The following is a 57,671-nucleotide window of genomic DNA, read 5'->3' on the forward strand; positions in this document are numbered from 1 at the left end:
GCCCCAGCCGCCGCTACCGCCCCCACGAACACCGCCCCCGCCAACGTCGCCTACTTCGCGGGCGGCTGCTTCTGGGGTCTGGAACGCTACTTCCAGAACGTCGACGGCGTGGCCGACACGACGGTCGGCTACGCGCAGTCCAAGGTCGAGAACCCGACCTACGAACAGGTCTGCTCCGGCGCGACCGACGCCGCCGAAACCGTGAAGGTGACGTTCGACCCGCAGCGCGTCACCCTGCGTACGCTGTCGCTGCTGTTCCTCGAGGTGATTGACCCGTTCTCCGTGGACCGTCAGGGCGAGGACACGGGCCGACAGTACCGCACCGGCATGTTCTTCACGTCCGAAGCGCAGAAGTCGACCTACATCGCCGCGATCGAACAGCTCATCGACCGCATCCCGCAGCGTCCGGCCGTGCTCATCGAAGAGCTGCGCAACTTCTACCCGGCCGAGGCGCACCATCAGGACTATCTCGTCAACAATCCCGGCGGCTACTGCCATATCCCGCTGGCGGCGATCGCGAACGTGAAGCGTCGCCAGAAGTACGTGGACAAGATCTGGGACCTCACGCTCGAACAGTTCGCGGTCACGCAGAACGCCGCCACCGAGCGCCCGTTCGTCAACGAGTACGACCACACGTTCGAACCGGGCATCTACGTGGACGTGGTGAGCGGCGAGCCGTTGTTCTCCTCGCGCGACAAGTTCGATTCCGGCTGCGGCTGGCCCGCGTTCTCGAAGCCGCTCGTCGCGTCTTCGCTCACCGAGCATGAGGACGACCGTGTGCCCGGCCGCCCGCGCATCGAGATCCGTACCGCGGACACGCAGATCCATCTGGGTCACGTGTTCACCGACGGCCCGAAGGACCGCGGCGGCCTGCGGTACTGCATGAACAGCGCGTCGCTGCGGTTCGTGCCGCGCTCGCGGATGGAGGCGGAGGGGTACGCCGCGTGGATTCCCGCCGTCGACGGCACTGAAGGCGACGGCGGCACTGACGCCGCCGACGGCGAGTGACGGTCCGACGTGACGTGCGGCGTCCGTCGCACGCCGTCGCACGCCACATCGGAATTGCGTCGGATCAGGACAGTGCGGCGACGGCGTCGTACGCGACGGCGACGACGGACGAGTCCGGCATGAGCATCGTGAGGAAGCGCGTGTACGCGCCGGGTACGCCGCCGGTACCGGTGGCGTACGCTCCCGTCGGGGTGCCGTACGTGCCGCCGGTGGGAGCTGCGGGCGCGGAGGACACGACGTCGGTGACGGGCGCGAAGGCCGGCGCGCCGGAAGCCGGCGCGCCGTAGAACGCGTGGAGCACGCCGCTGCCGGTGTCGGCGATGACGCGCGTCAGCGTCGACTCGACGGTGCCGGGCAGTCCGCCGTCGAGGGCGATGACGAGCGCGGTGCGGTCCTGATGCATCAGGGAGTCGTGTCGCGTGACGCCTTCGTAGGATTCCGAATAGGTGAGCAGGTAGATGCGTACGTGCTGGCCGTGGAGCGGGCGGTCCATGAGCATGCCGATGGAGCGGTCGTAGGCGCGGTCGAACGGCGGGATTTCGCGCGGGACGGGGACGCCGGCGCGTGCGGCCACGTCGTCCAGTCCGTCCGGTCCGCCGATGACGGTGGTGCGGCCGCCGAAGCCGTGGATGGTGGTGTGCATGCCGGTCGTGCCGCGCAGCAGTCCGATGTAGGTGGCGCCGCAGCGTTCCGCGACGGCTTTCGCCTTCGCGTTGGTCCAGACGACCGCGGGTCCGCCGCCGATGGTTCCGGCGACGTAGGCGGATGCGACGGGCGCGGATGCGACGGGTGCGGATGCGACGGGTGCAGTGCCCGTGGGGTCGCCGTCCTTCGGCTTGCGGACCGCGACGACGACGCCCGCGATCGCCGCGACGACCGCGAGCAGCAGTCCTCCTATGGTGACGGTCCAGATGATGATGTCCACCGCGCTCATTGCGGCTCCTTCCGTTGGGGATGTGCCGGCTGTTCGGATTCGTCTTGTCTGTTCGAATCCGTTCTGCACGGTCGCGTCCGTTTACTTCGATGGTAAACGCATCGGGGGTGCGATGGTGGGTGATGGTGCGCACGTCGGGCGATGGTGCGCGGCGCCGCGGCATGGTCAATCCCGCTTCACCACGTAACGGGTGCTGCGACCTGCGCCGATTTTCCGTATGCGGCCGGCGTCAAGCAGCGATTTCAATGCGCGTTCCACGGTGGTTGTGCTGATGTCCGGTAGTTGTTGCAGGATATCCGCCTTCGACATTGGGGTCAGCGTATGCGTGAACAGGTCGGCGATGCGCTGTTCCTTGGTCATCCTGCCGGAGTCGGCGTTCCTGGTCAAGACGTCCATGCGTTCGTCGAATGATCTGTACGCGGCGAGGGTGATGCCGAGCAGATAATTCACGAATGGCGCATAATCGTTGCGGTCGTCGTTCCAGCCTTGCGTGCTTGCAGCCAGCGCCTCGTAGTAGCTTTCCTTGCTGCGCTCGATGAGATGTTCGATGCTGATGTATTTGCCGACCTGGTAGCCGCTGCGGTAGAGCAGCAGAAGCGTCAGCAGTCGGCTCATGCGCCCGTTGCCGTCGTTGAACGGGTGGATGCAGGTGAAATCGAAGATGAACATGGCGATGACGAGTAGCGGGTCGATGTGCGGTTCGTGCATCGCATTCGCGTAGGCGGCACATGCGCGTTCGATGAATTCGGGTGTGACGAGTGCGCTGGGAGGTTCGAATCGTATCGTCTGGTTGCCTTCGTCGTCTCGTTCCACGATGATGTTGTCGCTGTCCTTGAAATGCCCGCCGAAAGTCAGTCCGGTGTATCGGAACAGGTCGCGATGCAGTTGAAGAATGACGTTCGGTGTGAGCGGGATGTAGTCGTGGCTTTCGTGGATGGTGGCGAGTACATCGCGATAGCCGGTAATCTCCTCTTCGGCACGGTTCCGCGGTGTGGTCTTTTCCATGACGATTGCGTTGAGGCGTGCATCGCTGGTGGAGATTCCTTCGATGCGGTTCGAGGCGTTGGTGCTTTGGATGCGTGCGGCCCTGACCATGGTGTCGAGGACGTCCGGGTGGACTGCCGTCTGTATGCTTTGTCTGCCTTTGGCCTCGTGGATGGCGGTCAGCAACGAGGTGGTGCGAGGGGTGAGCAGTTGTTCGGCACGGTGTATGTAATCAAAGTTCTTCATGCTGACTTTCCGCTGGTTCCCGGCATTGGTTTTTCTGCCTCATGCGCGATTCTTCTGCATCATATTACCTATAAATGAGGCAGAAAAGAGGGGAGGTGGCGTCGAATAGGCGCATGTTATGTGGACTTTGGCGGTGAGGGGCAGATATAGTGCGGACGACGGGTCGCCCGCTCCGTTTTTCTGCCGGTATGCGGCGCGTCGGTTCAGCGGGTCAGGTGGCGGTAGATTTCGGACGCCCACGCGGTGAACGGGTCGGTGCCGGGGGCTCCGTTCGTGCCGTCGAACGGCTGGTAGCCGACGTCCGTGTGGATCTCGTGGGTATTGGCGTCCGCGGTGATGCGCAGTTCGGTCGGCTCGTCCACGTGGTAGGCGGCGCATGCGGCGCGGTAGTCGTCCATGAGTTCGCGTCCGTGTGCGAAGAACGCGCGACGGTCCTCGTCCGGTTGGTTCTTCAGCAGGTCTCCGGCACCGACGAGTCCGTTGCCGGCGTGGAAGAAGCAGTCCCAGTGCGATTGGCCGTCTTGGACGAACGCGTGCACGTAGGCGGTGGTGACGCGTCCGCTGGCGATGGCGTCGGCGCTGATGAGACTGAGGGCGTGCATCGCCATGTTCCTCTGGAGGACTCCGGTCTGCACCGCGAATCGAGCGTTGATGGATCGTTGCGGGGGAGCGGCCGGTGTGGTGTCGCCGGGTTGCGTTGCGTCGGTGCGCATGGTCCGGACGGTGATGTGTACGTCCTGCGGTGCAGCGGGTTGCGTGTGGGCCTGCGGTGCGACGGGTTGCGTGGCCGGCTGCGCGACGGCGGGTTGCGCCGACGGCCGCGGCGCGTCCGTCGCGCGGGCGCGACGTGCCTGCCGTGCCGCCCGTTCCAGCGCGTCGCGCTGCTCCCGTGCGTACTTGCGTACGGTGAGGAAGAAGACGAGCCAGGCGAACAGCATCGCAAGGTCGATGGTGACGGCGAAGGTGAGTCCTTTGGCGCCACCGTAGGCGAGTACGCACACGATGGTCGCGATCACGCCGATGACGATGACCACCGGCAGTGCGATGAGGGTGTGGTGCAGTCGCTTTGCGTAGTCCGGCTGCTGTGGGTCGTGTTGGTTGTTGCCGTTGACCACGATGTCTTCTCCGTTTCCGCCGGCAGGCATGTCTTGCGTTGGCGCGTAGTGGTTTCATGCTATCGCCGGACGAAGGGCGCTCCCGGTGCGTCGGACCTGAATTCATGCGATGTTCATGTCGCCGCCCGTGTGGGTTGCCCGGGTGGGTCGCCCGGACGGTGACATGGTCCGTTCAGCTGGTCAGGTGGCGGTAGAGTTCCGGGTCGAGCGGGTGGGCCAACCGCAGCGTGGAGAGCATCACGTTCACCGTGCCGCTGCCGTCCGCCTTCGGTCATGATCTTGCCGATGCGTCTTATATGATGCCGGCCATGTACAGCGGCATGTCCTTGATGGCGCCGCCGTTGTGGTGCTTGCGGGTGGAGAACCGATAAGCTGTGGGGAAATCGTATTTGCGGACGGCGGCTATGAGTGATTTCGCCTGTGTGTGATCGCCGGCTTTGACCTCCACGGGAATCACCTCGCCGGATGTCTCATAAAGGAAATCGAGTTCTCCGCTGGAGTTCGATGCCGACCAGTAGTAGGGGATGGTGCCGAGTTTCGCCGTCAGGTGCTGACAGACGAATTGTTCGATGAGCGCCCCTTTGAATTCACGGAACAGTTGGTCTCCCTCGATAAGGGTCCTCACGTCAAGTCCGCTCATGGCGCCGAGCAGGCCGACGTCGAGACTGTAGAGCTTGAACGCCGCTTCATCCTTATAGGCCGATAGCGGGTGCAGCGGGGCGCTGACACGCGGTACCCGCAGTACCAGTGAAGAGTCCCTAAGCCATTGGATTGACAGTTCGAAGTCCTTGCCGCGTCCTCCGGAGCGGACCGCTCCGTAGATGAACTTCTTGTTTTCCTTCGCGAGCTGTGCCGGCAGCGAATCCCAAACCTGATTCAACCGAAGGGTGAAGGAGGCTCCGCGCTCGCCGGCGCCGGTATGCTTGGAGAAGTCGTCCCGATAGTCGTCCAGCAGTGTGCGTTGGATGGTGCGGATGCCGGCGAAGTCCACATTGGGGAATGTTCCGGCGAATCGGAGCACCGCGTCGGGCATGCCTCCGACGTACAGGTAATAGCGGAACCATGTCATGATCTTGTCGTGCATGACGTTGATGAGGTCGAAGTCCTGCGACACGAGCAGGTTGGTGATGGAATCCTGGCCAGCCGCTTCGAGGAATTCCATGAACATCATCGGATAGAGCTTCAGACGTCGTACCTTGCCTACGGGGAATGATGTTCCGGGGTGCATGGCGATGCCGAGGCTTGAGCCCGTGGCAAGCACGTGGTATTGCGGCGCTGTTTCGGCGAAGGTTTTCATCGAGAGGAGCGCGCGCGGAACCTCCTGCACCTCGTCGAAGATGATCAGTGTGTCTTCGGGTGTGATTCTGGTTCCCGATTCGATGGACAGCGCCGGAATCAGCCGTTCGAAGGTGAGATCCGATTCGAAGAGCGCGCGCATGGTGGCGTTGTCATAGAAGGAGACGTAGGCGACTTTGTCGTAATGCGCGCGACCGAATGCGTTGGCCAGCCATGTTTTACCCACCTGCCGTGCCCCTTCGAGCAGCAGTGGCTTGCGGTTGGGGGATTCCTTCCACGCTTGCAGTTTCGTGCATCAGCAACCGCTTCATAACGCCATTCCTCACATTTTCATGCGGACTTTCTGCTTATGGAGTTACATTTTCAGGCGGACTTTTAGGATGGAACGGCACATTTTCATGCGCACGTGGAAGGTGTGGGCGTGCTCATGCGTGTTCTTCCGCCCCATCGTTTCCGGATGGGGGCGGAAAAACGCGGTCCGGTGATGTCGCCGCCGTTCATTCAGCTGGTCAGGTGGCGGTAGAGTTCCGGATCGAGCGGGCGGGTCAACCGCAGCGTGGAGAGCGTCACGTTCACCGTGCCGCTGCCGTCCGCCTTCGGTTTGGTCGTCAACGTCGGATGCTCGAACGCCGCCACATGGCCGACGTAGTAGTACTTGCCGTCGTTCTCCTCCGCTTTGCGCATGACGAACAGCGGAATGAAGTGCGTACGGTCCCAATCGGGGCTGTCCTGCCCTTCCTGGACCCATCGGAACTCCGGCGACTGCGGTGTGCGCCCGTTCTTGCTGTAGTAGCGCATCTCCTGCGTGTTGAGGAATTCATCCTCGTATTGGCTGGCCGCATACTTCACGAAGATCGGCATCGTGTCGGTGTCCTTGTCGAGCAGGTACCCACCCACGTTCTGCGGGGTATTCTCCTTCGACCAGCCGCACAGGCGCATGACGTCCGCCATCGAATACTTGTGCTCGTACAGGAACGCATGATCGAACGTGCGTTGGTTCGCTCGGGCTTCCTGGAACAGGTCACGGCAGTTGACGAGCCCCGTACGCAGCGTATCTGCGAAGAAGATGCGGAATGTGCGGTTCGATGCCAGCATGGAGGCGAACGCTTCACTGAGACGGTATGCGGGATTGTTTCCCGCCGCATCGGAGCCGATCGTCTCGATCAGCGGTTGTTCTCCGAAGCGCTTGCAGTTCGGGCCGGTGAAGTACGAGTAGTCGAGCACGCTGACGGCGGAGTCGAATTGCGCGTCGGACAGGTCGGCTTGTGGGAAGTCGCTGCGGATCGCGTCGATAAGCATGTTGCGGGTCAACGGTTCGGACGGCGTCCAAGCGTCACGGGATTCGGGATCGTCTCCCGGGCGTTCGTCGGCGAACCGGCACAGCCGGTCGAGGATGACCAGCTCGTGCGGGCGGATGCCCGGCAACAGCAGTTCCGTCGCCATTTTGAGGATGGAGTCCTCGACTTCGCTGACCGGTCCCAGCTGGTCCTCGAAGGACTGTTCCTTGCGTTTGCCGCCGCCGAGGCTCTTCTCGCGCGAGCGCACGAAATCGAGGTAGTTGCTGCGCTTCGACGCCAACGTGTACGGCAGCGAAGAATCGTAGGCGTAGATGTCCATGAGCATCGGGATTCGTCCCAGCTCGTAGCGCACCTGACGGTACTGTTCCGAAAGCCGTTTCATCTCGGACCAGTCGGCGGTATCCAACGACTTCAGTACGCGTTCCTTGGCGATCGGATCGAAGCTGATGGACGACAGTCCGATGGACTTGCGCTGCAGGTTCTTGCGTGCCTTGTCGCGGTCGCCGGTGTTGCCGTACAAGGCCACCGGAATCAGGTAGTTGTTGTTGTAGTTGCCGATGAAGTCGATGACGACGACGCTGTCCTTGTGCGGGAACTTGCGCAGGCCACGGCCCAGCTGCTGGGTGAAGATGATGCTCGATTCGGTGCTGCGCAGCATCACGATCTGGTTGACCGCGGGAATATCGATGCCCTCGTTGAACATGTCGACCGTGAACAGGTAATCCAACTTGCCTTCGGTGAGTTGTCGCACGTATTTGTCGCGCTGTTCCTGGGAGAGCGGCTTGCCGTCCTCGTCTTTGCTGGTCACGGCAGCGGTGCGGTAGAGGCGTTCCGCCTGTTGGTTCCACTGCTGGTTGAACAGTCGGGACAGCTCGTGCGCCTCCTCCTGACGGCTGCAGAATACCAGTCCGGTGACGGGCAGGTTGAACTGGCCATATTCCTGCAGCTTGTCGATGATGTAGCGCACGCGCTGCTCGCTGGCCAGCTGCTTGATCTCGTATTTGATCTGCTGGGATTCCTTGCCGCTAAGCCCTTGGGAGACGTCGAGCCGGTGGCCCACCGTGTGCGTGTGCCCCTGGTTGTCCTGATACGTGGCGTCCTGCGTACCGAGATATTCGGCGACGCCGTAGTAGTGGAACGGGCAGAGCATGTTCTCGTCCAACGCCTTCTGCAGGCGGATCTCGTAGGCGATGTTGTGTCCGAACAATTCGAAGATGTTGATGCCGTCGGTGCGTTCCGGGGTGGCCGTCATGCCGAGCATGAAGTCGGCGTCCCTGAAATGGTCGATGACGCGCTGGTAGCCATCGGCGCCGGCGTGATGCACCTCATCGACCAGCACGTAGTCGAACTCGTCGGAGGCGAACTGGACCAGTACCTCCGGCTGACGCATGGTCTGCACGGTGGCGAACACGTACTTGCGGTCCTGCTGCTTGCTGGTGCCCGAGTAGAGTCCCAGTTCGGATTCGTCGCAGCCGAGCACCTTCTGGTAGGACTTCATCGCCGCTTTGAGAATCATCTGCTGTTGCGCGATGTACAGCATGCGCTTCGGCTTGTAGGTACGTACGTCGAATGCGGACAGATAGGTTTTGCCGGTGCCGGTGGCGGATACGATGATGGCGCGGTGCTCGCCTTGTTCGCGTAGTATCTCAAGGTTCGCCAGCGCCTCGCGCTGCATGGCGTTCGGCTGGATGTCCTGGCCTTCGAGGGATTTGAGGATATCGTGGCGCGGCGGCGCGTACTTCTTGAAATCCTCCTCGTACTGCTGGATCCATTCCTCGGTGAGCGGTACGGAATCGGCGACCTGCGAGTCGATCTCTTCGCGCACTTGCTCGACGAGCTCGCCGTCCGCCAGCGAGGAGACTTTCAGATTCCATTCGCGCTGGGTGCTCAATGCGGCGCCGGTGAGGTTCGAGCTGCCGACGAACAGTTCGTAGTAGGGGGTGCCGTTGCGCATGCGACGTGCGAAGACATAGCCTTTCGGATGGAATGGTTGTCCCTGCGCGCGTGAGGTGTCGTCGTTGGTGCCCTCCCAGACTCGTACGTCGACGCCGGTCGTGTCCTGCAGGTGCAGCAGCTCCCAGAAGGCCTGCGGATCGTTGAAATGGTTCTTGGTGGAGGTGATCAATCGGCTGGGCCGGCGTTCGGCGCCGTCGGCCGTGGCACTGGCTGCGGCATTGGCATGATGGCTGCGGAAATCCTCGAACAGGCTCAGCAACGCATTGGTCTTAACGAATGCGACTGAGATGTCGAAGGCGTCGCTGTTCGTGATGGCGTCGCTGATCTGGTCGTGCATGGTGAGACCGCCGGGGCGATTGGAGATCAGCGTTGGTTTGTAGTCGCCGGAGGCGTCCGGTCTGGGCGTGATGAGACCCGAGATGGCGCCTTCTATTACGGAGTGCATCGCATCGTCATCGGTCTCCTGCGAGGTCGGAAGGTTGAGCTGCAGGTTGATGGTCGAGTCTGTGTTGGCCATGTGTCGTCTCCTGGCTATGGGGTTTGCCGAACGTCTTTTGTCCGTGGGTGTGAATGATGCGCGAGCGGTGCGTGGGGCGGGGTTATCTCGTCAGCGTCTGTTTGCTGGCGATGATGCCGACCGCTTCCCGGTCGACCGGCGCCCAGTCAAGCTGCGGCATTTCGGCCGGTTGCAGCCAGCGGATGTTCGTATGTTCGGTCAGTCGCGGCGTGCCCGCGGTCAGATGGCAGATGAATGTGGTGAGACGTACGGTGCCGAAGTCGTAGGCGTACTCGCTGGTGCACACCTCGTCGGCGACGTCGACCTCGCACAGCAGTTCCTCTTCGATTTCGCGATGCAGCGCCTGCCGTGCGGTCTCATGCGGTTCGATCTTGCCACCGGGGAATTCCCAATATCCGGCGAGCGATTTGCCCGGTCCGCGCTGCGCGCACAGCACCGCACCATCGCGGACGATCGCCGCGCCAACGACATTGATGATCTTGGTCGTGGAGTTACCTGCTGCCATGCGGCCAGGATACAACGGCTATGCCGGAAACACGGTGATTAAACGGTGGCCGTAGATTGCGGCCCGGTTGAACCTCAGCTATCGCATGTATGACGAACCGCGTGAACGTGTTGCTTTGCTTGATCTGGCCGGGAAGGAGTGGGATCATAAGTCGTACAACGTTAAGGAGCGTTCGCGATGTCTGAATATCGTATTGATGAGCTATCTGTCGGCCAGCTGAAAAGGATTAAGATTCCGCCTTTTCAGAGAGGTTTTGTCTGGACAAGGAAGAAGCAGGAGGATTTTGTCCAGACATTGCATGATGGGTATCCCTTCGGTACCCTGTTGGTATATCCAGAAAATGATAATGACAAGGATTCGCTTTTGTTGCTGTTGGATGGGCAACAGCGCTTGTCTACGATTCGTAAGTACCAGGATAATCCGCTGAGTTTTTGGAAGCCTCTTAATCGCGAAAAATACTCTGAGGCATATGGCAAGGTTAATGAAGCCTTGTCGGAGTCGGCCCAGTTGACGGAGGCGGAGTTCGACAGTATCGTAAGCGACCCGGGATGGACGAGGTGGCTTCTGACTGCCGATATGGTGGATAAGGCTTCCGGGAGCCTTCAGATATATGATCTGATTAGTAACCTGAATGCAAGTATTAAAGAATATGTTGATCTAGAGCAGCTGAAGATTCCGATGATTGTTTATCTCGGTAGCGAAGATCATATTGCTGATGTGTTTGCTAATCTCAATAAGGGTGGTGTTCCACTTAGCAAATATGAGGTTTTCAGCGCGGCTTGGGTGGGTGCAACTATTCAATTGGAACCTGCTGAGGAGTCCGTGTTGCAGGACCGGATCCTACAAAATGTCAAGAACTATTATCTTGATAAGAAAAAGGAAGCAGAGTTTGACTTGGCGTCTTTCTCTGAAGATGATCTAACCCAAAGCCGAGTGGTTTCGCTGCCTGAATTTGGGACGGCTTTGGGTCAGTTTATTGTCGATAATCTTCCCGCTCTTGTGCCCAATACGAGCAGCGCTGCTCAAGAGTTGGGTTTTGGGTTGCTTGGTGTTGCCGAGGGGCTTGATAATCGCAAGCTAAATACGCTTAACACATATAGGGACGATATTCAGAATTCTTTGGAAGATATTCTGCAAAAGACGGAGCGCATATGCAACAATCTTCAGAGCATGTTTGATGCATTGTTGCGTAGGTTTAAGGCAACCGGCAATGATTATGAGAATGGTCTTTCTGCGACTTTTAAGACACTGTCCTATTTTGCTGCTTTGTGGGATTTTGATCCTTCCTCTGAGGAGTACAGGAAGGCATTGAGCAATATCAAAGCATATTATGTCTATGATGCTATTACGTCCGCCTGGTCGTCTCATGGTGATCAGCGATTGCTGGAATTCTGCAATGGGAAGCGTGATTACAATTCAAAAATCGAGGTGGAGAATTTCAGGCGTGCGTTTGATCATTGGATTGGTGACCAGACTCCGGGAATCAATTTCAGCAAGGAGATCAAGTGCCTTGTCACTATTCATGCTAATCTCAGTTATCTGTCGGCGTCGGTGCCTAATGGTGAATCGTTTGAACTTGAGCATATCATTGCAAGAAAGCGTATTGATTCGGTAGATAATCCGAAATCGCGTCGTATCCTCGGGGGGTCTTTGGGGAATTGCATGTATTTGCCGAAAACCGACAATAATGCGAAAAAGACGAAGACTCTATATGATGTGAACGGCCACGGTCAGTATTCGCAGTTGATTGTAGATTCGCAGTATTTCACAGAGGAGGATATGGCTGCTGCTGGACGCATGCTGGAGTCTCATGATTTCGAGGGCATTAACGGTCTACTGAAGGACCGTTCGCGGCGAGTTGCATATACGCTAGTCGACTCGTTGCTTGCCGGAGTTATCAAGAGTTGAGCGAACAGCAAGAAGCTGCTGACGGCGTAATGTCGAGGTTGCGCAAGTAAGGATAGTTGCGCCAGCAATTGGATTGTCGGACGGGCTAATTGCTGGCGCACCTGGCGCTGATAATTGTGCGAATAGTTCGCGGAATTCCCCTCTGCTCAGGCGTGGATGTCGAGCTGTGCCCCATCATGTCGCAGCATCGGCGGTCGTCAGTGAAACCGTAAGGTGGATGACGGCGCGATCGTGGATCGGTCGTGGATCTCCTCCCCATGCGGATATCGGCATGTGCGCTCGTCGATCACGATGGTCGTAACGCCATGATCATCGAGATGGAAGCGAGACATGAATGCCGCATCTTCGTTATCCGCAACCGGACGGGCCCGTCGTCCCCACGCTCCGCAACATCGAACGGCGAATGGCGCAACTGGACTCGAAGCTCTACAACAAGGCGCTGGAACAGTATCGGAACCGTGAGATTCACCCGGAGTGGGAATGCTACCAATTGGACGGAAGCACGTTTATCACTCAGGAGGCATTCGAAGCGATCGTCGGTGATGAACGTGAGCGCTACATGGCCTGGAAGAACGGGTGCATCGATGAATGCTCCGCCCAATACTGGAACGAGCCGGCGGTCATGTCGTATCTCGTCGATCGCAGCATCGAGGAAGGCGACGGCGGTGAATGCTGCTGGATCGATGCCCAGCCGATCGACTATGCGCGGTCATGCACGTTCGCGCCAAGCGACCTGCTGCAACGTCGGAATTGTGATTGGCAGACGGTGGCAGCGGCGGACAACGGACTCACGTACGCGCTCTACCGCCATCCGCACGTTGATGTCGTCGAACGCGACGGCAAACCGACGTTCATCTCCGACCGCAATCCCGAACGCTCCGCTACCGCCGACTATCGCGAGGATGTATGGCGCATGCAGGCGTTCCTGCGCGACAAGCCATGCGCCGCTCCCGTCGCCTTCGACTGGCGTGGTGTGCCCTGCCTCGGCGAATATGACGAATCCCGTCGTCGTTTCCAATCGGCGAAAACGGCCTTTGACTATGCGGTCGAATGGGTGGATGACGAGACCTGGTGACCATCAGAGAGAGGTGCCGTCGCCTCTACCGCCCCACCACCACGTCGCGATCGCGGTTGATGAAGGTGATGCCGGCGTCGGCGTCGTATTCGTGACCAGGAGCGGCGAGAACGTCGCCGTCGTAACGCAACCGGCCCGCGGCGATCGTGAACCGGGCGCGAGTGACGGCCGCCACGCCATCGCGTTCACCGCAATACCGAGGCAGCGTGAACGAACGCGACGCATCCGCCGGAAACAGAATCGTGTGCGCCGGATGCGACTCCAACGCATGGTCGTATCCCATCGAATCGGCCGTCGTGCGCAGGCCGGTGCCGAACAGGCGCGGCCGCACCCTAACCGCCACCAAACCATCCGGACCAATCGAACCAATCGGACCAACTGAACCAGTCGAACCAGCCAGACCAACTGAACCATCCGACGCGGCGCGGGAACCTCGTCGCGCGGCCGCAACCGACGCAACCCACGGCGCGCCCACCAGCAGCGCCAACGCCAACGGCACATCCCAATTCACGCCGAACGGCTGATCGCCATGCGTCATCCAACCGATCAGCAGCCGCCCATCCGTCAGCGCCAACAGCGCGAACAGCACCACCCACGCAGCCGCCTCCGCAGCCCACGCCGCCGTGGACCGGCGGACCGGATCGCGCCACACGCTCCGCGCCAACCGCGCGCTGCCCGTCAACCAGACATCCGGCGTGCCCTCCACGCGTGTGGACGGTCGCGCAAAGGGCCGCGCATCCAGCGGAGCCTCCGGAGACGCCTCCGATTGCGGATCCGTCATATGCGAGACCGTCGCCTGCGCATCCCTTTGCGGGTGAACCCCCAACCGCGTCATACGAATTCCCATACCGCCATTATCGGTCTTCCCGCGATGCACCGGAAGTGAGAGCCGGAACAATCGGCAAGCAATGCGTCGCTTGCTCGCTTTTACCGGTCATACTAGTAAAAGTGGGGAAACCTAGTAAACTTTTACTATCATACTAGTAAAAGTCTGGAGTCGAATATGAATCAGCCGCCGCAAACGTCTCAAGAGCAGCCGCAACAGCGGCGGCTGAAGAACCGTCCCACGTATCTCGCCAAGTTGCTCATCGCCAAAGACAACGGCCTCATCAAAGTCATCACCGGCATGCGCCGATGCGGCAAATCGTCGCTTCTCGAGCTTCTTGCCCAACGCCTCGTAGACGATGGCGTCCCCAGTGACCATGTCATCTCCATCAACCTTGAATCCTTCCGATACCATGCCTTCGACGCCGAACGGCTGTACCGGCACATCGATGGACTCATGCAACGGTCCGGACGCCACTACCTTCTCCTTGACGAAGTGCAACTCGTCGACGGTTGGGAACGGGCCGTCAACGCGCTACGCGTCGATAAGGACGTCGACATCTACCTGACTGGCTCGAACGCGCACCTGCTTTCCAGCCAACTCGCCACATTGTTGTCCGGACGGCACGTCGAAATCCGCGTGTTCCCGCTGTCGTTCCGCGAATTCCTGAACTACGCGGGAATCGACGATTCCCCTGCGGGTCGTACGCTCGCCTTCGAGCGGTACACGCGCTATGGCGGACTGCCGCCCGTCGTCGACCAAGGCTTGAACCATTCGCTCGTGCACACCGTTCTGTCCGGAATCTACGACACCATCCTCGTGCGTGACATCGCCCAGTATCTTCAGATCCGCAATCCCATGGTGTTCAATGACGTGACGCGTTACCTCGCCGACACGGCGGGATCGCCCGTGTCCATCAGCAACATCGAGCATCGGCTCAAAAGCGCACACAGGCCCACCTCCAACGAGACCATCGAACGGTACATCTCCGGCCTGTTGGACGCATTCCTGTTCTGCCGCGCGCAACGTGTCAACGTGAAGGGCGGTGGTTACCTGCAAGGGCTGAGCAAATACTATCCCGCCGACCTCGGCATCCGGAACATGCTGCTCGGATACCCGGCCGGTGACTTCGGACTCCTGCTCGAGAACGTCGTGCACAACGAATTGATCTCCCGCGGATACGATGTGCAGGTCGGTAAGATGGACAACCTTGAAATCGACTTCGTCGCCACCCGCATACGTGACGACCTCACCCGGGAACGACTGTTCATCCAAGTGAGCGCCAGCATTCTGGACCCGCATACGCGGTCGCGAGAGCTCGAACCGCTCCAGCGGCTTCGTCGGCTGGGACTTGACGGTGACGGCAAACGCATCGTGCTCACATTGGACACACTGGGTTTGGGCGTGATGCCGGACGGCGTCGGCATCATCAACGCACTGGATTGGCTGCTTGACCAGCCGGCGGCGGAGTCGTGACACACGATGCCCCAGACTCCTCCGGAGGCGCATCCGTCACCTGCCGACGTCGTCCCCGAGAGGTCGCCTGCCGCTTGTCGCCGTCCGCCTTCCGCCGTCACCTACCGCCGACGATCTCCTCATACAGTCGTTCCAGCCGCGCCTCCCGCACGGCCTTCGTCAGCTCGCACTCCCACACCACGATGACGCGCCATCCGGCCGCCTCCAGCTCCGCATGCTGACGGCGGTCGCGTTCGCGGTTGCGCGCGAGCTTCGCCGTCCAGAACTCCACGTTCGACTTCGGCGTGGAATGCCGCGCACACCCCTCATGCGCATGCCAGAAACAGCCGTTCACGAACACAACCGTATGGTATTTCGGCAGCACCACGTCCGGATGCCCCGGGTAGCGTTTGTCGTTCTTGCGGAACCGCAGCCCACGCCGGAACAGGTAGCTGCGCACCAGCACCTCGATCGACGTGTCCTTGCCGCGGATATGCGACATCGTGTACGACCGCGTCCCGCGCGCGTACTTCTCCGTCTTTTCCGTCACCACGCGACCTGCGCCGCGCCGCCGGAGAACGGGGAGCCGTCCGCGCCGGACGGGGCGACGGCCTGTGAATCGGAGCTGGACGGGGCAGACGCGAACGGGCGGAAGGACGAGGACGACGTGCCGGACGGGGCGGCGGACGCATCGGCCGGCCTTTCCGACGCGTCCGCCGCCAACTCGGCCAGGAACTCGTCGACCTCACCCACGTCGTACCCCTGCTTGAGTCGCACGGTGCTGAACGTCTGCGAACTAAGCTCAGCGGCGGTCATCGGCCGACCGGCCTTCATCCGTTCCATGACGACGTCGAGGAAGTCGTCGACCTCGTCGACGTCGTACCCCTCCCTGAACCGCACGGTCGAGAAAATCTTGTTACGGACGGACTCCACGTCGATCATCGTCGTCCTCCTGTCTGCCGTCTGGGAGCACACGGCCCTTTGTCCGGTATGGTACGCGCAATTCGGGAGGATCATCGTGCAGACGGCCCCGGGCGAGACGCCGCCGCCGACCTGGCCGGCGTCATCGGCGGCCCCACAATTTGGCCTATAACCCGGCGACCATGCCGTCCGACAACGCAAAAGGGCTGGAACCAATCGGTTCCAGCCCTTTGTTGCTGGTGCGAGTGGAGGGAGTTGAACCCTCACGAGCATACACTCACTGCCACCTGAAGACAGCGCGTCTACCATTCCGCCACACTCGCAGACAAGAGGACAACTTAGCACTGCTTCGGTCGAAGAGGCAAATCGAGCGTGTCTTCGGCGTGTCGCGACGCGATGGGCCAGTGCGCCCGATGCATCCGGCCCATGCGCGCCAACGACGGGGGGCATGAGCCGGGCGTTCAGTTGGGAGTCTCCGGCACGACGCCGTCAGCGCCAGACCACCTCATGCGGCGCCGCGCCGACCTCGAAGTGATACTTCGCGCACCCCAGCCCCACGTGCGCGAACAGGCCATCCAGCGCCTCGGCCGTCACCGAACCGTCGTCGGCATGCAGTGTGAAACGGAACGGCTGCTGGCTGAGCGACGTGGGCGCAGCCATCGCCGCCTCCATGCCGCGCACGAACCAGTCGGGCCAATCCGCGGTATCCGCGGTCGCATCGCCATCGGACGCATCACGCGCGGCGGCATCGGACGCACCGCCCTCCACGCACGCCAACTCCGCCATCGGCTTCGAACGGCGACGGCCGCCCGGCCGCGCGCCGTGACCGAACGCAATCACCCACACGACGGACTCGCCGTCGTCCAACGACCACCACGCGTCGTCGGAGACGCCTTCCGCGCCATCCAACACCGCCCACGACGTATCCAACCCAAGCCGCACGGCGTGCAGCACAAGACGCTCGCCGTAATAACCCACGCGCTCCTGCAACGCGGCGGCCTCCGGCGAGACGGGCGAGCCGTCCGCATCCTTGAACGACTGCAACGTGGCGTCGGTCGTGTCGTCCGCGGGCGCGCGTCCGACGAGCGCGATCGCGTTGTGCACGCCCTTGAACCGGCCGTAATGCGTCTTCAGCCCGAGAAACGCGTCCTCCAGACCCGCGGCCATCTGGATGTGCAGGCCCGATTCGGCGTTGCACGCGTCGATTTCGGCCTGCAGCGCGGCGAGCGTATCTGGTGCGACCGGCTCGTCCGTGTACGCGCGGATGGCGTGACGCGCGTCGATCGCCTCGAGAAGACTCATCATGATATCTGCCGTCATGTCTGCCGTCCCTTTCACTTGCCGTCACCTGCCGTAGAAGTGCGCCAGCGACTCGTCACGGAATTCCTCGAAGTAGCCGCCGTCGATCGAGGCGCGGACGTCGTCGAGCAGCTTCACGAAGAACCGTTCGTTGTGGATCGTGGCCAGCGTGAAGCCGGTGAACTCGCGGGCGCGCAGCAGATGATCCACATAGGCGCGCGTGTAATGGCGACACGTGTAGCAGTCGCAGCCCTCCTCGAGCGGCGCGAAATCGAACTTGTGCTGCGCGCGCTTGATGTTGTAGCGACCGTGGCGCGTGTAGATGGCGCCGTTGCGGGCGCAGCGGGCGGGGGCGACGCAGTCGAACGTGTCGCCGCCGTTCTCCACGCACGCGAAGATGTCGTCCATCTCCGCGATGCCGAGCACGTGGCGCGGGCGCTCCTCCGGCATCGCGTCGCAGATCCACGCGCACGTGTCGCCGATGATGCGCTTCTCGATGGCGCCGCCGATGCCCACGCCGTCGAAGTCGAGCGAGGCGATCTGCTCGGCCGCATGCCGGCGCAGATCCTCGTAGTTCGCGCCCTGCACCACGCCGTACAACGCCTGATACGGCTTGCCGAGACGTGCCTCGGTGAGCCGCTCGTGCTCGGCCACACAGCGCTTCGCCCAGCGGAACGTGCGCTCCACCGAATCCTTCTGGTAGGAGCGCGTGTTCATCAGCGTGGTGAGCTCGTCGAACGCGAACATGATGTCCGCGCCGATCTTGTGCTGGATACCCATCGAGATCTCAGCGGAGAAACGGTGCTCATCGCCGTTGAGAGGCGATTTGAACGTCACGCCGTCCTCATCCACCCAAGCGAGCCGCTCCTTGCCGTCCGCGATGATGTCGTCCGACTTCATGCCGGTCACGTCCATCGCGAGCGTCTTCTTGAAGCCGACGCCCAGCGACATCACCTGGAAGCCGCCGGAATCGGTGAACGTGGGGCCATGCCAGTTCATGAAGCGGCCGAGACCGCCGACCTGGTCGAGCACGTCCTCGCCGGGGCGTTCGAACAGGTGGAACGCGTTCGCGAGCAGGCACTGCGCGCCGAGGTCCTTCATCGATTCGGGCAGCACCGCCTTCATGGCGGCCTGCGTGGCCACGGGCACGAACGCGGGTGTACGGATGTCGCCGTGCGGCGTGTGGATGATGCCGGTGCGGCCGTATCGGGCGCCGTTCCGGCCCTTGCCGTCCGCGGCGTCGGGCAGGCGGGTGATGGTCTCGAAACGGAACGCGGAACGGTCACCGGGTTTGCCCGGGGCGGCGCCGCGCGGGCTCAGGTTGAGATCGGGTTCGGGGCTGTTGGTCATACCGTTCACTTTAGGCGGACAAGGGGATTGCGGGGCAGATGGGGGCGCAGTTCAGGCGGGGTGCGGCTGGGGCGGCGGGTGCGGTTGGCGGTCCGCGCGCTGCGTGTGCGGGTGTCTCCCAGCACGATATCTGGCTGTCGTCTAAGTAACCCGCGCGCTGCGTGCGCGAGGGAGGGTTCTGCGTTGCGAGGGGTACATTCCGCTGGTTGCGGACATCTATCTGCGTTATGAGGGGTATCGGCCGAAGTAGACCTCGTTGGAAACGGCTTGATGACGGCAGCGGTTGGACGTGATACCCAAGGATGCCGTGGCCTAGGTACCCCTTGTAAGCGAGAAAGACATCTGCAGCAGCGTGAAAATACCCCTCATAACGCGGATATGAGGAAAATCGAGGAGAGTTCACCTATCACTTCCAACGAACATTCAGGAAACGTACAGACCTGCTGCCTTTACTCTTAGGTAGCAATACGAGCCGGCGGGATTGCTGCAGTGGAACCGCGAGACGCCGGCCATATGAAGGAGTGAACGAACATGGCTGATGAGCAGAACAGCTGGAACCCCCAGGAGGGCCAGAACGCGCAGCCGCAGGAAACCCAGCCGCAGAACGGCGCCGCGCAGAACGCGCAGAACGGTACCGCGCAGAACGCGCAGAACGCGCAGAACGGCAACACACAGGGCGCGTACCAGCAGCCGCAATACGGCTCCCAGTACGGCAACCCGTACGGCACCGGATACGGCGCCTCGGCCCCCGTGTCCCCGGCGGCCCCCGTCTCCCAGCCGCAGCAGCCGCAATACGGCGCACCGACGCAGCACATCGACCCCATCGTCGCTCCGGTGAACGGCGAACAGCCCACCGAAACCATCGACCCCTCCGCCATTCAGGGCGTGCAGCATGCGGCGGACGTCGCGGCCGCCCCCACCCAGACCTTCCCCACCGCGCAGGCCGGCAACACCGCGGCCGGCCCGGTGGCTTCCGAGCCCCCTGCCGCATCGTCTGCGAACAGCGGCGAGATCGCGCCCGACTACGCTTCCGCCAAGGGCGAGCAGACTGTCGTCTCCGCCGAGCCGAACGCCGCCGGCTCCCAGAGCGGTCAGAACGCCCAACCCGCCCAGCCTGCCTACGGCCAGTACAAGCCCGCGCCGGAATACGGCGCGTACGGCCCCGTGCCCACGCAGCCCGCAGCTGCCGGCCAAGAGTTCGGCCAGCAGCAGCCCGGTCAGGACCGCAACCCGTACACCACCGGCAACCCGTTCACCGCGGGAGCCCCGCAGACCCAGTCTCGGCCCCAGCCCGGTGAGGCCGGTGCTGCCGGCAACGGCCAGTTCCCGCCGTCCGGCCCGTCCAACCCGTTCTACGGCCAGCCGGGTCAGCCGGGCGCGTTCGACCCCAACGCACCCGTGGCCGCGAAGCAGTCCTCCAGCACCGTGCGCGGCGTGGTCATCGGCGTCGTGGCGGCGCTGGTGAGCGCCGTCCTGTGCCTCGGCGTCGGCTACGGCGCCATCACCAGCGGCCTGGTCAAGGTGCCCACCACCAGCTCCCTGTCCAGTGTGGACTCCAGCACGTCCGGCTCCGGCTCCGCCACCGCGAAGTCCGGCGACGCCCCGGATTGGCAGGCCGTCGCCAAGGAGGTCTCCGGCTCCGTGGTCTCCATCCAGACCCAGCTGTCCAACGGCAGCGCCCAGGGCTCCGGCGCCATCCTCGACACCGAAGGCCACATCGTGACCAACAACCACGTGATCTCCGGCGCCCAGCAGATCCAGGTGACGCTCTCCAACGGCCAGATGTACTCCGCGCAGGTCGTCGGCACCGACACCACCACCGATCTCGCGGTCATCAAGCTCGACAACCCGCCGAGCGACCTCAAAGCCGTCGAATTCGCCGATTCCGACAAGCTCGCCGTCGGTGAGAACATCATGGCCGTCGGCAACCCGCTCGGCTACGACGACACCGCCACCTCCGGCATCGTGTCCGCGCTGAACCGCCCGGTCACCGTGATGGACGACAACAACAACGACATCGTCACCAACGCCGTCCAGATCGACGCGGCCATCAACCCCGGCAACTCCGGCGGTCCGACCTTCAACGCGGCCGGCCAGGTCATCGGCATCAACTCCTCGATCGCCTCCACCTCCAGCTCCTCTTCGAACAGCACCGCAGGCTCCATCGGCATCGGCTTCGTCATCCCCTCGAACCTCGTCAAGCGCGTCGCCAACGAGATCATCAAGAACGGCTCCGTCAAGCACGTGGCACTCGGCATCACCATCACGTCCGACACGGTCACGGCCGACGGCGTGACCCGCGCCGGCGCGAAGATCACCAAGGGTTCCTCCGGTTCCGCCGTGGTCTCCGGCTCCCCGGCCGACAAGGCCGGTCTGAAGGAGGGTGACACCATCGTCGCGTTCAACGGCAACGCGGTGAGCAGCAATGCCTCGCTCCTCGGCTTCGTGCGCGCCGCCGCCCTCGGCGACAAGGCGACGCTCACCATCGTCCGCGACGGCAAGACCATGGACGTCGACGTCACGCTCGACCAGCAGGAGGACAAGGTCAACGGCTCCAACCGCTCCGAGTCCAGCAACGGTTCGGGCTCCGACGGCAGCGACGGTTCTGGCTCCGGTTCCGACGGCTCCGATGGTTCCGGTTCCGACGGCTCCGGCAACAACGGATTCCCGTTCAACATGTGGTGACCCGACGCGGTCGCTAGGGGCCGGCGGACATCCGTCGCGAGGGCGCTGCCCTGCGGCATCGGCCGCCGGCCCGTTTCAATCCGGGGCCTGGATCCGGCCCCGGGCCAACGTCATGAAGGCGGGCTTTCTCGGAATCGAGGAGGCCCGCCTTCAATTGGTTCCTGAGCGGTTCCATTGGTAACGTCGGGGAGAGCGGCGGCTTCATGCAATTTCGAACGATGCCGGAAAACCGCGGCATACCGCCATTTTCATATTGGCCGCTCGCCATGGTGGCGGGGTGCGTTACCAACGGAAGGCTTCAAGGGCCAACTGAATGAGCCGGAAACGCTGATGAGGCGGTTTCTGCCCGTTCAGCACCCTCACGGGCCGGCCGAGGCCGACGGCATCACGGGGTTTGCGATGTCTTCGCCTCGCTGATAGAGTGACAGCGCAATAACCGAATACCGATTCTTTACGCCGTGTATCGAGCGATGCATCACGCGGGGAATCGCAGGCTCCGAAAATCGGCCGTGGCCGATCGGCTCCCGGGCCGCCCATGGCGGTCCGCGCGCTTCGGAATCCGCAATCCTTCTCTCCGCATCCGATGCCGCCGATGGGTTAACAAGGCGTGACCGCACCTGCCGTGCGCCACGTTTTGCCACCCTTCGGAAGGCCGATGCCAGCCGGACGCAGCAAAGCGGCACGCCCGGCCCGTACCAGCGTAAGGAGCAGCGGATGAGCAGCCTCATCGCATCCCCCAACGGTTCCGGCACACGGCCGGTCCCCTCCGCCACGCCGCATGTCACCGCGGATTCCAACGTTTCCAAGACTCCGGACGCCCATGTCCCCGACGCCCCGCATCGCAGCATCCTCGCGGTCGTCCTCGACCTGTGCCGACGCGTGCCCATGCTGCCGGTCGTCATCCTCTCCGCGATTCCCGTCGCTCTGCTGTGGAATGTCCGCCCGTGGCCCACGGGCGGAGCGGCTGCGATGGCGGGCGCAATGGACGCCGTCGCACGTGTCGGCGCGCACGTCGCCACGGCGTTGGCGACGCCGTCGATTGGCCAATGGCTTGTCATCGCGCTCGTCGCGTACACCGTCGTCGGCACCGTCATCGGCATGATCGACGACATCCGTCACGGACAGGTCGGCATCGACCTGCTCGCCGTGCTCGCCATGCTGTCCACCATCGGCGTGGGCGAATACTGGGCGGGCTGGGCCGTCGTCCTCATGGTCACCTCCGGCGAAGCCATCGAGGAATACGCGCAATCGAAGGCGGAACACAGCCTCACCATGCTGCTCGACGCGGCGCCGCGCACCGCGCACGTCGCGAACCTGCCCGGCGTGGGCAGGGAATCGGGACGGGCGTCCCGCGGCGAATCGGCCGCCGTGCGTCCGGCCGCGGGCGTTTCCGGGGCCGACGGAGCCTCCGCCGCGGCCGCCGCCGCGGGCGCTGTCGCTGGCGATGGCGCACCTCGCGCCGCCCGCAACATCGCGCCGATCCGTAGCGACGACGGCTTCCGCCACGTCGCGGCGTCTCGCGTCGGCGACGCCGGACGCGCGGGCGAGGACGGGCGGAACGCGGACAAGCGGAACGTGGGCGGGTCGGGCGACGTGACGAGCGTCGGACGGAATGCGGATGGGCGGAACGACGTGTGCGTACTCACCGGACGCGACGCCGAAGCCTGCGACTCGGCCGTCGCCCGCGCCGACGCGCGCGTGCGCCCGAACGCGGACGCGCGGTTCGACACCGTGCCCGTCGACCAGGTGCGCGTCGGTGACGTCATCATCGTGCTGCCCGGCGAAACCGTGCCCGTCGACGGCGAACTGCTGTCCGGATCGGCCACGCTCGACCTGAGCGCCATCAACGGCGAACCCCTGCCGCGCGAAGTGTACGCGGGCGCGCGCGTCATGTCCGGCGCGGTCAACGGCTCCACCACGCTCGCCATGCGCGCCACCGAACTCGCCGCCGACTCGCAATACCAGCGCATCCTCACGATGGTGAACCAGGCGCAGGAATCGCGCCCGGCCGTGGTGCGCACCGCCGACAGGCTCGCCGTGCCGTTCACCGTGCTCGCGCTGCTCATCGCAGGCGTGGCATGGGCGGTCGCCGGCACGCCGCTGCGGTTCGCGCAGGTGCTTGTGCTCGCCACGCCCTGCCCGCTGCTCATCGCCGCGCCCGTCGCATACATCGCCGGCACGTCGCGTCTCGCCGCCGCCGGCGTGCTCATCAAGACGCAGGACGTCATCGAACAGCTGGGGCGCGTCACGCAGGTGTTCTTCGACAAGACCGGTACGTTGACCGTCAAGCAGCCGCAGGTCGTGCGCGTCGAGATGGTGGATATGCCGTTGGGTGGTGCCGGTGCGGTGGGTGCCGGTGTGTTTTCCGGGACATCCGTTTCTATAGGAACGGACGCGGGTGTGGCCGATAACGCTGCTGTTGCGTCCGATTCTGCGGATTCGGTCGATAATGCGTCCGTGAGGGGCGTCATGCCGTCCGTTTCTATAGGAACGGGCGTTAATGTGTCCGATGGAACCGTTGGACCGTCCGATTCTATAGGAACGGGCGTTGAGGTGCCCGGTAGGGCTGGTGGTACGTCCGTTTCTATAGGAACGAACGCAGGGGATGGCTGCATGCCCTTGGATGAGGACCACGTGCTCATGTTCGCCGGCGTGGTCGAAAGCTACTCCGTGCACGTGCTCGCCAAGGGCATCGCGGTGGCCGGGCATGAGGCGCTTGGACGTTTGCGCGCCCGGTATGCGGACGGTCGTCGGGAGTGTCCGGAAGGAGCGGGCGCGGCGCATGACGGATATGGGCGTGACTATCCGGTTGTGACTGGCGTCCACGAGGAGCCCGGCAAGGGTATCGCGGCCGAAGTCAACGGGCATCGGGTGCGCGTGGGGCGGCTCTCCTTTGCGGCCGCCGGCGACGACGGTTTCATGCCTGAGGGTTCCTCCGCGGCTGTGCCTGTCGTTGGGGCTGGCGTCGGGTCCGGCGCCGGGATTGGAGTATCCGCAGAAGCGGAGGTTCGGCGCGTGCAGGCCGGGGAAGGCTCTGAGACGCCGGTCGGGAATGCTGCCGGCACTGGAACCGGTGCTGAAGACGCCTGCCGTGGTCAGCGGTCCCGCGCGCGGTTCGGCGTGCTGGCTCCGGACGAAATGGCCTCCTATGTGGCGGTGGACGGGCGTCTCGTCGCCCGAATCGTCCTGCGTGACGTGCCGCGTGCGGACGCGAAGGCGACGCTTGCGCGGTTGCATGAGCTCGGCGTCGCCAGGCTCACGATGCTCACCGGCGACAAGCGTTCCTCCGCCTCGGTCATCGCGCGCGAGGTCGGCATCGACGAGGTCCACGCCGAACTGTTCCCCGAAGACAAGGTCGCCGCGGTCCGTGACGCTTCCTCCGACGGCGGCGTCACGAGGAACGGCGGCGTCACGAGGAACGGCGGCGTCACGAGAAACAGCGGCGTCACACGGAACAGCGGCGTCACGATGATGGTGGGCGACGGCGTGAACGACGCGCCCGTACTCGCCGCGGCCGGCATCGGCGTAGCCATGACCGACGGCACCTCCACCGCCGCATCCGAATCGGCGCAGGTCGTCATCATGAACGACCGGCTCGACGCCGTGCCGCGTGCGATTGGCATCGCCCGTCGCACGAAGCGCATCATGCTGCAGGCGGTCGTGTTGGGACTGGCGCTCGCGCTTGTCGGCATGATCGCGGCCGCGTTCGATCTCATCCCGGTGGTCGTTGGCGCATTCCTGCAGGAAGGCATCGATGTGGTGAGTATCCTGTGGGCCTTGACCGCCGTGCTCGATCGGGAGTGAGTGGTTGTTCGGCCTCCTTGCGAAACGGATCGGATATGCCGTGTCCGATTCGTTTCGCTGGGAGGCTGTTTTGCGATGCGGGTCGTCCGGTTTGCGACGGGTTGCTTCGCTGGGAGGCTGTGTTGCGATGTGGGTCGTCCGGTTTGCGACGGGTTGCTTCGCTGAGGAATGGTGTGGTGCCGCTGTGCGCCATACCGTCGTGCCGCCATACCGCCGTGTCGCCATACCGCCAGGAGTGAGCTCCATCATCCGACGCTGAAAAGCCCGAGGAATCACTCTTCCGCGATTCGCGGGTCTGAGATACCCTGTAACGCGTGACTGAATCTTCGAATACCACTGCAAACACCGCGTCCGCGAACGAGCTTCGCATCGCCGTGATCGGCGCTGGCCCGGCCGGCGTCTACTCCTCCGACATCTTCCTCCGTCAGCTCAAGAAGCTCGGCGAGGAGCTGGGCCTCGGCACGAAGGCCCGCATCGACCTGTTCGAGAAGCTGCCCGTGCCGTTCGGCCTGGTCCGCTACGGCGTGGCCCCCGACCACCCGTCCATCAAGTTCATCGCCTCCGCGCTCGAGAAGACGCTCGACAACCCGGACATCCACCTGTACTGCGACGTGGAGTTCGGCAAGGACGTCACCCTCGACGACCTGCTCGCCCGCTACGACGCCGTGCTGTTCGCCACCGGCGCTGTCAAGGACAAGCCGCTGCGCATCCCTGGCGCCGACCTCGACGGCGTGTACGGCGCCGCCAAGTTCGTCGAATGGTACGACGGCTACCCCACGGGTGCCCGCGAATGGCCGCTCGAGGCTGAAAACGTCGCCGTGATCGGCGGCGGCAACGTCGCGATGGACGTCGCGCGCGAGCTCATGCGCAACGCCGACGACCTCAAGGCCAAGACCGACATTCCGGACAACGTCTACGAAGGCATCCAGAACAACAAGGCCAAGGTGTTGCACCTGTTCATCCGCCGCGGCGTGGCCCAGGCGAAGTTCAGCGTGCAGGAGCTGCGCGAGATGGAGAAGCTGCCCGGCGTGCAGCTCATCATCAACGAGGACGACTTCGAATTGGACGACGACACCATCGAGGTCGCCGGCAAGGACAAGCTCACCCGTCAGATGGTCGAGGAGCTGTTCGCCATCCGCGAGATGGCCGAGGACATGGAGGACGACGGCGACGTCGACTACGAGGGCAACCCGGCCGACCGCAAGTACTACGTCCACTTCAACTCCGCGCCCACCGAGATCCTCGGCGAGGACGGCAAGGTGAAGGCGATCCGCGTCGAGCGCACCGAGACCGGCGCCGACGGCAAGATGCACCGCACCGGCGAGTTCACCGACTACCCGGTCGAGGCCGTGTACCACGCGATCGGCTACCAGCCGGCTGAGGCGCCCGGCATCGCCTACGACCAGCATGGCGCCCACCTCGCCAACGCGAACGGCGACGGCCGCATCACCACGTCCGCCGAGGGCGGTGAGGTGCGCGAGCGTCTGTACGCCACCGGTTGGGCCAAGCGCGGCCCGGTCGGCCTGATCGGCTCCACCAAATCCGACGCGCTCGCCATCGTCACGAACATGCTCGAGGATCTGGCCAAGGCCGCCGAGGGTGGTCGCGTGGCCGCCGACCGCGACCCCGAGTCGATCGACCGTCTGCTGGCCAGCCGCGGCGTCAAGCCGATTGACTTCGCCGGCTGGAAGAAGGTCGACGCCTTCGAGCGCGCCGAGGGCGCGAAGGAGGGACGCGAGCACAAGAAGGTCATCGAGCCAGCCCAGATGCGCGAGCTCGCCCACGCCGAGTGACGCGATCCGTCGTTTCGTCGACTGGTTTCGTTTCGCCGTTTCGTTGCGTCGATGAGGCGATTCGACTGCGGCGGATTGTCGACTGATTGCCGGCCGATTGGATTGGCAGGCTCCCCTCGTCCGAGGGGAGCCTGCTGTTGTTTCGACTAGTGCTGGATGTCCGATTGACGCCCGTGGTTTCGTCCGATTCTGTAGGTTCGGACGAAAAGGGCGGATCGGGAGGCCCTGTTTCGTCCGATTCTGTAGGTTCGGACGAAAAGGGCGGATCGGGAGGCCCTGTTTCGCCCGATTCTATAGGATTGGACGTAGAGGGGTGACTGGGACGCCGGGTTTCGTCCGATTCTATAGGTTCGGGCGTTGCCGCCTCGTGTGTCCCCTTTTCCGCGTCCGATTCTGTAGGTTCGGATGTGGGGAGCGGGCTGAGTCGCCGGGTTTCGTCCGATTCTGTAGGTTCGGACGTGGGGAGCGGGCTGAGTCGCCGGGTTTCGTCCGATTCTATAGGTTCGGGCGCCGCGCCCCGCGTCTCCTCCTCCGCTCTCCTCCGTCCGCATCCCGCCCTCCTCCGCCCGCACCCGTCCGGCATATGCCCAGCTAAAACTCAGCTCGTGAATTTACTGTGTGCCTTATGGATGGCAATTTGCGCGTGCACGGCCACTTCAATGGCCTGAAGACGACCCTTTTGTTTGGGTTGATGTGGGGCGTCATCATGCTGGTCTGGTGGGCCACGGGCGCCCGACAGCAGACACTCGGCATCTATATCATCATCGGGCTCGGCACCACCTTCTTCTCCTATTGGTTCTCCGACAAACTCGCCATCGCCTCCATGGGCGCGCGCGAGGTCAGCGAGGCGGAGGCGCCTACGTTGTACCGGATCGTCCGGGAACTGTCCGCCAGGGCGGGCAAACCCATGCCCCGCATCTATGTGGCTCCCACGATGAGTCCGAACGCGTTCGCCACCGGCCGCAACGAACGTCATGCGGCGGTCTGCTGCACGCAGGGCATCCTGCGCATCCTCAACGAACGGGAGATCCGCGGCGTGCTCGGCCACGAGCTCATGCACGTGTACAACCACGACATCCTCACGTCCGCCGTCGCCTCCGCCATGGCCACGGTCATCACGTATCTCGGCTATTCGCTCATGTATTTCGGCGGCGGCACTTCGCGCGACGAGCGCGACAACTCCTCCGGCGGGCTCGGTCTCATCGGCATGCTGTTCAGCATCATCCTCGCGCCCATCGCGGCGTCGCTCATCCAGCTGGCCATCTCCCGCACACGCGAATACGACGCCGACGAGGACGGCAGCCGGCTCACCGGCGATCCGGAGGCGCTCGCCTCCGCGCTCAACAAGATCACGTATGGTGCGCAGACCACGCCGATGCGCAAGACCGCCGGCACTCAGTCCGTGTCCGCCATGATGATTGCGAACCCGTTCTCGTCGGTCGGTTTCGCGAAGCTGTTCTCCACGCACCCGCCTACCGAGGACCGCATCGCGCGTCTCATGCAGATGTCGCGTGAGATGCATGCGCAGCAGGTGTTCGGCGCCGGTTCCGCCCCTCAGGTGCGGTTCTGAATCCGATTGATTCCGGCTGGTCCGATTGTTTCGTCCGGCCCGTCCGGCCCGCAAAGCTCGAGTAGTGAGACGCCGCCGGCCACAGACCGGTCCCGTGCTATACTCGTGCCTCGCGTCCAAAAGACGCACTTTCGCGGATGTAGTTCATCGGTAGAACGAAAGCTTCCCAAGCTTTAAAGGCGGGTTCGACTCCCGTCATCCGCTCCACTGGGAGCCGTTGGAATCCAACGGCTCCTTTGCGTTTCGCAGGGTCATTCCGGATTCCGCGTCCTCACGCCCCGTCCCCACTCGTCCGCGCCCGACGTCACTCCCCGGGCTTCGGACTCATGTCGATGAGCTGCTGGATGGTCACGAACTCGTAACCTTGCCCCTTGAGGTCGTCGATGATGCGCGGCAGCGCCTCGATGTCCTGCGTGCGGTCGCCGCCGCCGTCGTGCATGAGCACGATCGCGCCGTCGTACGCGTTGTTGAGCACCGCGTCGTGGATGGCGTCCGCGCCGGGCCGCTTCCAATCCTCCGTGTCGATGGTCCACAGCACGTTCATGCCGATGAGGTCGCCGGCGTCCTTCCACTGCTGGTCGCCGAACGCACCGTATGGCGAGCGGAACACCGTGGTGTCCACGCCGGACGTCTGCTTCATCGCCGTGAATCCCTTGGTGATGTTGTCGCGCAGCGCGTCGCGGCTGAGCTTCGGCATGTTCGGATGGTCGAAGCTGTGCGACGCCACCTGATGGCCTTCCGCCACCATGCGTTTCTCCGCGTCGGCGAATTCCGACGACTGCTGTCCCAGGTCGAAGAACGTGGCCTTGACACCCTTGTCCTTGAGGATGTCGAGCATCGGCGCGCTGTATTGGCTCGGACCGTCGTCGAAGGTCAGCGCGATGACCTTCTTGCCTTCCGGCCGCGGGTTGTAGGAGGTGACGACCATGTCGACCGGTTTCACGGTGACGCCCTTGTCGGCGGTCTTGCCGGACCGCTTGCCGGTCCACGTCTCGCGTTCGCCGTCCTTGCCGGCCTGCGTGCGCACTTGGATGGCGCCGCCTTTGATGTTGATGTTCGTGCCGAACGGCACGGTGGTCTTCTTCACCGTATGCGCTTCGGTCACGTCCTTGCCGGAGGCGACGGTGATGTCCGCGTGTTCCGGCACGATCACGGCGTCCCTGTCGCGTGGGGCGATGGCCTGCCCGCCGATGGCGGCGGCGACGGCCCTGCCGCCGGTCTTGTCGAGCACGGAACCGTCGACGGCGAGCAGGCGCCCGGGTTTCTTGCCGAAGCTGTCGTTGCGTGCGATGAGTTGGGCGAGCGTGGTGTGTACGTTGGCGCGTACGGTGGTGCCGTTCACGGTGACGTCGATGGGACGCCAGCGGTTCTCCCACATCCACCAGCCGCCGGCGCCGCTTCCGGCGACGAGCGCCGCCACGAGCAGTCCGATGAGCGCGCGCAGCCAGATGCGCTTGCGTTTCGGCGCCGCGGCCAGTCCGGTCGTGCCCAGTCCGTGCAGGCCGTCGAGGTTCAGGGCGATGGTTTCGGCCGTCCGGTCGCGTTCCGGCCGTGTCACGGCCGGAGCCGCACCCCGGGACGCCGTGCGGCCGCCGTCGGACGTCGCGCCGCCGTCCGTGTCCTCGGCGAAGTCGTCGAGCGACTCCTCTTCGATGACGTGACGTCGTTCGTCCTCGCGTTCGCGGCGTTCGACCTCCAGCCGCGCCTGTTCGCGTTCGTGCCTCTCCCGTTCGGCTTCCTCGCGTGCCTGCTCTTCGGCTTTGGCACGCGCCTTCTCCTCCGCCTTCCGATTGCGGTTGCGGAACCGTTCCGACACGTGCGCCGCGTCCCCGAACGTCAGCTCCTCCGGATCCTCCGACAGTGTTCCGGACGTATTGCCCGTGGGCTTCCCCGCGCCCCGGTTCGTCGGGGAGACCGGCTTGCGTGTGATGTTCGGTTGCTTCCGCTTCTTCCTGCTCATCGTCCTGTCCTCATATCCCGCGTGCGGCGGTTCCGCCGCACGCCGATTCCGTTCCGCGGGCTGCGGTGGCCTGCGATCCTGTCTCATTGTAGGGGCGGCCTCGGGCGGGCGACGGCGTGAATCGCGTCGGGACGGTGAATCGTGCGCGACGGACACGGGTGACACGGCGGAAAGTGAACGGCGGATGAAGTCATTCGCCCGGAGGATAATGGCCGCATGACCATCGCAACACCGGAACGCTATGCCGAAATGCTGGACGCCGCCCGTCGCGGCGGATACGCCTACCCCGCCATCAACGTGACCAGTACCCAGACCCTGAACGCCGCCCTCCAGGGCTTTGCGGAAGCTGAATCGGACGGCATCATCCAAGTGTCGGTGGGTTCCGCGGCGTACCTGTCCGGACAGGCAGTGCAGGACCGCGTCACCGGATCCCTGGCGTTCGCCGCGTTCGCGCACGAGGTGGCGAAGAAGTATCCGAACATCACCGTGGCGCTTCACACCGACCATTGCGCCAAGCAGTACCTCGACGAATGGGTGCGCCCGCTGCTCGCGCACGAGGCCGACGAGGTGGCGCACGGCCACGAACCCACGTTCCAATCGCACATGTGGGATGGCTCCACCGTGCCGCTCGACGAGAACCTCGCCATCGCCGAGGAGCTGCTCGACAAGTCGCAGGCCGCGCACACCATCCTCGAGATCGAAATCGGCGCCGTCGGCGGCGAGGAGGACGGCCAGTCGGCCGAAATCGACGAGAAACTGTACTCCACGCCGGCCGACGGCGTGAAGGTCGCGCAGCGTCTCGGCCTGGGGGAGCGCGGCCGCTACATGGCGGCGTTCACGTTCGGCAACGTGCACGGCGCGTACAAGCCGGGCGTCGTCAAACTGCGCCCGGACCTGCTCGGCGACATCCAGCGCGAGGTGGCCGAGGCCGTGGTGGACGGACGCGTGCCCTCCGCCGCCGGCATCGTGGACTTCCCCGCAGGCAAGCCGTTCGAACTCGTGTTCCACGGCGGCTCCGGTTCCACGCCGGAGGAGATCGCGGAGGCGGTGAGCCACGGCGTGGTGAAGATGAACATCGACACGGACACGCAGTACGCGTTCACGCGCGCCATCGCCGGCCACATGTTCGAGCATTACAACTCGGTGCTCAAGGTGGACGGCGAGGTCGGCAAGAAGAAGTTCTACGACCCGCGCTCCTGGGGCAAGAAGGCGGAGGCGTCCATGGCCGCGCGCGTGGTGGAGGCCTGCGAGCAGCTCGGTTCCGCCGGCAAGGCGCTGCGGTGAAGGCGTTGCGGTGGCGGTTCTGCGGTGGCGGTTCTGCGGTGGCGGTTCTGCAGTAGGGGTCCTGCGGTGGCGGTTCTGCAGTAGGGGTTCCGCGGTGAGGGTTCTGCGGTAGGGGTCCTGAAGTAGCGGTTCCGCGGTGAAGGCGCTGCGGTAGCGGAGTCGCGGCCCCGTGCAGCGTCCGATTCTATAGAATCGGACGCTGCACGGGGCCGTACCGCGCTCGGGGCGCCCGTTCCTATAGGAACGGATGTTCGTGTGCATGTTGGGCGCCCTCCAGGTGTCCGTTTCTATAGGAACGGGTGTTATCGGGTGTTATGTAGCCGCGTGGGCGTCCGATTCCGCAGGAATGGGCGCCTGGCGGGCTGGGGCAGTGTCGAGAATGTCCGTTCCTATAGGATGGGGTGTTTCTGGGGTGGTGCCCGGGTCTTAAACGTCCGTTTCTATAGAATCGAGCGCTGTTGCGGTCTGGGATGTCCTGTAAGCGTCCGTTCCTATAGGATGGGGCGGCTTTGTGTCCTGTGCCAGTCCGTGAACGTCCGTTCCTATAGGAACGGGTGTCCCGGTCTTCCGCATTGCGTCGTAGCTGTCCGTTTCTATAGGAAGGAGCGTTCACCGTAGGGGGTTGGCTTGTCCGTGCGTGCCTTGGTGCCCGAATCCAAAGCAATGGATGCGGGCACCGAACGGGGGAATAGGTGCGGTACGGGGCAGCTGTCAGTATTCAGCACACACGAATCCGGCAAACGGTGTGCGTTTGCCGAAGTTCGGTCGTGGCACCTGCGCCGCGACGAGACGTTGCTCGAACTGTGTGCGATTGCGCACATGAGCCATCTGAAACCGCACGACTGGTATGTTGAGCATGTTGATTGCCGTTTCGCGGTCCTTCTCCCGTAAAGCGACGGTGGCGATGTCTACGCCTCCGGTCATGGCGGGATTCACATATTTCTCGCGGCCGTCCAACTCTCCGACGACGAGTGAACCGTCGTCGCGTGTCCATGTGAAGTCCGCGTATATCGCGCCTCCGTCGATGGGGTTGATGAATCGCTTCTGACACTGCGGCTGTGCGAATCCCATTTCCAACGAGACCGCCAATGAGATGGCCTCGCCTCCGTTCGTGCACATCGGGTCGACATGTTCTGCGACGAATCGGGCGCGTGGCAGTCCGCGTTTTCGCGGATGCCCAAGGCAGTAGTCCTGCAATGATGACGCCGGGTTGCCTGTGGCGCGCAATCCCATGGCGCATATGGCCATGGCGTTGGGGAAATCCAGAGTGCGTGCGCAATCGAACATGGTCTGCTCGGGTGGTGTGACGCGTAGACCTCCTACCGAGATGACTTGCTGATCCGGTATATAGTGGGCGAAAATTTGGCCGCGTTTGCCAGCTCGGCTGGGATCAGTCACGGCGATATGCACATAGCGTTGGAGATACATGGAGGATGTGTATCGATGAACGGCGGCGGCTGAGACCCCGGACAACACCCAGTCAGGATGTTCCTGGCAGATTGTCCGGAGACGGTACATGATTCGATCCCCGTGAGGCAGCGAGTCCCATAGCGGTTTCCGTATGAAGCGTCCTTTCATGGGCATTGCCAGCTCGCCGGCGGCCATCCGGCGGGCAAGGAGATGACGGTCGCCCGGCTGTTCGGCTTTGGCGAGGCTGCGATGCTGCTCCGCCTGAGCGAGCAGCTGTTCGATTCTGATATGTTGTCTCATGACGCGATGGTAAAGTTTGGCCGACGCTCCGCCTAGTTGTCAGGGCAATGTGTACGGGAGCCCCCGTGAATCTTCACAAATCCGGTTCGTTGTGCGTAGGGGGCGGATTCTGCGGAATCGGATGTCTGTGTGTCGGATTCTGCGGTGGAAGCGTCTGTTTCTATAGGATGGGGTGTTCTGACGTTCTGTGTTATGCCGTGAATGTCCGTTTCTATAGGAACGAGCGGTTTTGGGGGGTGGGGCTGTGCTTCCGACGTCTGTTTCTATAGAATCGGGCGTTGCTGCGGCCCGTGGCGCTCTGCGAACGTCTGTTTCTATAGAATCGAGTGTTTCTGGGTCTTGTGTAGCCGTATAGGCGTCCGTTTCTGTAGGAACGGACGTTGTGATGGCCTGTACTGTGCTCGGGGCGTCCGTTTCTGTAGGAACGGACGTTGCGATGGTCCGTGCTGCGCTCGGGGCGTCCGTTTCTGTAGGAACGGATGCTGCGATGGAGTATGCGCGGCTGGACGGAACGACATCCGCAGGGGCATGCCGGGCGGGAGGTTCGCTGGATGGGCGGGCGAGTCTGCATGATGATGCGGCCGTGCGCCCGGGTAGAGGGCGTACGGTAGGCTGTTTCGCGGCGGAATCGTGCGGGAACCGCGCACACAGCAAGGAATGCGGAGGAAACGTCATGCCTGGAATCGTTCTTATCGGCGCCCAGTGGGGAGACGAAGGCAAGGGTAAGGCCACGGACCTTATCGGCACGAAGGTCGACTTCGTGGCCCGTTTCAACGGCGGCAACAACGCCGGCCACAGCGTGGTCGTGGGCGACGAGTCCTACGCGCTGCACCTGCTGCCCTCCGGCATCATCAACCCGAACCTCACCCCGGTCATCGGCAACGGCGTCGTCGTCGACCCGGAGGTCCTGTTCGAGGAGATCGACGGCCTCGAGGCCCGCGGCATCGACTGCTCCCACCTCAAGGTGAGCGAGGCGGCGCACATCATCGCGCCGTATCACCGCACGCTCGACAAGGTCACCGAGCGCTTCCTCGGCAAGCACAAGATCGGCACCACCGGCCGCGGCATCGGCCCGGCCTACGCGGACAAGATCAACCGCGTCGGCATCCGCGTGCACGACCTGTTCAACGCCGATCATCTGCACGACAAGGTCGAGGCCAGCCTCCACCAGAAGAACCAGATCCTCGTCAAGCTGTACAACCGCCGCGCCATCGACGTGGACCAGACCACCGAGGAGCTGCTCAAGCTTGGCGAGCGTCTCAAGCCGTACGTGGCCAACACCGGCCTGATTCTCAACAAGGCGCTCGACGAGGGCAAGACCGTCCTGTTCGAGGGCGCCCAGGCCACCATGCTCGATGTGGACCACGGCACCTACCCGTTCGTCACCTCCTCCAACCCGACCGCCGGCGGCGCCTGCACCGGCACCGGCGTTGGCCCCACCAAGATCACCCGCGTGGTCGGCGTCTCCAAGGCGTACGTGACCCGCGTGGGCGAGGGCCCGTTCCCCACCGAGCTGTTCGACGAGTCCGGCGAGTGGCTGCGTCAGCAGGGCCACGAGTTCGGTGTGACCACCGGCCGTCCGCGCCGCTGCGGCTGGTTCGATGCGGTCGTCAACCGCTACGCCAGCCAGGTCAACGGCCTGACCGACCTCGTCCTCACCAAGCTGGACGTGCTCACCGGTCTCAAGGAGATCCCGATCTGCGTGGCGTACGACGTGAACGGCGTCCGTCACGACGACATGCCGACCGACCAGGCCGCGTTCGCCGCCGCCAAGCCGATCTACGAGACCATGCCCGGCTGGACCGAGGACATCTCCAACTGCCATACGTTCGACGAGCTGCCCGCCACCTGCCAGGCGTACGTGAAGCGTCTCGAGGAGCTCAGCAACTGCCGTATCTCCGCGATCGGCACCGGCCCGCAGCGCGACCACATCATCTCCGTCCACTCGCTCATCGACTGACGGTCGTCCTGTCTCATCGACTGGCGACTGGTGATCGAATCCGCAACGACCGGACGAACCCATGCCTGAATATTTCGCCGAACCTGATCCCACCACGCAGGAGATGACCGCCGCGCACGCCCGTTCGTACGCGACGGCGTCCCCGCGCCCCACGGGTGCCGCGGCCGCGGCCGAACCGCCGCGCATCCCGCTCGCTCCCGCCAAGCGTGTGCAGGCGCAGTTCAACCCGCTTGCGGACGGCATGATCTATCTCGTGGTGTTCGTCGGCGGTTTCGTCGGCACCGCAATGCGCTACGGCCTGTCCCTGCTCATGCCCACGCCGGCCGCGGAGCGGGGGTTCCTCAGCGCGTTCCATACGGCCACGTTCACCGCGAACATGCTGGCCTGCTTCATTTTCGCCGCGCTCACCGCGTACATGTCCCAGGCTTCGTGGATTCGCAAGCGCGTGCGTCAGCTCACGTCGCGCGGCGTGGGCATGGGCATGTGCGGTGGTTTCTCCACCCTGTCCGCCATGGTCATCGAGGAGCTCACCGCCATCCATCAGGGGCAGATCGCCGGCTTCCTGTTCTACATGCTGTTCAGTTTCGCCGTGGGTCTGCTGGTCGCCGCGGCCGGCGTGAAGGTCGCGCTGGCGCTCGCCTCCCGCCGTTCCGCGCATGTGGTTGCGCAGGCCGTGGCCGCCGCGTCCGGCGAGGGGCCGGCACACGCCGCGCCCAAACGCGACGTCGACGGCGTCGCGCTCGCCGACAAGCCGATCGCGGTGGGCGACGCCGCGTCCGGTCCCGTCGAGATCAAGGCGTCCACGCCGCCGCAAGGCGATTACGGCCAGCCGTTGCCGTCCGCCGCGTCCGATGCCGCGTCCGTCGGCACGCCGCTTGCGCCCGCGTTCGAGCCTGCGCCCATCACCGACGAGATTCCCACCGTGGGCGATCCGATCACCGGCGGCGTGCGCGACGACGACCGTGACGGCCGGGAGCGGCACGTTCCGTCCCACGCCGATGGGGAGGTGTCGCGATGACGTTCCTGTTGGTGAGCCTGTGCGGCGGTTTGGGTGCGATGACCCGTTTTGTGGTGAACACGTCGGTGCAGCGTTGGTGGGCGCGCGCGTTCCCCATGTCCACGTTCATCATCAACGTGATCGCCACGTTCTGCGCCGGCATCGCCGCCGCGGCCTACGCGACGAACGCCGTGGACCACAACGTCTACCTGCTGTTCGTCACCGGCTTCCTCGGTGGTTTCTCCACGTTCTCCACCGCCATCAACGAGATGGTGTCGCTGTTGCGCACCCGCAAGTTCGCGACGGCCGCGTCGTACATCGCGGCGACGATTCTCGTGCCGCTGCTGTGCGTCGCCGCCGGTTGGTGGATCGGGTCGCTCGGGCACTGACGTTCCGTCGGTCGTCCCGTCGGTCCGATGGCGACCGATGGCGTCCGACGTGCGTCGAACCCACACGTCGTCGCGCGAAACGCAGACGGTTCCAGCCGGAATCGCGGCGTTGCGTCACGCAACGTGACGAAATACCACACGACGTAACATGCTCGACAAAAAATCGAGGTGACGCCTACTGCCGACTATCGTCCCGTCATGCCGGAAATCGGCCGGAACGGGCGGAAAACCGCCTCTGGTGACATGCGCCGGTAACATGCCGGGCGCACGGTAACGCAAGAGAAACGGCAGCGCAACGGCGCGCGCCCATTGCCTCTCTAGGTTATGAACCACATCCAGAGAGGACATCCATTATGACAGCCGTGCAATCAAACCAACGGCGTCATCGAATGGGATTGCTGCTGTTTACGGCGTTGATCCTGCTGATGGCGTTCTGTTTCATTCCACCCAACCAAGCCATGGCGGCCGAAGCGGTACCCACGTGCAACCCCTCCGCCACCAACGGCTGCGTCAACGGCATCCTGCAGGACGCCTCCAAAAAGCCCATCGCCGGCGTGACCATCACCCTGAGCGGCACCGAAGAGGCGACCACCACCACCGACGCGAACGGCGACTGGGCGTTCAGCGTCGGCAAGGACGGCTCCTACACCGTGAGCATGGACGAATCCGTCGCCAAGGAGCACGGGCTCAAGGCCGCCACCGCCACCGTGAAGGTCGAGAAGAACAGCTTCGACGCGGCCCGCCAGGTCGTCCGATTCGACAAGCCCGCACCCTCCGATACCAGCGGCGGCGCGTCCGGCAAGAGCGGTTCGACGTCCGGTTCGACTGCCTCCGGTTCCAGCGGTTCCACCGGCTCCTCCAGTGGGGACGGCTCCTCGCTCGGCGCCAACCTCGGCGCCCGATTCTGGCAGCAGCTCTACTCCGGTGTCATCTTCGGCCTCATGCTCGGCCTCATGAGCGTGGGCATGAACCTCGTCTACGGCACCACCGGTCTGAGCTCCTTCTCCCACGGCGAGCAAGTCACGCTCGGCGGCCTCATGGCGTTCGTCGGCACGCAGATCCTCCACTGGCCGCTCGTGCCCGCCGCGATCTTCGCGATCGTCATCGGCGGCCTCACCGGCTGGATCCAGAACGAGATCGTCTGGGCGCCGCTCAGGCGCAAGCGCGTCGGCACCATGCAGCAGATGATCGTCACCATCGGCCTGTCCATGGCGCTCCAATACCTCTTCCAGTTCTTCTTCGGAGGCGACATCAAAGGCATCGTCAAATCCGTGCCCGACAGCTTCCAGATAGGACCCATCACCACGGACATGCCCACCCTCGTCTCCGCGGGCATCGCCATCGTGGCCATCGTGGGCGTCAGTCTCTTCCTCTACAAGACCCGCCTCGGCCGCGCCACGCGAGCCGTCTCCGACAACTCCGCGCTCGCCGCCGCATCCGGCATCAACGTGGAGCAGGTGGTGCGCATCGTCTGGATCATCTCCTGCGCGATGGCCGCCCTGTCCGGCGTGCTCCTCGGCGTCTACCTCAACGGCATCTCCTGGAACACCGGCGCCACGCTGCTGCTCCTCATGTTCGCGGCCGTCACCCTCGGCGGTCTCGGCACCGCCAACGGCGCGCTCGTCGGCTCCCTCATCATCGGCATCGTCGCGGACACGAGCTCGCTCATCATCCCCAGCGACATGCGTTACGCCAGCGCGCTGGCGATCCTCATCATCGTCCTGCTGGTCCGTCCGCAGGGCATCTTCGGCAAACAGCAAAGGGTGGGCTGAGACATGGACTTCATGACCATCATCACCAACACGCTGGGCGAGCTCCTCGCCCCCACCACGGCCGCATACGCGCTCGCCGCCATCGGCCTCAACATCCACTTCGGCATGACCGGCCTGATGAACATGGGCCAGGCGGGCTTCATGCTCCTCGGAGCCTACGGTTTCGCCATCACGCAGATGATGGGGGCGAACCTGTTCGCCTCCGTCTGCGCCGCCATCGCGCTCGCCGTGATCTACGCGCTCCTGCTCGGCATCCCCACGCTCAAGCTCGGCCCCGACTATCTGGCCATGGTCACGCTGGCCGCCGCCGAGATCATCCGCATCATCGGACGGTCCACCGCGTTGACGAACCTCACCGGCGGCTCCGCCGGCATCTCCCCGCAGGACTTCACCGAACGGTTCGAATCCCTTTCGCCCCTGCCCGAAGGCTCCACCACGTTCCTGCTGTGGACGTATTCGAACAACATCGCGAACTCCTGGTGGCTGCGCATCGTCGGCTGGGCGCTCGTCGCCATCGCCCTGCTCCTGTGCTGGCGCTGGTTCCACTCCCCGTGGGGCCGCGTGCTCAAAGGCATCCGCGAGGACGAGAACGCCATCCGCTCGCTCGGCAAGAACGTCACCACGTACAAGATGCAGGCGCTCATCATCGGCGGCATCTTCGGCGCGCTCGGCGGCATCATCTTCGTCCTGCCGCGTTCCGTGCAGCCCGATTCCCTCGGCCGCGCCGTCACCTTCTACGCGTGGACCATCCTGCTGCTCGGCGGCGCCGCCACCATCTTCGGCCCGATCCTCGGCTCCTGCCTGCTGTGGGTGCTGCTCACCTTCGTCAAGGAGCTGATGCGCGGCGCCATCCCCGAAACCGTCATTTCCTCCAACCAGGTCGAATCCCTCGGATGGGTGATCGTCGGCGTCGCGCTGATGTGCCTGGTGATCTTCAGACCGCAAGGCCTGCTGGGAGACCGAAAGGAGTTGGCCTTCAATGCGTGAGCACAAGCCCGAAACCAGAAACGCGTCCGCCGCGTCCGCCGCGGACGACGTCGAGACCGTCGCCGGCGTGACGCCCGGCAACCTGTCCGAAGCCGACGTGAACCCCACCGCCCCCGGCAAACCCTTCCACGACCTCGCCCAATGGGCCACCAAGGCGCCGGAGGGGGAGAAGCTCATCTCCACCGCCTACGGCGACAAAGTCCAGGAGGACCTCAAGTTCGTGGACAACAAGCCCGGCGTCCACAAGCCCGACCCGATCCTCGTGGCCGACAACGTCGTCCGCAGGTTCGGCGGCATGACCGCCGTGGACGTCAAGCACTTCGAAATCGAACGGCACGGCATCACCGCGCTCATCGGCCCCAACGGCGCCGGCAAGACCACGTTCTTCAACCTCATGACCGGCTTCGACACCCCCAACACCGGCAGCTGGCAGTTCGACGGCAAGGACCTCGCCCACGTCCACCCCGAACAGGTGGCCCGCATGGGCATGGTCCGCACCTTCCAGCTCACCAAGGTGATGAGCCGCCTCACCGTGCTCGACAACATGCTCCTCGGAGCGCCCGTCCAACCCGGCGAAGGCCTGTTCCGCGCGCTCGTGCCCGGCCTGTGGAAGAAGCAGGAGAAAGCGAACATCGAAAAAGCCGAAGCGCTGCTCGAACGCTTCCTGCTCATCAAGAAGAAGAACGATTTCGCCGGATCGCTCTCCGGCGGCCAACGCAAGCTCCTCGAAATGGCGCGCGCGCTCATGAGCGACCCGCAGCTCGTCATGCTCGACGAGCCCATGGCCGGCGTCAACCCGGCATTGAAGCAGTCGCTCCTCGACCACATCATGTCGCTGCGCGAGGAAGGCACCACCGTGCTGTTCGTCGAACACGACATCAACATGGTCCGCCACATCGCCGACTGGGTCACCGTCATGGCCGAAGGCAAGATCGTCGCCGAAGGCCAACCCAAGAGCGTCATGAACGACCCCGCCGTCATCGACGCGTACCTCGGCGCGCACGCCAACATCGACCTCGGCGACGACTCCGTCGTCGAAGACGCCGAATCCGGCGACATCGAAAAGAAAGGAGAGACGCGATGACCGACACCACAACGCTGGAACCCACCACCTCCGACGGACCCGTCGCGGACGCCCGCCCGCGCTCCGAAATCCACGTGGGCGAACCCGAAGGCGAGCCGCTGCTCGACGCCGTCGACCTCGTCGCCGGATACATCCCCGGCGTCAACATCCTCAACGGCGCATCCCTCACCCTCCACCAAGGCGAGATCGTCGGCATCATCGGCCCCAACGGCGCCGGCAAATCCACGCTCCTCAAATCGTTGTTCGGACTCGTCCACATCCACTCCGGACACCTGATCCTGAAAGGCGAGGACATCACCAACCTCAGGGCCGACAAGCTCGTCTCCCTCGGTGTCGGATTCGTCCCCCAGACCGAAAACGTGTTCCCCTCGCTCACCATCGCGGAGAACATGCACATGGGCGCCTACCAGGCGCCGAAGAAATTCAACGAACGCTTCGACTACGTGTGCTCCATCTTCCCCCGATTGGGGGAGCGCAAAGACCAGCTCGCCGGATCCCTGTCCGGCGGCGAACGTCAGATGGTCGCCATGGCCCGCGCGCTCATGATGAACCCATCCGTCCTACTCCTCGACGAACCCTCCGCAGGCCTGTCGCCCATGCTCCAGGACGAGACCTTCATCCGCGTACGCCAAGTCAACAAAGCCGGCGTCTCCGTCATCATCGTCGAACAGAACGCCCGCCGCTGCCTGCAGATCTGCGACCGCGGCTACGTGCTCGACCAAGGACGCAACGCCTACTCCGGACGTGGACGCGATCTGCTCAACGATCCGAAGGTGATCTCCCTGTATTTGGGCAATTTGGAGCAAGAAGTCGAGGATGAAGGCCGGTGACGGAGCGTAGACGCCCTTTCCTCGGCGCTCGACGTGCTGAAGCACGCCTTCGGCCTTGGACGGGCGTCTCCGCACACGTCACCCCCAACACACACGTCAACGCATGTTCATATTCGCCAGAGAGAGGAAGCAATCATGAACGGCAAGAAGCACATCCTGTACACAGCCACGGCGGTCGTCGCCGCCGCGGTCATGGCGCTCGCCGGCTGCGGCAGCACAACGAGCGCGAGCGGCGGCAACGCGAGCGGCGGCAAGAAGGACGCGTTCGTCCTCGGCGGCCTGTGGCCGGAAACCGGCTCGCTCGCCTACCTGGCGCCGCCCGAGCTCGCCGCCGAAAAACTCGCCGTCGGCGACATCAACGCGGCCGGCGGCGTCCTCGGCAAGGACGTGACCACCACCGACGCCGACACCTCCGACGCGGACCACGCCGACCAGAACACGTCCGCCGTGCAGTCCGTGCTCTCGAAGAACCCGTCGTTCGTCATCGGCCCCGCCTCCAGCGCCGTCGTCAAGAACATCTACAAGACCGTCACCGAGCAGAAGATCCCCATGCTCTCCATGGGCGCCACCAGCTCCGACTTCTCCGGCCTGAGCCCCTACTTCTTCCGCACCGTCCCGCCGGACACCGTGCAGGGCACCGTGCTCGGCCAGGTCATCGCGCAGGACGGCGTGAAGAACCTCGCCGTCGCGGTCTTCAACGACGAATACGGCACCGGACTGCGCGACACCATCGTCAAGACCGTCGAAGACGCCGGCGTGAACGTCGTCTACGGCGAGAAGGACGCGTTCGATCCCACCGAAACGAACTTCTCCTCCATCGTCACCGCCATCAAGGCCGCCAAACCGGACGCGGTCGCCGTCATCGCGTTCGACCAGACCAAGCCGCTGCTCAAGGAACTCGCGTCGCAAGGCGTCGACACCCACAAGCTGTACTTCGTCGACGGCAACACCTCCGACTATTCGAAGGAACTCGACGCGGGCATCCTCGAAGGCTCCAAAGGCACCATCCCGGGCGTCCAGGCCTCCGACGACTTCCAGAAGAAGCTCCTCGACGCGTACGGCAAGGACATCGACACCTTCACCTACGCCGCCGAAACCTACGACGGCATCATCCTCGCCGCGCTCGCCGCGCAGAAGGGCGGCAGCGCCGACGGCGAAACCATCCAGAAAAACATGGCGGCCGTCTCCGGCGCGGACGGCGGCACCGAATGCGGCACGTACAAGGACTGCCTCACGCTGCTCAAGTCCGGCAAGAGCATCCACTACAAGGGCGTGACCGGCATCGGGCCGTTCAACTCCAGCAACGATCCGAGCTCCGCCAACATCGGCGTGTACAAGTTCGACGCGAAGAACGTGCCGCAGTTCGACCACGCCCAGGAAGGCAAGGTGCCGACCAAGTAGGCGCTGGTTGGGGCGGTGGCGTCGGCCAAGCGACGCGCGAACCTGGCGGACGCCGAATCCGATGGACGCCGAAATCGACGTGGAACGCACAAGGCCGGAACCTTTCGGTTCCGGCCTTGATTGTGCCCCCGCAGGGATTCGAACCCTGGACACGCTGATTAAGAGTCAGCTGCTCTAACCAACTGAGCTACAGGGGCGTAGTTGGTTTCCTTTCGGAGAGCCCCGAGTGAGAATTGGACTCACGACCTCTTCCTTACCAAGGAAGTGCTCTACCACTGAGCTATCGGGGCGCGACGGTGACCGTCATGCCGTCGCCTTCCCGGCCGGCTCCCGGACATTCCGTTCAGCCTGGCCTCGTTAGGCAACCTGTACATCATGCCATGCGGTCGCGCATCGCGCAAGTCGGGTCCGTCGCGCACGTCCGATTCCCGATCGGCCGGTAGGTCGCGTGGCGCCGACGGCGCCACGCAACCTACCGGAAGGGAACGCGCGTCACTCGGCGTCGGAATCGGAATCGAAATCCGTCAGATGACGCAACAGACGCAGAATCGCACCATCGTCGAGATACCAGCACAACGCGCCGTCGCCGAACCGCTCCTCGCGAGTGGGGAACAGCAGCAGCGCAAGCGTCGAATCCAAGTCAAGTGTGTCGAAGTCGCCGTCGCGGTAGAACTCGGCACGCTCCCGCGGATCCTCAAGGCCGAGGTCCTCGAGGACGTCATGGTAGTCGCCGCGGTTGCCCCACGCCTCATACACCGCATGCCACCATTCGTCGACCAACGGATCGTAGCGGACGCCGCGATACACGAACCTGCCGTCCTCGTCGCGGTCCGTCGTGTGGGAATCGTCGTACAGCTTGCGGCCCTCCTCCCAAGCCTCCTCGAAACGCGGCGTAAGCGCGACCAGCTTGCGCACGCCCTCATCCATCGCCCGGGCTGCCTCCCGCTCCTTACGCACGGCCGCATCCCGCCACACGCGGGGATGCAGACCCGGCAGCGACACCGCAGCCTTCGCGACCAACGACTCCAACAAGTCGGTGCCGCGCATCTCACCCTCCCACGGGTTGCCGTCGTCGCCGTACACGAGACCCGCCAGACCGCCGGCGACCGCGGCCGTCGTATCGGTGTCGCCACCCAGATTCACCGCCGCCAGCACGCAGTCGCGGAAGCTGGCCGTATTGACCAGACACCACAACGCCGCCTGCAGCGTATCGAGCACGAACCCACCGGACGACACCTCACGACGCTTCCTGAACCGCAGGTCGTCGATCAGGCCGGCCTCCCGGCACACCTCCGTACGCGAAAACGCGGCGCCGTCGGCCAACAGGATACGGGCGATGCGCACGAACCGCACGCACGCCTCCGTGCTGATCCGATGCGCGTGCGTGACGGCGCTCGCCGCACGGACGTCGTCGTCGGAACAATCAACGAACGCCAACGGCAGGATGCGCATCAGCGAGCCGTTGCCGTTGTCGCGCTCGCCGATGCCGCCATGGCCGGTGGCGAGCGCGCGGGAGGTGGTGTTGCCCACGTCGAAGACGGTGCCGTCCGGCGTGTACGCGCCGTCCGTGATCCACGCGCGATACTTGGCGAGCATGTCTTTGGGGTTGACGCGGCCTTTGTTGTCCGCGAGGGAATCGAGCGTGGCGAGCATCATCGCCGTGTCGTCCGACCACGTGCCGGCCGGTTGGTCGTGCGTGCCGTGCCCGATCATGTCGGTGCATTCGAATGCGTCGCGCGTCTTGAACTCGTAGGGCACGCCCAGCGCGTCCCCGACCGCCTGGCCGTAGACGGCGGCGTGCAGGCGTGCGAAATCGGCGGCGGTGAAGTGCCCGGGTTCGCGCACCTGCATGATCGGGAGGTCGCCGAAGGCCGCGTGACGCGGGCAATACCAGATGTCGCCGTTGTCGGGCGTGACCCAGCCGGCTTCGTGCAGGTCGTCCTCCACTTCGAACACGTCGCCGTACGGGGTGCCGTCCTCGTATTCGGTGCGGATCGCGTCGCAGTTCGCGTAGGAGCAGCGGCCAATCATGTTGTCGAATTCGTCGAGTCTGAGGATCATGTGGGTTCCTTCGTTGGTGTGTTGTTGGTTTGGAGGGTGTTGTTGGTGTGTGTTGTTCCGGTTGTGCTTCGTTGCGTTGCGTTGTGTGGTGCCGGGCCGACGTGCGTGGTGCCGAAATGGTCGGGTATCCCCCTTCCGTCCGTCCCTATTATCCGTCCTTGTGATTCGTTTGGCCCGTTCATTGTCCGTCGTGCGGGTGGCGTGTCGTCGTGTGTGAGTTTGCGGGTCGGCGTGAGGTGTTGCGGGTTGACGTGAGGTGTTGCTCCCGGGGATGTCTTGCGCCTGTCCCCGACGGTTGTGTGGCCCCGGAGTGCGGGAACGGTGCTGTCTGCGTGTTCCGGCTCGTGGGGTTGTGGTCCGGAACGGGAATATGAGGGTGATTGGTCTTCCGGTGGCACGATTCGTGGCCCCGGAGTGCGGGGAATGCCTGTTTCCGCGTTCCGGCCCATTGCGGCGTGGTCCGGAACGCGTGCACGTCCCGGATTGTCGCTCCGGGTCCAGGTTGTGTCGGTTTCTGTGGCCCCGGAACGCTCGATGGTGTCGCCTAACCGCTTTGCCGCTTGATTTGTGCCGCTCTCGTTCGGCGTGCCGCGGTGGCCGGTTCATCGAGAGGTACCAGGTGAGGTTTGCGATGTCTTCCGATTCGGCGCATTCACGATGATGACGGTATGAGTTCACCTGCGCGTGGCCGAACACACACCCTGCGGAAACGCGCGCGGAGTACATCGGATTCCGACAGCGAATTCCGGTGATGTATTCCGGCAAGGACGAGGTTCGGACAAAGGAACGATGATGACCATGCAGAACAGCAACCATTACGATGCACACTACAACGCGTCGCACGCCGACGACAGCCAGTACGACGCCTACATGTACGCCGAGTACGGTATCGAACGCTGATTCTCACCTATTTCTCGGCATCGTCCGAGGCCAGATCGTCACGGCCAGCCCGCACGTCGTCCACCCACATGACGAACGCCTCGGAAGGTGCGATGCCATGCCGCTCGTCGCCGACGGTCTCCAAGGCAAGTGCGACCAGACCGTCTGGATATCCATGAAATCGTCTTCGGACACGGCCGCGCTGCCCTCCCCGCGGCGATACCGACTAAAACAGGTTACAGCAGTATGCCGAGAGCCCGATGATGACCTGCTTGATGCGGTTGTGGCGCTGGCGAACTCGGATGGCGGCACGGTATATCTGGGCGTCGAGGATGACGGTACTCCGACCGGACTCGATAAGGAGCATCAGGATGCGGTCGGTCTGGCGGTGCGGGAACGTCAGTCGGGCAGGATGGTGCCGATGGAGAACAGCGCCGCACCGCCGCCGAGGCTGACGCGGCCGTCGCCGACCGTGGCGTGGATGACGCCGCCACGCGCCGAGGCCTGATACGCGGTGAGCGCGGTCTTGCCGAGGTGTTTGCTCCAGTATGGCAGGATGTGGCAGTGACCGGAGCCGCAGACCGGGTCCTCGGGCACGTTGAGCTTCGGTGCGAACGAGCGGGACACGCAGTCGAAGACCGAATCCGTGTCGCCGGCCGCCGTGACGTTGGCCAGCAGGCCGGGCAGCTCCTTGAGCAGCTCCTGGTCGGGATCGAGGTTGCGCACGGTCCGCTCGTCGGGCATCACGCACAGCAGGTCGCGGCCGAGCCATGCTTCGGCCGGACGCGTGCCCAGAGCCTGCTCCATCGCGTCGGTGACCGGTGTGGGCTTGAGGTCGAAGGCGGGGAAGTCCATCGTGAACACGTCTCCGGCGTGGTCGTCGCCATCACGCCCGTCATCCCGCCGTCGGGTCACGGTCAGCACACCGCTCATCGTGCGGAACCGCGCCACATCGGCGTCCGGCTCCACGAACCGGAACATCACATACGCCGTGGCGAGCGTCGCGTGCCCGCACAGGTCTCTCGCCTCCCGGCGTGAACCAGCGCAGGCGCCACCCCTCCGGCTCGCGCACCGCAAACGCGGTCTCGGAGAACCGGTTCTCCATCGCGATATCCGCCATCAGTTCGTCCGAGGGCCACGATTCCGGCAGGCACACCGCCGCCGGATTGCCCCTGAACACCTGATCCGTGAACGCATCCACCACATACTGTCGTATGGCCATAGTCCGCAAACCGCCTTTCATCACCGATCGTCATATGCCCCGCCATGAGCTCATGACGTAGCGGGAGCCGCAAGCCCGTCAGACGAACACCAGCTGGACGAGCATCATGTACACGATGGTTCCGCCGGCGACGGACACCAGCATGCTATGGCGCCACCGATGCAGCAGCACGATCACAAGGATCGCGATCGTCTCCGGAACCCCATGGGATCCGGAGAACGGCGACACATCCTTGAGTGCATACACAACCAACAGGCCGGTCATCGCGTGTGGCAGAACTTTGCCGAGATAGGTCACCGTCCTGGGCGGGCGGCGTGAATCGGGAAACAGCGTGAACGGCAGGAATCGGGTGAGCATGGTGCCCAACGAGACCGCCGCGATGGTCGCAACGGCCTGCCACGTGGTCATGGCCATCATTGCTCCTTCCCCTTCCGGGCGCCATTCGTATCGTCCGCGTCCTCCAATCGTGTACGCAATATCAGGAACGCCGCGAGCATCAACGCCATGGTCGGAATCATGAACCGGTCCGGGCCGAACAGCGCCAGACAGACCGCGGAAGCCAGCAAGCCGACCAATGCGGGCACATGGGCTCGCGCCGATGCCGTGAAATCCGCAATCGCCAATCGTGGACGCGAACGGCTCCCGTCGCCCCTTTGCCGATTCCGGTCGTCGTCCCACTGCTCAAGGAGAATCGACAGGAACAAGGCGGCGAGCACGAACTCGATGCCTTTGGTATCGAACGGCAGCACGCCGCCGGCCAGCCAGCCCACGGCTATTCCACCGAACCAGTAGGAACGGCAAAGCGCCGAGACGAACATCATGAACCATCCTCGGTCGACAGATGCCGGAATGTGGACGCTGGAATCGATGGCGAACGTCTCGTCGATCATCGTGAAGATCAGATACGGCTTTTTCCAGCCCAATCCGCGAAATTTGTCCAACATCGACAGGCCATAGAACAGATGCCGCGCGTTGACCATGATCGCCAGCAGGAACGCAGCCCACGGATCGAATGTGGACAACAACAGATTCACGGTGACGAACTCCATGGAACCGGCGAAAATGACGTAGCCCATGGCCAGCGGGTACACGATCGAGAACCCCTTGGCATGCATGAGCAGCCCATAGGATCCACCGAAGAACAGGAAGCCGGCGGCAATCGGCAGAGTGGGCGGCAACGCGGCGCGGAACGCCGTACGCAACAACGCCATATCGGGGGATCCTTTCCTTCATTGATGTTCCCGTGCATGTGTCGAACGATCCAACTGCGCTGGACGTGTTCGATGGCGGCCATCGTATGCAGGCCACATACGATAAGTACAATCAAATTCGCTAATGACTGCATAAGCGATGCTTATGCATCTGCCTATGATGGTGAATCATGGACAACCGGTATCTCGCCCTGCGGCACATCGTCGAATACGGCAGCTTCTCCGCGGCCGCCGACGAGCTGCGATGCAGCCAGTCGGCCGTCAGCCAGATGATCGCATCGCTGGAGAAGGAACTCGACGTCACCCTGCTCAACCGGCAGCGCGGCGGATGCACGCTCACCGAGGAGGGGCGCCAGCTCTACCCGCTCATCGAACGCTATGTGGAGGACGGCCTGCGCATCCGCGAACGAACCGACGAGATCCTCGGCCTCGATACCGGCGTGATACGCATGGGCACCATCGCCAGCATCTCCGCCCACTGGCTGCCGGGGCTCATCAGCGGCTTCCAGCAACGCTACCCGAACGTGCGGTTCGTCCTGTATCAGGGCGACTACACCACCATCCAGGAATGGATTCACAACGGCACCATCGACTTCGGGTTCATCAACCCCGCCGCCGCACGCGACGTCGAGACCATCATCATCAAACGGGGTACCATGCTCGCCGTTCTGCCGCAGGACCATCCGCTCGCCGCGCTCGACCGTGTGCCGTTGGCCGCGCTCGCCAAGGAGCCCATGATCCTGCTGGAGGAAGGCCACTACTCCGAGCCGTTGGAGGCGTTCGCGTCGGTCGGGCTCAAACCGAACGTTCGGCTGCGCATCCACGACGACTACTCGATCATGACCATGGTCGAGGCCGGATTGGGCGTCAGCATCCTCGCAGAACTCATCCTCCACCGCACCAACTACCGGCTCGCCCTGCGCCCCACCGACCCGCCCGTGGACCGCACCATCGCCATCGCCTACGCCGGCCGCGACAGACTCCCCCTCGCGGCCAGACGATTCATCGAACACCTGCGAAGCAACATCGGCACATTGCCCTGAGCCGGTCCGAGTGCGGGGCGGTATGGAAAAAGCCCTTTTCCTTGGGGTAGGAAAAGGGCGATGGCGGAGGATACGAGACCCCAACCTTTAGGCCGGCTCCGCCCTACTGTCGCTTGGGGTTTGCGGGATTTGCGCGCTTGCCGTACCACCTTCATTACCACGTCCACGGCGTGTCGTGACGGGCCCTCGCGTCATTCACGGGATGGTTGCGATGGGGTGAGGATGCGCCATGTGCCGCGTCTGTCCGAACCTTCGCGAGTAATGAGCCCGTTTCCCCTCATCGTCTGAAGCGCACGCCATATCGTGTTATAAGACACGCCCAGCGCGGATGCTGCTTGTCGGTAAGTGAGCGACGGATTGTCTCCAATCAGGTTCAGAAGCAACCGCTCCCTTTCCGTCAACCCATTTACAGTCCCATTTACAGTCCCATTTACAGTCCCATTTACAGTCCCATTTACAGTCCCATTTACAGTCCCATCGGGGTCATTTATCTGCTTACTTGGGTCGTTTGCAGTCTCATCTTGGTTATGTTCGTCCTTGCTGTGAACAGATAAATCACCCGCAGCGACGTCACCTTCCACCCAGCGTACGGGGACGAACGCCTCGAATACGTCGCCGTCGTCGAGCACGGGGTCCTTGCCGGAGTAGGGCTTCGAGTACTTGTACAGGTTGCGCATGCCGCTGCCGAGCTCGTCGGCCAGGCCGATGTTGCGGAAGAACTTCGCGATGAACGGGTTCTTGGACACCGGTTTGAAGCTTGTGATGGCGAGCTGTCCCTGGAAGATGGCCTTGGAGGCGTTCTCCGTGTGGATACCGTCGTTAAGGATGAGGAACTTGGCCGGGTACGGGCTGACGAACTCGCGGTGGATCATCAGGTTCGAGACCAGCTCGCGGATGATGATGTCGCGGGGGCTGACGGTCTGGTCACCCTCCAGCATGAACCGGTCGGGCAGGTATCGCTTCGCGAATTCGGAGATCTGCGCCTGTGCCTCGATCAGGTTCGTGGTCACGATGAGCCGGTCGTCGTAGCGATCTAGGTTCTCGCGGCGCACGATCACGTCGGTCTTGTACGCGGGCGCGATGCGTGAGATGACCTCGTCCTTGCCGAGCAGCATCACGGCGGCGAGGTTGAAGCCCTCCTCGCCGGTGTCGTAGTTGACGCCGTACAGGTCGGCGCTGCGCATCAGCTCCATGTCGTCCATCTCGGCCCACGGGTGGCCGGGCGTCTTCAACGCGGCCAGCTTGCGCACGCGCGGCAGCAGGTCGAATCGGAAGTCGGATGGCTTGAGGTACCGGTATACGCGCTGTTCGCTGAAGTGGTTCTGCTTGCGGATGTGCATCTGCGCGATCTGCGTCTCGCTGGTGATGCGGCGGTCCACGTCGGCCACCCGGTCGTAGATCACGTGCTTGAAGCTGGCAACGGCGGGACCGGCGGGGACCCACACGCGGATCACGAGCCTGCCGTCGTATTCGATGCGTTCGGTTTCAATGGCGGGCGCGACGTTGAACAGTTTGGGATTGCCGACCACGTTCACGAGATTGCGTTCGATGGCCGTGACCTGCGACCGATTGATGCCTTCGACGGTGCCGTCGTCGAGCACACCGAGGTAGATCGACCCGCCGAACCGGTTGTTGAACGAGCACACCGTTTCGAACGTGTCCGTCTCGGGCTGGACGCCGCAGCGCTTGAACTCGACAGAGATGTTCTCGCCGTACTCAAGTACGGCGGCAAGTTCCGAAGCATCCATGTCGTCTCCCCGAATCGTCCGTCAATCCAGTGTATCGCAGGGCGATTCTGGCGGATGCTGAGTTGTTTGTCTCCCGCCCTCGTCTGTTACTCTCGTTGCCTGCCCTGGATGTGCCTACTGGACTTGGTTTGGGATACGGCGAAAACCGACTTGCGTCGCTCGTTATGCTTAAAAGTAGTTGTCGGTTCAACTGAGGGAGAAGAACAATGGCGTTGAATACCACACAGCTGGAACGTTACTACAATGCGCCCATCGGAGAAGTGTACGGGGCGATGACACATTATCTGGAATCAGGCCAGTCCCGTTTTGCCTTGAAGAATGTCGATGATCTGTCCTGCTCATGCACGTTCTCATCCGGCATCAGCATGACTACGTGGGGTGAGAATCTGACGGCATCGGTTGTGCCTAGCGGAGAGGGATCCCTTGTCAGACTGACTGTGGCCGGCAAGCTCGGATCAACAGCAGCTGGCTTTCAGAACGCGCACAACGTTGCGATTGCAGATGAGTTCTTCTCCGGGGTGTCCGCGACTCTTTCCGCGAATAGGTCGGTAGAAGCGTCGCGGAATCCTGAGCCGAAGATGGCGCCTAAAGCAGATGCGACGTCATCCGAAGAATCTGCAGAACGTCGGCAGCAGTCTCTGGCGCAGGAGAACCCTATGTCTTCAGAAGAAGAGGTTGATACCGCAGAGTCCCTTATTCCGACATTGACGTCAGCGGCTGCCGAGGCCAGTGCTCCTGCCAATCAGGAGAATCATTCGGCTAAGGTCAGGGCAATATGGGAGAAACACAAGATTCAGATAATAATTGCTGCAATCGTAGTTGTGGCTCTTATATTGATTTCAGCAACTATTGCTGTTCGAAACAAGGATAATGTTGCTGTTGCAATTAATGAAACGTCATCTAAAGATGAAATGAGCAAATATAGGTGGATGAAACAGCTTAGTAAGGCCTGTGATACCTCTTTTCAAATAACAGGAGATTATAGTAAAAAGAATCCAAATATAATGATTACTACTAATGGGATGGAAGGCATCGCGTCGGTAAAATGCATTGCTGATAATACGAATATGCCTAGTAAGCCATTGAAAGAGATTCTTTCCGTACCTAGGGATAGCAATCCTGATTCTCCATACCGTAAATGGCGTACTGTTGAATGGGGTATTTATGAGATGCGGTGGGCGAGAACTGCCCGGGCTTCTTCTTCATCGGCAGTAGATGCCACAATGATGATTGATTTACAACTGGTAAAGAATCCATCCGCGTCGCTCTCCGTAAAAAAGACGATAGAGCAGTATTCCAACGAAGACCGCACTGCCCAAGAGGAAGAGGTGCATGTGCTAGATATGTCGTGTTGGAAAACTGATTCCGATGGGTATATAGATTCCAGTCGGCCTATAAGTGGCGTTACGACAGATAATTACAAGGAAATTTCTTGGAAGTCAGAAGAGGAAATATCTTGCAAGGTAGCCGACGGTGTGAGTACTGCTGACTATATGGACCATTTAACCGATGTTGAGAATAATGCTATTCGAGTCGCTAAATCGTCAGAGTCTAATTGGTATATTCTTGAAGAGATATACGGCGATTGCGCCTCTACGTCTACAGCCACATTGGGTCTTGGACTAGGGATGGAAGATGTGGTTAATGAGCAGAAGGCGATGCTAATATTATGCCCTGACCATCCAAGGGCGGCGGAGATTCAAAACTCAATTAGTTCTGTCGAATCATATGGCGATAAAGAATCACAAGGTCTTATCAAAGATGATGGAACCTATAAGGTTCCTTCTGAGATGTCTGCTGGTACTTGGAAAACCATGAGTGAGAAGGTCGCGAATTGCTACTGGGAAATGCAGGATGCAAACGGTCAGATTTATGACAATAATTTTGTGTCCGCGGGAATTGCTCAGACAATCACGATTCCTAACGGCGTAGCCGGGTTCAGTTCCCAAGGCTGTGGCGCTTGGGAGAAACAAGAGTAGCGTAGCTGCTTCTGTAAGTGAGTAGCGCGAGAGCCGGCCCCCAAGATACTCGGGGCGTCCGGCTCTCACTTCCATTTCCCCCAGCGGGGTTGGCTTTGCTCGTAACCGTAATCAGAGGTGCGAAAAACAGAAAGGAGCTGACGCGTCAGCTCCTCCCAGATGCCACCTGAAGACTTCAACAGCAATTACCGGCTCATTCCAGCACCTGCCAGTGCACTATGAGGGTCGCTTGGGCTACTGAGATGGGAGGAGATGCCTGCGCACCTGTTTCAGATAGTTCTTTCTGAACGTGCGCACGGTGCCGAAGAATCGTTCGTCGGTGGCTGTCTGTTCGTGGTTCTCGTATTTGCGTGCGGTCAGTTCGACGGTGCAGATGAAGTCGGCCACTTGTGCGAGTCGGTAATCGGTTGGGGAGCCCTGCCGGTACACGATGGCCTGCTTTGAGAGCGCGTATTCCACCGCGCCGCGAATGGCTTGAGTGATCAGGCTCTGGCCACCGTCGTAGTACACCTTGACGGCATCGAAGCTTTGGAAGAGCTCGAGATGGTCGAACACGACGTTGACGATGTCGCGTTTGATGCGCAGTCCCAGTTGTTCCAAGGTCGTGTAATCGGCCTTCCGGTAGATTAGGGTCACGTACTGTACGGGTAGCTTAAACAGCATGGACAGGAAGTAGGTGAGCAGTCGTTTGCGCTGGCTGACGCTGAGATGCTGGTAAGCGTCATGGCCGTTCAGCAGCGGGGATGTGTGCAGCGGAATGTTGGGCAGTCCGGCGTTGCGCAGCGTCTGTTCGTATCCCTCGAACATGGGGATGACGGGGTTGGACTGATCGTGGAACACCAGCGTCAGCGCGTAGTATTCGGACTGGAAGCCCTGTTCGCCGGATTCGTCCGCGAAGATCGAGCCGTCCGCCATCGCACCCCCTGAAACGAAAAATGCCGGGGGATTACCCCCGGCTCTTGGAAGTCTCACATTGCTGCGGACCTGCGTACTGGAGACACTACCAGATTTCGGCGTACGCCGCAAAACGTGATTCGGCTGTGGGAAGACTGGGAGAGAGGACGGCGGCCCCATTCCCCCCATCGGGGCACGGCTGGTAGATAGGAGTACCTGTGAAATATCCGACAAGGGAATGATCGGCTCGGTGAGGGAGCGTGGCGAATCGCCCGTCCGCGGCAACGAAAAAGGGTTTCCAGAAAACTCTGGAAACCCTGATGGCGGAGGATACGAGATTCGAACTCGTGAGGCTGTTACACCAACACGCTTTCCAAGCGTGCGCCATAGACCACTAGGCGAATCCTCCATGTGCTTCTCCGAACCCCTGAACAAGCGGGCTCAGCACACAATTGAGAAAGAATAGCATGGCTCGCGGATTTGCACATCTTTCGGCGTGGCGCGGCGTGTCGCGGGCGATTCGAGCAGGCCGCGATTGGCCGCACAGACTATACGGAGCCTGCGATTGGCCGCCCAGGCCGTGAAGAGTCCGCAATGGGCCACGCAGGCCGCGACGGCCAGCGATGGGCCGTACGCACACTCCGTGTGCCAATTCCGCGTCTCACCCACGGATTGTGACGTTTGTGGCGATTCGTGGGGTTCCGTTCCGTCTGACGCCCCGCTGTGCCATGCTGAAGTCCGTCATACCGGAACCGGGACGTCAGGGAGCCGAATCGTCGAAAGGATCGTGGGCATGCAGCTTGCCACATGGCTGGAAGTGGCGCCGATGATGGCGGTCATCCTCGCAGGGCTCTACCTGCCCGGCGCGTGCGTCGCCGTGGCGGCGGGCCGTCGCCGCCCGCTCGAGGTCGCGGCTCTGGCGCCGGTCGTCGCGATGGCGGTCGCCGGCCTCGGTGGCGTCGTCGCGTACAGCCTGCACGTGCGATGGGGGTGGGGCTTCTATCTGGCGTCCATGGCCGTCGTGTGCGCGTGCGTCGCGGCGGCGTCGTGGGCGATGCGACGTCGGTCCGGCCGCGTCGGTCCGGCCGACGCCACCGGTCCGGCCGATTCCGACAGCGCCGATTGCGACGCCCGTTCGGGTGAGTCCGACGTCACCACCAGCCCCGACCGTACCTCCCGTCCCACCCTCAGCGCCCGCCTCCGCGGACCCCGCAGCCCCCGCGACCTCGCCCGCAACGCCCTCCCCGCCTTCGCCGGCGTCCTCGTCGCGGCCGTCGCCACCGTCGTCCGTCTTGTGACGTCCGTCGCTTCGCCGGACCAGATCACCCAGACCTACGACACGGTCTTCCACGACAACGTTGTGGCGCATATCGTCCAGACGGGCGAGGCGTCGTCGCTGCACGCGCTGCCGCCCATCCGCGACGTCTATCCGATCGCGTTCCAGCAGTTCGCGGCGCTCGGCGACATGGCGTTCCCCGCGCTGACCGCGCCGGCCGCCGTCACGTGCGCCTGGCTGGTGTTCGGCGCCGTGGTGTGGCCCGTGTCCATCCTGTTTCTCGTGCGCACGGTGTGCGGCCGCCACGCGCTTTCCGATTTCGCCGCGCCTCTGCTGGCGGTTTCGGTCGCCGGCGGCCCGTTCCTGCTGTTGGATTGGGGCACGTTGTATTCGATGTTCGCCGGCCAGACGCTGCTGCCGGTGCTGTTCGCGCTCACCTGGCGTTGGTGCATGCGCGATTGGCGGCGTGGCGCGTCCGCATGCGTCTCCGGTCTGGCGTGGATCGCGGTGGCCGGTCTGGCGGTGTCGTTCGCGCATTTCCGCGTCATCATGACGTTCCTGCTGACGGCGATGCCGTTGGCGTTGTTCTGGCTGTGGTCCGTGGCGGTCGCGCTGCGTGAGTCGCGCGGCGTGAGGGCGATGCGGATCGCGGTGGGCGCGTTCGCGGCTGTGGTGTTGGCGGTGTTCGCCGCCGGTTGCGCGGTGTTCGCGCGCATGTACGTCTTCGACACGTCCCGCCCGATCTCCGACCATCTCAACGGCGGCCCCGCCCTGCCCACGGAGGATATCCCGTCCGCGATCGGCCGGTTCCTGACGGGCACGCCCATCAATGCGGTGAGCCAGCGGTTGGCGACGGATTGGCTGGTGGTGGCGCTGCTGGTGGTGGCGTTGGTCGGCATCGTCACGTGCGGTCATGCCGCCCGTGACGCCCATGATGTCCGGTCCGCCCGTGCCGGCCGCGCCGACGGTCGAACCGACTGCGATGGACGCCCCGGTCTCGCCGAATGCCCCGATCCCGCCGGACGTGCGATGCGTCGCGACGGCCTGCTGCTGGTGGCGGGTTTCGTGCTGTTGGGCTTCGTGTTCGTGGCGTGCGCGGGCACGCACGCCGATTGGGCGAAGGTCGTGTCCGCGCTGTGGTACAAGGATCAGCGTCGTCTGTTCGCCGCTTGGCCGATGATGGCCGCGCCGATCATCTGCCTGGGCGTGCGGGCGCTGTGCGGCCGCCTTCCGTCGTCCGCCCGCACCGCGGCCCGCCGTCCCGCCGGAATCGCGCCGCACGCGCTGCGGACGGTGGTCGCCGTCCTCGCCGTGCTCGTCTGCGTGGCGAGCCCGCAGATGACGGGCATGATGCATGCGGTGAGGGGCACGTACGCGTTCGCGGAGAACGGCGAGGACTATCCGATGCTCACCAGCGACGAATACCTGCTGCTCAAACGGATCGGCACGCATGTGCCGGAGGGTGAGATGGTCGTCTCCGACCCGTGGAACGGCAGCGCCCTCATGCTGGCGGTGGGCCGTCGCACCCCGTTCTACGCGCACTTGTACATGGCGTGGGACTACGACCACGCCTATCTCGGCGGCAATCTGAAGAACCTGGACACCGACCCGCAGGTGTGCGAGATCATCCGCCGCAACGACCTGCACTGGTACGTTTCGATGGGCGGCCCGTACGCGCCGGACGATCCGAACCAGAACGTGTTCGACGGTCTGGCCGTGGTGCCGGACGCCATGCAGGCGGTGGACCGGCAGGGCGACGCCGTGCTGTACCGCATCACCGGTTGTGGTGTGTGACCCTGCGTCCTGTCCCGTGCGCCCCGCCCCACGCGCAGCCCGGCCGCACCCTATAATGGTCGGCATGCAGCTCACCGTTACCGCCGTAGTCGTGTCGTACAACCGCGAAGCCCTGTTGCAGGAGTGTCTGGACGGGATCGCCGCGCAGACGCGGCCGGTCGACCGCATCGTGGTGGTCGACAACGCGAGCACCGACGGCGCGTTGCAGGTGATCCGCAACCACCCGCTGCTCGCCCGCGCGACGTACCTGACCGCGGACGGCGATGCCGCCTCCGCGTCGCCCGACATCGCCGCTTCCACCGCACCGGACGCCACCGTCATCGCCCTGCCGCATAACACGGGCGGCGCCGGCGGCTTCTGCGCCGGCATCGCCGAGGCCATCGCCGGGTTCGGCGGCGACGCCGTCGCGCAGTCCCGCCACTACGTGTGGGTGATGGACGACGACACCGTGCCCACGCCGGGCGCGTTGGAGGCGCTGCTCGCCGCGGTGGCGCGCTGCGCGTACGAGAACCGTACGATGCCGGCGGTCCTGGGCTCCAAGGCTTTGTGGGTGGACGGCCGCGAGCATCTGATGAACAAGCCGCGCCAGCGCACGTGGGTGCGCAAGGGCGACCGTCTGCTCGACATGTCCAGCTTCGCCGACGA

40 protein-coding genes, 5 tRNA genes and 1 pseudogene (1 of these 46 running past the window's edge) are annotated in these 57,671 nt (G+C 63.3%); 23 read left to right on the forward strand and 23 right to left on the reverse strand.

Annotated elements, in window-relative coordinates; translation table 11 throughout:
* Positions 1 to 1,008 (forward strand): peptide-methionine (S)-S-oxide reductase MsrA (gene msrA / locus JS531_RS08265; RefSeq protein ID WP_240542126.1); only part of this gene is annotated, 1,008 nt, incomplete at its 5' end.
* 64 nt (positions 1,009 to 1,072) lie between these two features.
* Here msrA and JS531_RS08270 read toward each other — a convergent pair.
* The 6 genes from JS531_RS08270 to JS531_RS08295 all read right to left on the reverse strand — a co-directional run bounded on the left by JS531_RS08270 (position 1,073) and on the right by JS531_RS08295 (position 9,859).
* The gene (locus tag JS531_RS08270) at positions 1,073 to 1,942 is read right to left on the reverse strand and encodes a hypothetical protein (protein WP_214315007.1); all 870 of its coding nucleotides are present in this window, start codon (positions 1,940 to 1,942) and stop codon (positions 1,073 to 1,075) included.
* Positions 1,943 to 2,107: 165 nt separating this feature from the next.
* Complete coding sequence (locus JS531_RS08275) at positions 2,108 to 3,172, reverse strand: Fic family protein (protein WP_214315009.1); 1,065 nt, start codon at positions 3,170 to 3,172, stop codon at positions 2,108 to 2,110.
* Positions 3,173 to 3,375: 203 nt separating this feature from the next.
* On the reverse strand, positions 3,376 to 4,287 hold the full coding sequence (locus tag JS531_RS08280; protein ID WP_214315011.1) for a hypothetical protein: 912 nt from the start codon (positions 4,285 to 4,287) through the stop codon (positions 3,376 to 3,378).
* 292 nt (positions 4,288 to 4,579) lie between these two features.
* Positions 4,580 to 5,869, reverse strand: coding sequence for an ATP-binding protein (locus JS531_RS08285; RefSeq protein WP_346427775.1), 1,290 nt, complete (start codon positions 5,867 to 5,869; stop codon positions 4,580 to 4,582).
* A 215-nt stretch (positions 5,870 to 6,084) separates the two neighbouring features.
* Entirely contained in the window at positions 6,085 to 9,282 is a 3,198-nt protein-coding gene (locus JS531_RS08290) for a DUF3427 domain-containing protein (RefSeq protein WP_240542135.1), read from the reverse strand.
* A 154-nt stretch (positions 9,283 to 9,436) separates the two neighbouring features.
* Positions 9,437 to 9,859 (reverse strand): (deoxy)nucleoside triphosphate pyrophosphohydrolase, encoded by a 423-nt coding sequence (locus tag JS531_RS08295; RefSeq protein WP_214315017.1) that lies wholly within the window; start codon positions 9,857 to 9,859, stop codon positions 9,437 to 9,439.
* A 177-nt stretch (positions 9,860 to 10,036) separates the two neighbouring features.
* On the opposite strand from JS531_RS08295, the gene JS531_RS08300 reads away from it, so the two are divergent.
* Both JS531_RS08300 and JS531_RS08305 read left to right on the forward strand, forming a co-directional pair.
* Positions 10,037 to 11,767, forward strand: coding sequence for a DUF262 domain-containing protein (locus JS531_RS08300; protein ID WP_214315019.1), 1,731 nt, complete (start codon positions 10,037 to 10,039; stop codon positions 11,765 to 11,767).
* A gap of 403 nt (positions 11,768 to 12,170) precedes the next feature.
* Positions 12,171 to 12,842 (forward strand): hypothetical protein, encoded by a 672-nt coding sequence (locus JS531_RS08305; protein ID WP_214315020.1) that lies wholly within the window; start codon positions 12,171 to 12,173, stop codon positions 12,840 to 12,842.
* 25 nt (positions 12,843 to 12,867) lie between these two features.
* Here the strand turns inward: JS531_RS08305 and JS531_RS08310 are convergent, their stop codons facing one another.
* Positions 12,868 to 13,623, reverse strand: a complete 756-nt coding sequence (locus JS531_RS08310) for a hypothetical protein (protein ID WP_214315021.1) — start codon at positions 13,621 to 13,623, stop codon at positions 12,868 to 12,870.
* Between the two features lie 222 nt (positions 13,624 to 13,845).
* Between JS531_RS08310 and JS531_RS08315 the strand changes: the two genes are divergently transcribed.
* Positions 13,846 to 15,144 (forward strand): ATP-binding protein, encoded by a 1,299-nt coding sequence (locus tag JS531_RS08315; protein WP_214315022.1) that lies wholly within the window; start codon positions 13,846 to 13,848, stop codon positions 15,142 to 15,144.
* Positions 15,145 to 15,241: 97 nt separating this feature from the next.
* Here JS531_RS08315 and JS531_RS08320 read toward each other — a convergent pair whose 3' ends face one another.
* From JS531_RS08320 to tgt, 5 genes are all read right to left on the reverse strand, one after another.
* Positions 15,242 to 15,673 carry a very short patch repair endonuclease gene (locus tag JS531_RS08320; RefSeq protein ID WP_346427773.1) on the reverse strand — a complete coding sequence of 144 codons (432 nt, stop codon included), beginning with the start codon at positions 15,671 to 15,673 and terminating at the stop codon, positions 15,242 to 15,244.
* On the reverse strand, positions 15,670 to 16,065 hold the full coding sequence (locus JS531_RS11135; RefSeq protein ID WP_276313210.1) for a DivIVA domain-containing protein: 396 nt from the start codon (positions 16,063 to 16,065) through the stop codon (positions 15,670 to 15,672). Before JS531_RS11135 ends, JS531_RS08320 begins: the two co-directional genes overlap by 4 nt.
* 216 nt (positions 16,066 to 16,281) lie before the next feature.
* Positions 16,282 to 16,367, reverse strand: a tRNA-Leu gene (locus tag JS531_RS08330).
* A 166-nt stretch (positions 16,368 to 16,533) separates the two neighbouring features.
* Entirely contained in the window at positions 16,534 to 17,364 is an 831-nt protein-coding gene (locus tag JS531_RS08335; protein ID WP_240542127.1) for a nitroreductase family protein, read from the reverse strand.
* A 24-nt stretch (positions 17,365 to 17,388) separates the two neighbouring features.
* Entirely contained in the window at positions 17,389 to 18,693 is a 1,305-nt protein-coding gene (gene tgt / locus JS531_RS08340; RefSeq protein ID WP_214315024.1) for a tRNA guanosine(34) transglycosylase Tgt, read from the reverse strand.
* 531 nt (positions 18,694 to 19,224) lie between these two features.
* Here tgt and JS531_RS08345 point away from each other — a divergent pair.
* The 5 genes from JS531_RS08345 to JS531_RS08375 all read left to right on the forward strand — a co-directional run bounded on the left by JS531_RS08345 (position 19,225) and on the right by JS531_RS08375 (position 28,752).
* Entirely contained in the window at positions 19,225 to 21,378 is a 2,154-nt protein-coding gene (locus JS531_RS08345; RefSeq protein WP_214315025.1) for a trypsin-like peptidase domain-containing protein, read from the forward strand.
* Between the two features lie 885 nt (positions 21,379 to 22,263).
* Positions 22,264 to 25,182 carry an HAD-IC family P-type ATPase gene (locus tag JS531_RS11140; protein WP_240542137.1) on the forward strand — a complete coding sequence of 973 codons (2,919 nt, stop codon included), beginning with the start codon at positions 22,264 to 22,266 and terminating at the stop codon, positions 25,180 to 25,182.
* Between the two features lie 314 nt (positions 25,183 to 25,496).
* Positions 25,497 to 26,975 carry an FAD-dependent oxidoreductase gene (locus tag JS531_RS08365; RefSeq protein ID WP_214315026.1) on the forward strand — a complete coding sequence of 493 codons (1,479 nt, stop codon included), beginning with the start codon at positions 25,497 to 25,499 and terminating at the stop codon, positions 26,973 to 26,975.
* A 625-nt stretch (positions 26,976 to 27,600) separates the two neighbouring features.
* Entirely contained in the window at positions 27,601 to 28,545 is a 945-nt protein-coding gene (htpX, locus tag JS531_RS08370) for a zinc metalloprotease HtpX (protein WP_214315028.1), read from the forward strand.
* A gap of 133 nt (positions 28,546 to 28,678) precedes the next feature.
* Positions 28,679 to 28,752: transfer RNA gene (locus JS531_RS08375), tRNA-Gly, on the forward strand.
* Positions 28,753 to 28,849: 97 nt separating this feature from the next.
* Here JS531_RS08375 and JS531_RS11145 read toward each other — a convergent pair.
* Positions 28,850 to 30,505 carry a polysaccharide deacetylase family protein gene (locus JS531_RS11145; RefSeq protein WP_240542128.1) on the reverse strand — a complete coding sequence of 552 codons (1,656 nt, stop codon included), beginning with the start codon at positions 30,503 to 30,505 and terminating at the stop codon, positions 28,850 to 28,852.
* A gap of 216 nt (positions 30,506 to 30,721) precedes the next feature.
* Here JS531_RS11145 and fbaA point away from each other — a divergent pair, with 216 nt between their 5' ends.
* Positions 30,722 to 31,789 (forward strand): class II fructose-bisphosphate aldolase, encoded by a 1,068-nt coding sequence (gene fbaA / locus JS531_RS08385; RefSeq protein WP_214315030.1) that lies wholly within the window; start codon positions 30,722 to 30,724, stop codon positions 31,787 to 31,789.
* Between the two features lie 711 nt (positions 31,790 to 32,500).
* On the opposite strand, the gene JS531_RS08390 is transcribed toward fbaA, so the two are convergent.
* Positions 32,501 to 33,499 (reverse strand): hypothetical protein, encoded by a 999-nt coding sequence (locus JS531_RS08390; RefSeq protein ID WP_240542129.1) that lies wholly within the window; start codon positions 33,497 to 33,499, stop codon positions 32,501 to 32,503.
* A gap of 673 nt (positions 33,500 to 34,172) precedes the next feature.
* On the opposite strand from JS531_RS08390, the gene JS531_RS08395 reads away from it, so the two are divergent.
* The 8 genes from JS531_RS08395 to JS531_RS08430 all read left to right on the forward strand — a co-directional run bounded on the left by JS531_RS08395 (position 34,173) and on the right by JS531_RS08430 (position 42,919).
* On the forward strand, positions 34,173 to 35,459 hold the full coding sequence (locus JS531_RS08395) for an adenylosuccinate synthase (protein ID WP_214315031.1): 1,287 nt from the start codon (positions 34,173 to 34,175) through the stop codon (positions 35,457 to 35,459).
* 61 nt (positions 35,460 to 35,520) lie between these two features.
* The gene (locus JS531_RS08400; RefSeq protein ID WP_214315032.1) at positions 35,521 to 36,477 is read left to right on the forward strand and encodes a CrcB family protein; all 957 of its coding nucleotides are present in this window, start codon (positions 35,521 to 35,523) and stop codon (positions 36,475 to 36,477) included.
* Entirely contained in the window at positions 36,474 to 36,845 is a 372-nt protein-coding gene (locus JS531_RS08405; protein WP_214315033.1) for a CrcB family protein, read from the forward strand. Before JS531_RS08400 ends, JS531_RS08405 begins: the two co-directional genes overlap by 4 nt.
* A 425-nt stretch (positions 36,846 to 37,270) precedes the next feature.
* Positions 37,271 to 38,617 carry a branched-chain amino acid ABC transporter permease gene (locus JS531_RS08410; protein ID WP_236034587.1) on the forward strand — a complete coding sequence of 449 codons (1,347 nt, stop codon included), beginning with the start codon at positions 37,271 to 37,273 and terminating at the stop codon, positions 38,615 to 38,617.
* Positions 38,618 to 38,620: 3 nt separating this feature from the next.
* A complete protein-coding gene (locus JS531_RS08415; protein ID WP_214315036.1) occupies positions 38,621 to 39,604 on the forward strand; it encodes a branched-chain amino acid ABC transporter permease in 984 nt (327 codons plus the stop codon).
* The gene (locus JS531_RS08420) at positions 39,597 to 40,688 is read left to right on the forward strand and encodes an ABC transporter ATP-binding protein (protein ID WP_240542130.1); all 1,092 of its coding nucleotides are present in this window, start codon (positions 39,597 to 39,599) and stop codon (positions 40,686 to 40,688) included. The genes JS531_RS08415 and JS531_RS08420 overlap by 8 nt, the downstream gene beginning before the upstream one ends.
* Positions 40,685 to 41,518 (forward strand): ABC transporter ATP-binding protein, encoded by an 834-nt coding sequence (locus JS531_RS08425; RefSeq protein ID WP_214315038.1) that lies wholly within the window; start codon positions 40,685 to 40,687, stop codon positions 41,516 to 41,518. Before JS531_RS08420 ends, JS531_RS08425 begins: the two co-directional genes overlap by 4 nt.
* 135 nt (positions 41,519 to 41,653) lie before the next feature.
* Positions 41,654 to 42,919 carry an ABC transporter substrate-binding protein gene (locus JS531_RS08430; RefSeq protein WP_214315040.1) on the forward strand — a complete coding sequence of 422 codons (1,266 nt, stop codon included), beginning with the start codon at positions 41,654 to 41,656 and terminating at the stop codon, positions 42,917 to 42,919.
* 123 nt (positions 42,920 to 43,042) lie between these two features.
* Here the strand turns inward: JS531_RS08430 and JS531_RS08435 are convergent.
* The 3 genes from JS531_RS08435 to JS531_RS08445 form a co-directional block, all read right to left on the reverse strand.
* Positions 43,043 to 43,116: transfer RNA gene (locus JS531_RS08435), tRNA-Lys, on the reverse strand.
* A 21-nt stretch (positions 43,117 to 43,137) separates the two neighbouring features.
* Positions 43,138 to 43,209, reverse strand: a tRNA-Thr gene (locus tag JS531_RS08440).
* 202 nt (positions 43,210 to 43,411) lie between these two features.
* Positions 43,412 to 44,980, reverse strand: a complete 1,569-nt coding sequence (locus JS531_RS08445; protein ID WP_221343564.1) for an ADP-ribosylglycohydrolase family protein — start codon at positions 44,978 to 44,980, stop codon at positions 43,412 to 43,414.
* 1,081 nt (positions 44,981 to 46,061) lie between these two features.
* On the opposite strand from JS531_RS08445, the pseudogene JS531_RS08450 reads away from it, so the two are divergent.
* A pseudogene (locus JS531_RS08450) lies at positions 46,062 to 46,247 on the forward strand (ATP-binding protein); the annotation flags it as partial.
* Positions 46,248 to 46,258: 11 nt separating this feature from the next.
* Here the strand turns inward: JS531_RS08450 and JS531_RS08455 are convergent.
* From JS531_RS08455 to JS531_RS08470, 3 genes are all read right to left on the reverse strand, one after another.
* Entirely contained in the window at positions 46,259 to 46,936 is a 678-nt protein-coding gene (locus JS531_RS08455; protein ID WP_276313211.1) for a PhzF family phenazine biosynthesis protein, read from the reverse strand.
* A 223-nt stretch (positions 46,937 to 47,159) separates the two neighbouring features.
* A complete protein-coding gene (locus JS531_RS08465; RefSeq protein ID WP_214315047.1) occupies positions 47,160 to 47,495 on the reverse strand; it encodes a branched-chain amino acid transporter permease in 336 nt (111 codons plus the stop codon).
* Entirely contained in the window at positions 47,495 to 48,292 is a 798-nt protein-coding gene (locus JS531_RS08470) for an AzlC family ABC transporter permease (RefSeq protein ID WP_214315049.1), read from the reverse strand. The genes JS531_RS08465 and JS531_RS08470 overlap by 1 nt, the downstream gene beginning before the upstream one ends.
* 170 nt (positions 48,293 to 48,462) lie before the next feature.
* Between JS531_RS08470 and JS531_RS08475 the strand changes: the two genes are divergently transcribed.
* Positions 48,463 to 49,335, forward strand: a complete 873-nt coding sequence (locus JS531_RS08475) for a LysR family transcriptional regulator (RefSeq protein ID WP_214315051.1) — start codon at positions 48,463 to 48,465, stop codon at positions 49,333 to 49,335.
* Positions 49,336 to 49,526: 191 nt separating this feature from the next.
* On the opposite strand, the gene JS531_RS08480 is transcribed toward JS531_RS08475, so the two are convergent.
* Positions 49,527 to 51,083, reverse strand: a complete 1,557-nt coding sequence (locus JS531_RS08480; RefSeq protein WP_214315053.1) for an RNA-binding domain-containing protein — start codon at positions 51,081 to 51,083, stop codon at positions 49,527 to 49,529.
* Positions 51,084 to 51,289: 206 nt separating this feature from the next.
* Here JS531_RS08480 and JS531_RS08485 point away from each other — a divergent pair, with 206 nt between their 5' ends.
* Positions 51,290 to 53,062, forward strand: a complete 1,773-nt coding sequence (locus JS531_RS08485) for a hypothetical protein (RefSeq protein WP_214315055.1) — start codon at positions 51,290 to 51,292, stop codon at positions 53,060 to 53,062.
* Positions 53,063 to 53,296: 234 nt separating this feature from the next.
* Here the strand turns inward: JS531_RS08485 and JS531_RS08490 are convergent, their stop codons facing one another.
* Together JS531_RS08490 and JS531_RS08495 are read right to left on the reverse strand one after the other, a co-directional pair.
* The gene (locus JS531_RS08490; RefSeq protein ID WP_214315057.1) at positions 53,297 to 53,977 is read right to left on the reverse strand and encodes a DUF3800 domain-containing protein; all 681 of its coding nucleotides are present in this window, start codon (positions 53,975 to 53,977) and stop codon (positions 53,297 to 53,299) included.
* A 300-nt stretch (positions 53,978 to 54,277) separates the two neighbouring features.
* A tRNA-Ser gene (locus JS531_RS08495) sits at positions 54,278 to 54,365 on the reverse strand.
* 384 nt (positions 54,366 to 54,749) lie between these two features.
* On the opposite strand from JS531_RS08495, the gene JS531_RS08500 reads away from it, so the two are divergent.
* Positions 54,750 to 57,026 (forward strand): DUF6541 family protein, encoded by a 2,277-nt coding sequence (locus tag JS531_RS08500; RefSeq protein WP_214315058.1) that lies wholly within the window; start codon positions 54,750 to 54,752, stop codon positions 57,024 to 57,026.
* A gap of 64 nt (positions 57,027 to 57,090) precedes the next feature.
* Positions 57,091 to 57,671 carry the 5' portion of a glycosyltransferase gene (locus JS531_RS08505; RefSeq protein ID WP_214315059.1) on the forward strand. The gene runs 538 nt beyond the window's last position, so the window shows 581 of its 1,119 coding nt (coding positions 1–581); it begins with the start codon at positions 57,091 to 57,093; its stop codon lies off the right edge, out of view.

The organism is Bifidobacterium sp. CP2, from assembly GCF_018555635.1.
In the GTDB taxonomy this organism is placed as follows: Bacteria; Actinomycetota; Actinomycetes; order Actinomycetales; family Bifidobacteriaceae; genus Bifidobacterium; species Bifidobacterium saguinibicoloris.

Bases quoted from the DNA above. Each gene is read 5' to 3' on its own strand.
- JS531_RS08270 (WP_214315007.1), bottom strand. From the start codon at position 1,942: ATGAGCGCGGTGGACATCATCATCTGGACCGTCACCATAGGAGGACTG.
- JS531_RS08275 (WP_214315009.1), bottom strand. From the start codon at position 3,172: ATGAAGAACTTTGATTACATACACCGTGCCGAACAACTGCTCACCCCT.
- JS531_RS08290 (WP_240542135.1), bottom strand. From the start codon at position 9,282: ATGCACTCCGTAATAGAAGGCGCCATCTCGGGTCTCATCACGCCCAGA.
- JS531_RS08295 (WP_214315017.1), bottom strand. From the start codon at position 9,859: ATGGCAGCAGGTAACTCCACGACCAAGATCATCAATGTCGTTGGCGCG.
- JS531_RS08300 (WP_214315019.1), top strand. From the start codon at position 10,037: ATGTCTGAATATCGTATTGATGAGCTATCTGTCGGCCAGCTGAAAAGG.
- JS531_RS08305 (WP_214315020.1), top strand. From the start codon at position 12,171: ATGGCGCAACTGGACTCGAAGCTCTACAACAAGGCGCTGGAACAGTAT.
- JS531_RS08310 (WP_214315021.1), bottom strand. From the start codon at position 13,623: ATGACGGATCCGCAATCGGAGGCGTCTCCGGAGGCTCCGCTGGATGCG.
- JS531_RS08315 (WP_214315022.1), top strand. From the start codon at position 13,846: ATGAATCAGCCGCCGCAAACGTCTCAAGAGCAGCCGCAACAGCGGCGG.
- JS531_RS11135 (WP_276313210.1), bottom strand. From the start codon at position 16,065: ATGATCGACGTGGAGTCCGTCCGTAACAAGATTTTCTCGACCGTGCGG.
- JS531_RS08335 (WP_240542127.1), bottom strand. From the start codon at position 17,364: ATGACGGCAGATATCATGATGAGTCTTCTCGAGGCGATCGACGCGCGT.
- tgt (WP_214315024.1), bottom strand. From the start codon at position 18,693: ATGACCAACAGCCCCGAACCCGATCTCAACCTGAGCCCGCGCGGCGCC.
- JS531_RS08345 (WP_214315025.1), top strand. From the start codon at position 19,225: ATGGCTGATGAGCAGAACAGCTGGAACCCCCAGGAGGGCCAGAACGCG.
- JS531_RS11140 (WP_240542137.1), top strand. From the start codon at position 22,264: ATGCTGCCGGTCGTCATCCTCTCCGCGATTCCCGTCGCTCTGCTGTGG.
- htpX (WP_214315028.1), top strand. From the start codon at position 27,601: ATGGATGGCAATTTGCGCGTGCACGGCCACTTCAATGGCCTGAAGACG.
- JS531_RS11145 (WP_240542128.1), bottom strand. From the start codon at position 30,505: ATGAGCAGGAAGAAGCGGAAGCAACCGAACATCACACGCAAGCCGGTC.
- fbaA (WP_214315030.1), top strand. From the start codon at position 30,722: ATGACCATCGCAACACCGGAACGCTATGCCGAAATGCTGGACGCCGCC.
- JS531_RS08390 (WP_240542129.1), bottom strand. From the start codon at position 33,499: ATGAGACAACATATCAGAATCGAACAGCTGCTCGCTCAGGCGGAGCAG.
- JS531_RS08395 (WP_214315031.1), top strand. From the start codon at position 34,173: ATGCCTGGAATCGTTCTTATCGGCGCCCAGTGGGGAGACGAAGGCAAG.
- JS531_RS08400 (WP_214315032.1), top strand. From the start codon at position 35,521: ATGCCTGAATATTTCGCCGAACCTGATCCCACCACGCAGGAGATGACC.
- JS531_RS08405 (WP_214315033.1), top strand. From the start codon at position 36,474: ATGACGTTCCTGTTGGTGAGCCTGTGCGGCGGTTTGGGTGCGATGACC.
- JS531_RS08410 (WP_236034587.1), top strand. From the start codon at position 37,271: ATGGCGTTCTGTTTCATTCCACCCAACCAAGCCATGGCGGCCGAAGCG.
- JS531_RS08415 (WP_214315036.1), top strand. From the start codon at position 38,621: ATGGACTTCATGACCATCATCACCAACACGCTGGGCGAGCTCCTCGCC.
- JS531_RS08420 (WP_240542130.1), top strand. From the start codon at position 39,597: ATGCGTGAGCACAAGCCCGAAACCAGAAACGCGTCCGCCGCGTCCGCC.
- JS531_RS08425 (WP_214315038.1), top strand. From the start codon at position 40,685: ATGACCGACACCACAACGCTGGAACCCACCACCTCCGACGGACCCGTC.
- JS531_RS08430 (WP_214315040.1), top strand. From the start codon at position 41,654: ATGAACGGCAAGAAGCACATCCTGTACACAGCCACGGCGGTCGTCGCC.
- JS531_RS08445 (WP_221343564.1), bottom strand. From the start codon at position 44,980: ATGATCCTCAGACTCGACGAATTCGACAACATGATTGGCCGCTGCTCC.
- JS531_RS08465 (WP_214315047.1), bottom strand. From the start codon at position 47,495: ATGGCCATGACCACGTGGCAGGCCGTTGCGACCATCGCGGCGGTCTCG.
- JS531_RS08470 (WP_214315049.1), bottom strand. From the start codon at position 48,292: ATGGCGTTGTTGCGTACGGCGTTCCGCGCCGCGTTGCCGCCCACTCTG.
- JS531_RS08475 (WP_214315051.1), top strand. From the start codon at position 48,463: ATGGACAACCGGTATCTCGCCCTGCGGCACATCGTCGAATACGGCAGC.
- JS531_RS08480 (WP_214315053.1), bottom strand. From the start codon at position 51,083: ATGGATGCTTCGGAACTTGCCGCCGTACTTGAGTACGGCGAGAACATC.
- JS531_RS08485 (WP_214315055.1), top strand. From the start codon at position 51,290: ATGGCGTTGAATACCACACAGCTGGAACGTTACTACAATGCGCCCATC.
- JS531_RS08490 (WP_214315057.1), bottom strand. From the start codon at position 53,977: ATGGCGGACGGCTCGATCTTCGCGGACGAATCCGGCGAACAGGGCTTC.
- JS531_RS08500 (WP_214315058.1), top strand. From the start codon at position 54,750: ATGCAGCTTGCCACATGGCTGGAAGTGGCGCCGATGATGGCGGTCATC.